General features: G+C 56.6%; 53 protein-coding genes (2 of these 53 only partly in view). 34 read left to right on the top strand and 19 right to left on the bottom strand.

The features are described from left to right. Both znuB and QZ869_RS10980 read left to right on the top strand, forming a co-directional pair. On the top strand, positions 1–181 hold the 3' portion of the coding sequence (gene znuB, locus QZ869_RS10985; RefSeq protein ID WP_296104539.1) for a zinc ABC transporter permease subunit ZnuB. 635 nt of this gene lie to the left of the window's left edge; the window shows 181 of its 816 coding nt (coding positions 636–816); its start codon lies beyond the left edge, outside the window; its stop codon occupies positions 179–181. After that, a complete protein-coding gene (locus QZ869_RS10980; protein ID WP_153311488.1) occupies positions 181–597 on the top strand; it encodes a Fur family transcriptional regulator in 417 nt (138 codons plus the stop codon). Before znuB ends, QZ869_RS10980 begins: the two co-directional genes overlap by 1 nt. Before the next feature lie 34 nt (positions 598–631). Here the strand turns inward: QZ869_RS10980 and QZ869_RS10975 are convergent, their stop codons facing one another. The 3 genes from QZ869_RS10975 to QZ869_RS10965 all read right to left on the bottom strand — a co-directional run bounded on the left by QZ869_RS10975 (position 632) and on the right by QZ869_RS10965 (position 2,101). Continuing rightward, positions 632–1,159 (bottom strand): gamma carbonic anhydrase family protein, encoded by a 528-nt coding sequence (locus tag QZ869_RS10975; protein ID WP_296104536.1) that lies wholly within the window; start codon positions 1,157–1,159, stop codon positions 632–634. Between the two features lie 30 nt (positions 1,160–1,189). Beyond that, positions 1,190–1,879, bottom strand: coding sequence for a fumarylacetoacetate hydrolase family protein (locus tag QZ869_RS10970; RefSeq protein WP_296018635.1), 690 nt, complete (start codon positions 1,877–1,879; stop codon positions 1,190–1,192). 78 nt (positions 1,880–1,957) lie between these two features. Then, the gene (locus QZ869_RS10965) at positions 1,958–2,101 is read right to left on the bottom strand and encodes a hypothetical protein (RefSeq protein ID WP_296080619.1); all 144 of its coding nucleotides are present in this window, start codon (positions 2,099–2,101) and stop codon (positions 1,958–1,960) included. A gap of 209 nt (positions 2,102–2,310) precedes the next feature. Here QZ869_RS10965 and dusA point away from each other — a divergent pair, with 209 nt between their 5' ends. After that, positions 2,311–3,342, top strand: coding sequence for a tRNA dihydrouridine(20/20a) synthase DusA (gene dusA / locus QZ869_RS10960; protein ID WP_296104533.1), 1,032 nt, complete (start codon positions 2,311–2,313; stop codon positions 3,340–3,342). 12 nt (positions 3,343–3,354) lie between these two features. Here dusA and QZ869_RS10955 read toward each other — a convergent pair whose 3' ends face one another. Both QZ869_RS10955 and uvrA read right to left on the bottom strand, forming a co-directional pair. Continuing rightward, positions 3,355–4,155: a DUF72 domain-containing protein gene (locus QZ869_RS10955; RefSeq protein ID WP_296104531.1), complete on the bottom strand. Its 801-nt coding sequence runs from the start codon at positions 4,153–4,155 to the stop codon at positions 3,355–3,357. Positions 4,156–4,199: 44 nt separating this feature from the next. Beyond that, entirely contained in the window at positions 4,200–7,121 is a 2,922-nt protein-coding gene (gene uvrA, locus QZ869_RS10950) for an excinuclease ABC subunit UvrA (RefSeq protein ID WP_296104528.1), read from the bottom strand. Positions 7,122–7,442: 321 nt separating this feature from the next. On the opposite strand from uvrA, the gene QZ869_RS10945 reads away from it, so the two are divergent. Together QZ869_RS10945 and QZ869_RS10940 are read left to right on the top strand one after the other, a co-directional pair. Beyond that, positions 7,443–7,988: a single-stranded DNA-binding protein gene (locus QZ869_RS10945; RefSeq protein ID WP_296018646.1), complete on the top strand. Its 546-nt coding sequence runs from the start codon at positions 7,443–7,445 to the stop codon at positions 7,986–7,988. A gap of 113 nt (positions 7,989–8,101) precedes the next feature. Next, positions 8,102–8,359: a hypothetical protein gene (locus QZ869_RS10940; protein ID WP_296104525.1), complete on the top strand. Its 258-nt coding sequence runs from the start codon at positions 8,102–8,104 to the stop codon at positions 8,357–8,359. A gap of 73 nt (positions 8,360–8,432) precedes the next feature. Here QZ869_RS10940 and QZ869_RS10935 read toward each other — a convergent pair whose 3' ends face one another. Then, on the bottom strand, positions 8,433–8,840 hold the full coding sequence (locus QZ869_RS10935; protein ID WP_296100161.1) for a DUF2000 family protein: 408 nt from the start codon (positions 8,838–8,840) through the stop codon (positions 8,433–8,435). On the opposite strand from QZ869_RS10935, the gene QZ869_RS10930 reads away from it, so the two are divergent. From QZ869_RS10930 to lipA, 11 genes are all read left to right on the top strand, one after another. After that, positions 8,812–9,726, top strand: coding sequence for an AraC family transcriptional regulator (locus QZ869_RS10930; RefSeq protein ID WP_296104523.1), 915 nt, complete (start codon positions 8,812–8,814; stop codon positions 9,724–9,726). The genes QZ869_RS10935 and QZ869_RS10930 overlap by 29 nt on opposite strands. A gap of 113 nt (positions 9,727–9,839) precedes the next feature. Continuing rightward, positions 9,840–10,157 carry a septum formation initiator family protein gene (locus QZ869_RS10925; RefSeq protein ID WP_296014237.1) on the top strand — a complete coding sequence of 106 codons (318 nt, stop codon included), beginning with the start codon at positions 9,840–9,842 and terminating at the stop codon, positions 10,155–10,157. 152 nt (positions 10,158–10,309) lie between these two features. Then, on the top strand, positions 10,310–11,356 hold the full coding sequence (gene pdhA / locus QZ869_RS10920; protein WP_296080631.1) for a pyruvate dehydrogenase (acetyl-transferring) E1 component subunit alpha: 1,047 nt from the start codon (positions 10,310–10,312) through the stop codon (positions 11,354–11,356). A gap of 17 nt (positions 11,357–11,373) precedes the next feature. Further along, complete coding sequence (locus QZ869_RS10915; protein WP_296100165.1) at positions 11,374–12,801, top strand: pyruvate dehydrogenase complex E1 component subunit beta; 1,428 nt, start codon at positions 11,374–11,376, stop codon at positions 12,799–12,801. Between the two features lie 15 nt (positions 12,802–12,816). Next, positions 12,817–14,211: a pyruvate dehydrogenase complex dihydrolipoamide acetyltransferase gene (locus QZ869_RS10910; protein WP_296104520.1), complete on the top strand. Its 1,395-nt coding sequence runs from the start codon at positions 12,817–12,819 to the stop codon at positions 14,209–14,211. A gap of 1 nt (position 14,212) precedes the next feature. Then, positions 14,213–14,887, top strand: coding sequence for a hypothetical protein (locus tag QZ869_RS10905; RefSeq protein ID WP_296104518.1), 675 nt, complete (start codon positions 14,213–14,215; stop codon positions 14,885–14,887). Next, on the top strand, positions 14,884–15,528 hold the full coding sequence (locus tag QZ869_RS10900) for an SGNH/GDSL hydrolase family protein (RefSeq protein ID WP_296104516.1): 645 nt from the start codon (positions 14,884–14,886) through the stop codon (positions 15,526–15,528). The genes QZ869_RS10905 and QZ869_RS10900 overlap by 4 nt, the downstream gene beginning before the upstream one ends. A gap of 63 nt (positions 15,529–15,591) precedes the next feature. Next, the gene (gene lpdA / locus QZ869_RS10895) at positions 15,592–17,037 is read left to right on the top strand and encodes a dihydrolipoyl dehydrogenase (protein ID WP_296104514.1); all 1,446 of its coding nucleotides are present in this window, start codon (positions 15,592–15,594) and stop codon (positions 17,035–17,037) included. A gap of 55 nt (positions 17,038–17,092) precedes the next feature. Continuing rightward, positions 17,093–17,347, top strand: a complete 255-nt coding sequence (locus QZ869_RS10890) for a GlsB/YeaQ/YmgE family stress response membrane protein (protein ID WP_296014248.1) — start codon at positions 17,093–17,095, stop codon at positions 17,345–17,347. A 42-nt stretch (positions 17,348–17,389) separates the two neighbouring features. Beyond that, entirely contained in the window at positions 17,390–17,638 is a 249-nt protein-coding gene (locus QZ869_RS10885) for a GlsB/YeaQ/YmgE family stress response membrane protein (protein ID WP_062427373.1), read from the top strand. Positions 17,639–17,673: 35 nt separating this feature from the next. Continuing rightward, complete coding sequence (lipA, locus tag QZ869_RS10880) at positions 17,674–18,648, top strand: lipoyl synthase (protein WP_296038811.1); 975 nt, start codon at positions 17,674–17,676, stop codon at positions 18,646–18,648. A gap of 326 nt (positions 18,649–18,974) precedes the next feature. Here lipA and parE read toward each other — a convergent pair whose 3' ends face one another. Next, complete coding sequence (gene parE, locus QZ869_RS10875) at positions 18,975–21,050, bottom strand: DNA topoisomerase IV subunit B (protein WP_296014250.1); 2,076 nt, start codon at positions 21,048–21,050, stop codon at positions 18,975–18,977. Between the two features lie 182 nt (positions 21,051–21,232). On the opposite strand from parE, the gene QZ869_RS10870 reads away from it, so the two are divergent. The 7 genes from QZ869_RS10870 to QZ869_RS10840 all read left to right on the top strand — a co-directional run bounded on the left by QZ869_RS10870 (position 21,233) and on the right by QZ869_RS10840 (position 30,546). Further along, positions 21,233–22,114, top strand: a complete 882-nt coding sequence (locus QZ869_RS10870) for a dienelactone hydrolase family protein (protein ID WP_296104512.1) — start codon at positions 21,233–21,235, stop codon at positions 22,112–22,114. A 136-nt stretch (positions 22,115–22,250) separates the two neighbouring features. Then, positions 22,251–23,021 (top strand): triose-phosphate isomerase, encoded by a 771-nt coding sequence (tpiA, locus tag QZ869_RS10865; protein WP_296038813.1) that lies wholly within the window; start codon positions 22,251–22,253, stop codon positions 23,019–23,021. Positions 23,022–23,139: 118 nt separating this feature from the next. Next, positions 23,140–23,640, top strand: a complete 501-nt coding sequence (gene secG, locus QZ869_RS10860) for a preprotein translocase subunit SecG (protein ID WP_296014258.1) — start codon at positions 23,140–23,142, stop codon at positions 23,638–23,640. Positions 23,641–23,799: 159 nt separating this feature from the next. Beyond that, entirely contained in the window at positions 23,800–25,428 is a 1,629-nt protein-coding gene (locus QZ869_RS10855) for a CTP synthase (RefSeq protein ID WP_296038816.1), read from the top strand. Positions 25,429–25,507: 79 nt separating this feature from the next. Continuing rightward, entirely contained in the window at positions 25,508–26,146 is a 639-nt protein-coding gene (locus tag QZ869_RS10850; RefSeq protein ID WP_296104509.1) for a VOC family protein, read from the top strand. Between the two features lie 132 nt (positions 26,147–26,278). Continuing rightward, a complete protein-coding gene (locus QZ869_RS10845; protein WP_296014269.1) occupies positions 26,279–27,418 on the top strand; it encodes an efflux RND transporter periplasmic adaptor subunit in 1,140 nt (379 codons plus the stop codon). After that, positions 27,418–30,546 (top strand): efflux RND transporter permease subunit, encoded by a 3,129-nt coding sequence (locus QZ869_RS10840; protein ID WP_296104506.1) that lies wholly within the window; start codon positions 27,418–27,420, stop codon positions 30,544–30,546. The genes QZ869_RS10845 and QZ869_RS10840 overlap by 1 nt, the downstream gene beginning before the upstream one ends. 357 nt (positions 30,547–30,903) lie before the next feature. Here QZ869_RS10840 and QZ869_RS10835 read toward each other — a convergent pair whose 3' ends face one another. Then, a complete protein-coding gene (locus QZ869_RS10835; protein WP_296104504.1) occupies positions 30,904–32,277 on the bottom strand; it encodes a flagellar biosynthetic protein FliO in 1,374 nt (457 codons plus the stop codon). A gap of 324 nt (positions 32,278–32,601) precedes the next feature. Here QZ869_RS10835 and cckA point away from each other — a divergent pair, with 324 nt between their 5' ends. The 5 genes from cckA (at position 32,602) to QZ869_RS10810 (ending at position 39,685) form a co-directional block, all read left to right on the top strand. Beyond that, complete coding sequence (gene cckA / locus QZ869_RS10830; protein ID WP_296104501.1) at positions 32,602–35,208, top strand: cell cycle histidine kinase CckA; 2,607 nt, start codon at positions 32,602–32,604, stop codon at positions 35,206–35,208. Positions 35,209–35,509: 301 nt separating this feature from the next. Continuing rightward, a complete protein-coding gene (gene clpS / locus QZ869_RS10825) occupies positions 35,510–35,863 on the top strand; it encodes an ATP-dependent Clp protease adapter ClpS (RefSeq protein ID WP_296014276.1) in 354 nt (117 codons plus the stop codon). 10 nt (positions 35,864–35,873) lie between these two features. Continuing rightward, positions 35,874–38,369: an ATP-dependent Clp protease ATP-binding subunit ClpA gene (gene clpA, locus QZ869_RS10820; protein ID WP_296104497.1), complete on the top strand. Its 2,496-nt coding sequence runs from the start codon at positions 35,874–35,876 to the stop codon at positions 38,367–38,369. Between the two features lie 222 nt (positions 38,370–38,591). Continuing rightward, positions 38,592–39,347 carry an AzlC family ABC transporter permease gene (locus QZ869_RS10815; protein WP_296104494.1) on the top strand — a complete coding sequence of 252 codons (756 nt, stop codon included), beginning with the start codon at positions 38,592–38,594 and terminating at the stop codon, positions 39,345–39,347. Next, a complete protein-coding gene (locus QZ869_RS10810; RefSeq protein ID WP_296036493.1) occupies positions 39,344–39,685 on the top strand; it encodes an AzlD domain-containing protein in 342 nt (113 codons plus the stop codon). Before QZ869_RS10815 ends, QZ869_RS10810 begins: the two co-directional genes overlap by 4 nt. A 206-nt stretch (positions 39,686–39,891) precedes the next feature. Here QZ869_RS10810 and QZ869_RS10805 read toward each other — a convergent pair whose 3' ends face one another. Beyond that, positions 39,892–40,161 (bottom strand): DUF982 domain-containing protein, encoded by a 270-nt coding sequence (locus tag QZ869_RS10805; protein ID WP_296014281.1) that lies wholly within the window; start codon positions 40,159–40,161, stop codon positions 39,892–39,894. 190 nt (positions 40,162–40,351) lie between these two features. Here QZ869_RS10805 and QZ869_RS10800 point away from each other — a divergent pair, with 190 nt between their 5' ends. Next, positions 40,352–40,600, top strand: coding sequence for a BON domain-containing protein (locus QZ869_RS10800; protein WP_296014282.1), 249 nt, complete (start codon positions 40,352–40,354; stop codon positions 40,598–40,600). A gap of 241 nt (positions 40,601–40,841) precedes the next feature. Here QZ869_RS10800 and QZ869_RS10795 read toward each other — a convergent pair whose 3' ends face one another. Continuing rightward, positions 40,842–41,321: a DUF192 domain-containing protein gene (locus QZ869_RS10795; RefSeq protein WP_296014283.1), complete on the bottom strand. Its 480-nt coding sequence runs from the start codon at positions 41,319–41,321 to the stop codon at positions 40,842–40,844. Beyond that, positions 41,321–41,899: a cold-shock protein gene (locus tag QZ869_RS10790; RefSeq protein ID WP_296014284.1), complete on the bottom strand. Its 579-nt coding sequence runs from the start codon at positions 41,897–41,899 to the stop codon at positions 41,321–41,323. The genes QZ869_RS10795 and QZ869_RS10790 overlap by 1 nt, the downstream gene beginning before the upstream one ends. Before the next feature lie 229 nt (positions 41,900–42,128). Between QZ869_RS10790 and gloA the strand changes: the two genes are divergently transcribed. Continuing rightward, positions 42,129–42,569, top strand: a complete 441-nt coding sequence (gene gloA, locus QZ869_RS10785; RefSeq protein ID WP_296073966.1) for a lactoylglutathione lyase — start codon at positions 42,129–42,131, stop codon at positions 42,567–42,569. 138 nt (positions 42,570–42,707) lie between these two features. Further along, positions 42,708–43,868 (top strand): D-Ala-D-Ala carboxypeptidase family metallohydrolase, encoded by a 1,161-nt coding sequence (locus QZ869_RS10780; protein WP_296104491.1) that lies wholly within the window; start codon positions 42,708–42,710, stop codon positions 43,866–43,868. Positions 43,869–43,892: 24 nt separating this feature from the next. On the opposite strand, the gene QZ869_RS10775 is transcribed toward QZ869_RS10780, so the two are convergent. Beyond that, positions 43,893–45,047, bottom strand: coding sequence for an HPP family protein (locus tag QZ869_RS10775; protein ID WP_296104488.1), 1,155 nt, complete (start codon positions 45,045–45,047; stop codon positions 43,893–43,895). Between the two features lie 79 nt (positions 45,048–45,126). After that, a complete protein-coding gene (locus QZ869_RS10770) occupies positions 45,127–45,756 on the bottom strand; it encodes a MarC family protein (RefSeq protein ID WP_296036501.1) in 630 nt (209 codons plus the stop codon). 262 nt (positions 45,757–46,018) lie between these two features. Here QZ869_RS10770 and gyrA point away from each other — a divergent pair, with 262 nt between their 5' ends. Beyond that, positions 46,019–48,820 (top strand): DNA gyrase subunit A, encoded by a 2,802-nt coding sequence (gene gyrA, locus QZ869_RS10765; RefSeq protein ID WP_296018658.1) that lies wholly within the window; start codon positions 46,019–46,021, stop codon positions 48,818–48,820. 181 nt (positions 48,821–49,001) lie between these two features. Here the strand turns inward: gyrA and QZ869_RS10760 are convergent, their stop codons facing one another. Beyond that, positions 49,002–49,265, bottom strand: coding sequence for a hypothetical protein (locus QZ869_RS10760; RefSeq protein ID WP_296018665.1), 264 nt, complete (start codon positions 49,263–49,265; stop codon positions 49,002–49,004). A gap of 91 nt (positions 49,266–49,356) precedes the next feature. Next, a complete protein-coding gene (locus tag QZ869_RS10755; RefSeq protein WP_296104485.1) occupies positions 49,357–50,817 on the bottom strand; it encodes an SPOR domain-containing protein in 1,461 nt (486 codons plus the stop codon). 254 nt (positions 50,818–51,071) lie between these two features. Here QZ869_RS10755 and QZ869_RS21785 point away from each other — a divergent pair, with 254 nt between their 5' ends. Continuing rightward, positions 51,072–51,335, top strand: a complete 264-nt coding sequence (locus QZ869_RS21785) for a hypothetical protein (RefSeq protein ID WP_363315927.1) — start codon at positions 51,072–51,074, stop codon at positions 51,333–51,335. Positions 51,336–52,325: 990 nt separating this feature from the next. Continuing rightward, positions 52,326–52,697 (top strand): hypothetical protein, encoded by a 372-nt coding sequence (locus QZ869_RS10750; protein WP_296018661.1) that lies wholly within the window; start codon positions 52,326–52,328, stop codon positions 52,695–52,697. 174 nt (positions 52,698–52,871) lie between these two features. Here QZ869_RS10750 and QZ869_RS10745 read toward each other — a convergent pair whose 3' ends face one another. The 4 genes from QZ869_RS10745 to fghA form a co-directional block, all read right to left on the bottom strand. Then, positions 52,872–53,213 carry a response regulator gene (locus tag QZ869_RS10745; protein WP_296018663.1) on the bottom strand — a complete coding sequence of 114 codons (342 nt, stop codon included), beginning with the start codon at positions 53,211–53,213 and terminating at the stop codon, positions 52,872–52,874. A gap of 31 nt (positions 53,214–53,244) precedes the next feature. Further along, a complete protein-coding gene (locus QZ869_RS10740) occupies positions 53,245–56,673 on the bottom strand; it encodes a CheR family methyltransferase (protein ID WP_296104482.1) in 3,429 nt (1,142 codons plus the stop codon). Between the two features lie 2 nt (positions 56,674–56,675). Continuing rightward, positions 56,676–57,272, bottom strand: a complete 597-nt coding sequence (locus QZ869_RS10735; protein ID WP_296036515.1) for a PAS domain-containing protein — start codon at positions 57,270–57,272, stop codon at positions 56,676–56,678. A 147-nt stretch (positions 57,273–57,419) separates the two neighbouring features. Next, a protein-coding gene (gene fghA, locus QZ869_RS10730) for an S-formylglutathione hydrolase (protein ID WP_296104480.1) crosses the window boundary here: on the bottom strand, positions 57,420–57,671 show its 3' portion. The gene runs 582 nt beyond the window's last position; only the last 252 of its 834 coding nucleotides appear in the window; the start codon falls outside the window, past its right edge; the stop codon is at positions 57,420–57,422.

Below are 57,671 nucleotides of genomic sequence, written 5' to 3'. Positions count from 1 at the left end.
AATCATGGCGGTGCTGGCGTCGCTCATCGGTGCCGTCGCCGTCATCGGCGGACTGATGGGATCGCTGCAATATGACACACCGTCCGGCCCGTCGATTGTCGTCGCCGCCGTTTTGCTTTTCGTCTTGAGTCTTCTGCCTGTGCCGGGACGGTCGCGCAGTGCCGAGCAAGGAGTGAACTGATGAACACAAATACGAATGCGAAGAGCCTGACCCGCAACCAGTCGCTGGTCTACGACGCGCTCTCCCGCTCGCAGGCGCCCCTCAGTGCCTATGTCATTCTCGACAAGCTGAGGGACAGCGGCTTTCGCGCACCCCTGCAGGTTTATCGTGCATTGGAAAAGCTGATTGAATTCGGTTTGGTGCATCGGCTGGAAAGTCTGAATGCTTTCGTGGCCTGCTCTCATACGAGCGCGGACTGCTGCACCCATCATCATGGCACGGTAGCGTTTGCCATCTGCAATGCCTGCGGCCAGGTAACCGAGTTCCATGATCACGAGATCGATCATCGGCTGGGAGATTGGGTCAAGGGACAAAAGTTCAAGGCGGAGAAAACGACGATCGAGATCCGCGGGCTCTGCGAGGCCTGCGCGGCGTAGTCGCAAAAGCGCAATGTTTGACGCTCCAGACAGCCTAAACCGGCTTCAGTTCTTCGGCAAAGCGCTTCCAGTTCGTCACGTATTTTTCCGCTGACCTTCTAATGCCCTCTGCTGCCTTTTCATCCAAGGTCCGGACGGCGCGGGCAGGGGAGCCGACAATAAGTGAATTGTCGGGGAACTCCTTACCTTCTGTGACGAGCGCATTGGCGCCTACGAGGCAGTTCTTCCCGATTCTTGCGCCATTCAGGATTGTGGCACCCATGCCGATCAACGAGTTGTCACCGATCGTGCAGCCATGAATGATGGCGTGATGACCGATAGTGCAGTTCTCGCCGATCGAGGCTGGGAAGCCGGGATCGCTGTGGACCATGACGCCTTCCTGGATATTCGTGCCCCGACCGACGGTCATAGGCTCATTATCACCACGCAGAGTTGCGCCAAACCAAATGCCGACATCCTCACCCAGCGTAACAGAGCCGATGACGTTGGCATCCGGGGCGATCCAGTATCGCTCCGATGCTGGCAGGTTCGGCACTCTCGTTCCCAGGCGATAGATTGGCATAGGCGTTTCTCCGCTGTCTTTCCTGGTCGCTTAAACCACTTTGACGGTCAAAGTGCCAACGCCATCGACGCCACACTCCATCGTGTCGCCTTTGACAATCGGACCCACACCTGCCGGCGTTCCGGTCATGATGATATCGCCTGCGGCCAGCGTGAAGACTTTTGACAGTTCGGCGATAATTTCCGCCGTCTTCCAGATCATCTGATCGAGATCGCCGGATTGCTTGCGTGTGCCATTCACGTCCAGCCAGACAGCGCCTTTATCTGGGTGTCCAATTTTCGAGGCCGGAACGAGCGGAGAGACCGGTGCGGAAAATTCGAAGGCTTTGGCGCCTTCCCAAGAGCGGCCCATTTTCTTCAGCGTATCCTGCATATCGCGCCGCGTCATATCGATGCCGACACCATAGCCCCAGACATGCTCGAGTGCGTCTTCGACAGGAATATTCGAGCCGCCGCTTTTCAGCGCGACGACACATTCGACTTCGTAATGAACGTTGGACGACAGATCCGGATAAGGAAAGTCATTGCCGGCGGGCAGCAAATTGTCCGGGTTTTTCTGGAAGAAGAAGGGCGGCTCGCGCGATGGATCGTGCCCCATCTCGATCGCATGATCCGCATAGTTGCGCCCAACGCAATAGACACGCCGCACGGGGAAGGTTTCACTGGTGCCTTCGACGGGAAGCAAGAATGGTTGGTGGGCGGGGATAACTGTTGCGGACATGATGCACTCCTTCTTGGGAGTGGTGTTGTCCCGCAATTCTGCGTCGATTTCCAGCCCATTCTTTCGGGTCTCTTACGGTTAAGACAGAAGCCAGACCAGACAACCACCCACGATGTTGAAGGCTAAGATCACGCTCAGAAGCCGACCAAGCCCCGCGTTGGTGTTGCTGTCTGCGCCGACAATGGTCCAGTAGAGAGATTTCTCGTCGGTCTTTTCACTCATCAACATCTCCCGCTATCTTTGGACAACGGCCCTCGAACCATGCTTGTGGTTGAAGGTTGCGCTGCGCACATAGTATTTTTGAAAAGCCGGCGGGTGGAACGCGCAGCCATTCCGGCCTATATGGACGCAAAACGCCATCCTTCCGAAGCGGCGACATCTTTGTGTCCAGCAGCGGAGAGACGGCAAGCAGGGATTGGCGGACGATTATGATGACGACTTCTCAACACATGGACGGCGCTTCGCACTACGCGCGTGGGAAAGTCTTCGCTGTCGCACCGATGATCGACTGGACGGATACGCGTTGCCGCTTCCTCCATCGTCAGCTCTCGCAGCACGCGCTGCTCTATACCGAGATGATCGTGGCCGATGCCATCATCCATGGCAAGCGCGACAAGCTGCTGGACTATCATCCCCAGGAGCATCCGGTGGCGCTGCAACTTGGTGGTTCCGATCCCGGCAAGCTTGCCGAGGCCGTCAGGATCGCCTCGGATTATGGCTACGACGAGATCAATCTCAATGTCGGCTGCCCTTCGGACCGCGTCCAATCCGGGACCTTTGGTGCGTGCCTGATGCGTGAGCCTGAAACTGTTGCGGCTTGTGTCGAGGCGATGAAGGCTGTGGCGACGGTGCCCGTTACGGTCAAATGCCGGATAGGCGTGGATGATCAGGAGCCGGAAGCGGTGCTTCCAGATTTCATTGCACGGATGGTTAATGCAGGTGCCGACGCCGTCTGGATCCACGCCCGAAAGGCATGGCTCCAGGGACTTTCGCCCAAAGAGAACCGCGAAGTACCGCCGCTGGATTACCAGTTGGCCTATCGTATGAAGAAGCAGTTTCCCGATCTTTTCATTGGAATCAATGGCGGCATAACCGATCTCGATCAGGCGGAAGAGCATCTGAAACATATGGATGGCGTGATGCTAGGGCGGGCTGCCTACCACAACACCTCGATTCTTGCGGATGTGGATCACCGGATCTATGGCGAGCCGTCTCGCGATCTCGACACCGGCGGCTTGCGCGATGCGATGATGGTCTATGCGGACGACTATATCGCCAAGGGCGGACGGCTGAACCACGTCACCCGCCATATGGTCGGTCTGTTTCAGGGATTGCCAGGCGCACGGCGCTTCCGGCAAATCCTCTCCAGCGACGCGACGAAGCCCGGCGCTGGGTCCGAAGTCATTGCCGTTGCTTTTGATGCAATCGACTTCGATCGAGCGCCGGTGGCCATTGAAGCGTGATCTAGAGTAGGGTCAGACGAGGGTCTGCAGCAACTGAGCACCGTTCGGCGCGTTGACCTTGCCGCCGGTAATGAAGAACGCAAAAACATCGCGCGGCGTCTTCTTGGCTTTCCTGTCCGGCGCTATCATCGGAAGATCATCGGGCGCGCCGCCAGATGCATAAGTCTTAAGGCGCTCGCTCCACGCCTTCACGTCTTTTTCCGGATAGCAGGTCTTGATATCGTCCTCGCCCTTTTGCAGACGGCAATAGACGAAATCCGCCGTCACATCCGGCAGCATAGGATAATCGTGATGATCGGCGCAAACCACCGCGACGTTATGCTTTGCCAGAAGCTCGATGAATTCGGGTACCTGGAAGCTGTCATTGCGCACCTCAACGACATGCTGCAATCGTAACCCATCCTGCTTTTCCGGCAACAAGGCGAGGAAAGCGGCAAAGTCGTCAGGCTCGAATTTTTTGGTCGGCGCGAACTGCCAGAGGATCGGGCCGAGATGATCGCCAAGTTCGGTCAGCCCCTGTGTCAGGAACTTCGTCATCGATTCCTCTGCTTCGGCCAGAACCTTGCGATTGGTAACAAAACGACTGGCCTTCAGCGAGAAAATGAAACCATCCGGCACTTCGGACGCCCATTTGGCGAAGGTCGCGGGTTTCTGGCTGCCATAATAGGTGCCGTTCACCTCGATCGCCTTCAACTTGGAGCCTGCATATTCCAACTGGCGCTTCTTGGTGAGCTTCTCAGGATAGAACGTGCCTTCCCAAGGATCGAAGGTCCAGCCGCCGATACCGGCGCGGATCGTTGCCGACTTGCTCATCCGTCTCTCCAATCAACGCGAAATTGCCATGTGAAGGGGGCGGATCACTCCGCCGCCTGAATATTCTTTTCCGGATGGCGCTCCAGCAGCTCTTTCAGGAACTGGCCGGTGTAGGAGCGCTTCTCCTTGACGATCTGCTCGGGCGTGCCGGCTGCCACGACCTCACCACCGCCGGTGCCGCCCTCCGGGCCGATATCGATGATGTAGTCGGCCGTCTTGATGACCTCGAGATTGTGCTCTATGACCACGACAGAGTTGCCCTGATTGACCAGCTCATGCAGCATTTCCAGAAGCTTCTTCACATCGTGGAAATGCAGGCCGGTCGTCGGTTCATCGAGGATGTAGAGCGTCCGGCCAGTCGAGCGCTTGGACAATTCCTTGGCAAGCTTGACGCGCTGGGCTTCACCGCCTGATAGCGTGTTGGCCTGCTGGCCAACCTTGATGTAGCCGAGCCCAACGTCGAAAAGCGACTGCAGCTTGTCCCTCACGGCAGGCACGGCGGCAAAGAACTCCACGCCTTCCTCCACCGTCATATCAAGCACATCGGCGATAGATTTGCCCTTAAAGGTTACGTCGAGTGTTTCGCGATTATAGCGCTTACCGTGGCAGACATCGCAGGTGACATAGACATCCGGCAGGAAGTGCATCTCGATCTTGATCACGCCATCGCCCTGGCAGGCTTCGCAACGCCCACCCTTGACGTTGAAGGAGAAGCGACCCGGCGCATAGCCACGGGCCTTCGCCTCCGGCAGACCGGCGAACCAGTCACGAATAGGCGTAAAGGCGCCGGTATAGGTGGCCGGGTTGGAGCGTGGTGTACGACCGATCGGCGACTGGTCGATGTCGATGACCTTGTCGATAAACTCGAAGCCATCGATGCGATCGTGTTCTGCCGGAATCTCGCGCGCGCCCATGACGCGGCGTGCGGCAGACTTGTAGAGCGTTTCGATCAGGAAGGTGGACTTGCCGCCGCCCGATACGCCGGTGACAGCTGTGAAGACGCCGAGCGGTACGGAGGCTGTGACGTTCTTCAGATTGTTGCCACGCGCGCCAACGACCTTGATCTCCTTGCCCTTCTTCGGCTTGCGCCGTTCGGCTGGAACAGGAACGCCCATTTCGCCGGAAAGGTACTTGCCCGTCAGCGAGTTCGGGTTGGCCATCACCTCCTGCGGCGTGCCCTCGGCAATAACCTGGCCGCCATGAATGCCGGCAGCGGGGCCAATATCGACCACGTAGTCTGCCGTCAGAATGGCGTCCTCGTCATGTTCGACAACGATCACGGTATTGCCGATATCGCGCAGATGCTTCAGCGTTTCCAGCAAACGAGCATTATCGCGCTGGTGCAAGCCGATAGAGGGCTCGTCCAGAACGTAAAGAACGCCGGTCAGACCGGAGCCGATCTGCGACGCAAGTCGGATACGCTGGCTTTCACCGCCGGAAAGCGTGCCCGAATTGCGCGACAGGCTGAGATAATCAAGACCAACATCGTTCAGGAAGCGCAGACGCTCGCGGATTTCCTTCAGAATGCGAACGGCGATTTCATTCTGCTTGGCGTTCAGCTTTTCCGGCAGGCCTTCGAACCAGTCGCGGGCGACCTTGATCGACATTTCAGTCACTTCGCCGATATGCAGCTTGTTGATCTTGACTGCCAATGCCTCGGGCTTGAGCCGATAACCGGCGCAGGCCGGGCAGGGGGCGGCAGACATGTAACGCTCGATTTCCTCGCGCGCCCAGGCGCTGTCGGTTTCCTTCCAGCGACGCTCGAGATTAGGGACGATGCCCTCGAAATTCTTAACCGTTTTGTAGGAGCGGGCACCGTCCTGATACTGGAACTCGATCTTCTCGTCGGTTCCTTTCAGGATCGCTTTTTTAGCAGCATCCGTCAGGTCGTTCCAGCGGCTGGAAAGCTTGAAACCGAAGGCTTTACCCAGCGCTTCCAGTGTCTGGTTATAGTAAGGCGATGAGGACTTGGCCCACGGCGCAATAGCGCCATCTTTCAGCGTGCGCGCAGGCTCCGGCACGATAAGCGCCTCATCCACCTTTTGCTGCGAACCAAGCCCATCGCAGGTCGGGCAAGCACCAAAAGGGTTGTTGAAGGAGAAAAGGCGCGGTTCGATCTCGGGAATGGTAAAGCCGGAGACCGGGCAGGCGAACTTTTCCGAAAACAATACGCGCTCATGCGTCTCATTCAGAGACTTATTGGCAGAACCGCCGGCAGATGTTTCTCCTGGCGGCAACGGCTTGTCGGCAAATTCCGCCACAGCCAGACCGTCTGCCAACTTCAAGCATGTCTCAAGGCTGTCGGCCAGCCGCGCAGCCATGTCCGGGCGCACCACGGCGCGGTCCACCACCACGTCGATATCGTGCTTGTACTTCTTGTCTAGCGCCGGAACGTCGGCGATCTCGTAGAACTGGCCATCCACCTTAACGCGCTGAAAGCCTTTCTTCATCAGCTCAGCGAGTTCCTTCTTGTACTCGCCCTTTCGTCCTCGCACCATCGGCGCGAGGATGTAGAGCCGTGTTCCCTCCTCAAATGCGAGGATGCGATCCACCATCTGGCTGACTGTCTGGCTCTCGATCGGCAGGCCCGTAACAGGCGAATAGGGAACGCCGACACGCGCAAAGAGAAGGCGCATGTAATCGTATATTTCCGTTACAGTTCCGACAGTCGAACGCGGATTGCGGGAGGTCGTTTTCTGCTCGATGGAAATTGCCGGCGACAATCCCTCGATCTGATCGACATCCGGCTTTTGCATCATCTCCAGGAACTGGCGCGCATAGGCCGAAAGGCTCTCAACGTAACGGCGTTGGCCCTCGGCGTAGATGGTGTCGAAAGCCAGTGACGACTTGCCGGAACCAGATAGGCCCGTCATGACGATCAGCTTGTTGCGCGGCAGATCAAGGTCGATTCCCTTGAGATTATGCTCGCGCGCGCCGCGGATGGAAATCGTCTTCAATTCACTCATGACAAGGCTCTGGGCTTAGGATGTTGGGACGGATAAATCTTATGTCATTATCGCGAACGGCGTGTCGAGGTGATCGGCGCTCTGCGATAATACTGCCGGGCACGTCTTTGCCCGCTAACGCTTCTTGATCTGCTTGACTCACTCTTCACGCCTTAATAGAACAAAAAAGGAACGCATTGCAACCGTGCCCGTTGGCAAGAACATTCCTTGTGGATTGTCGTTCCATTCGCTGCCCATCGCGGTAGGCGATGGTCTATGGTGCGCGGGACTTTTGAACAGGAAAAATGCCGTTCATGACGTTCGGCAGACAGGAAGATAAATATGGCTGGCAGCGTAAACAAGGTTATTCTGGTCGGAAATGTCGGCGCTGATCCGGAAATTCGCCGCACGCAGGATGGCCGACCAATCGCCAACCTGCGCATTGCGACATCGGAAAGCTGGCGTGACCGCAACTCGGGCGAGCGCAAGGAAAAGACGGAATGGCACACGGTCGTCGTCTTCAATGAAGGCCTCTGCAAAGTCGTCGAGCAATACGTCAAGAAGGGTGCCAAGCTCTACATCGAAGGCGCGCTGCAGACCCGCAAATGGCAGGACCAGACCGGCAACGACCGTTACTCGACGGAAATCGTTCTTCAGGGCTTCAACTCGACACTGACCATGCTTGACGGTCGCGGCGAAGGCGGCGGCGGTGGCCGTGGCGGAGACTTCGGCGGCGGTGGCGAGTACGGCAGCGGCGGCGGCTCCTATGGCGGCGGCAGCAGTGGTGGTTACGACCAACAGCCTTCCCGTGGCGGCGGTTCATCACGCGGCGGCCAGTCGTCCGGCGGCAACTTTTCCAACGATCTGGACGATGATATCCCGTTTTGATGACGGCGGTTGAGGCGCGCGTTGTTTTGCGTGCTCATGACAATTGATAAGACAATATGAAGGGGTGGCGGTTACGCTGCCCCTTATTTCTTCAGTCATTGAAGGACACAAATATGCCAGACCAGACGTCACCTTCCCCGCAACCCGCCGCCTGGCGGATCGTCCTGGCCTTTATCCTAGATTTCTTCACGGCATTCTGGCTGCTGGGCTTCCTCGTCGCCTCGATCCTTGGCGGCCGCACGGAAAACGGCTTCGAGTTGAACGGCCTATCGGCCGTCGTCTTCTTCGCCTCCATTGTCGCCTATTTTGTTGTGTTCAACAAATATCTCGGTGGCACGATCTGGAAGCGTTTGCTGAAGGCGAAGCGGTGAGCTCATTCGTTCCTTAACTCCCGTGCGCGCTTAATTAGGTCCAGTCACCGAGCGGCGACTTTCATGGGAGGCATCAGGGATGCATCTTCGCACCCTTGCAAGTCTTGTCGACGATCTTCTTATCGGACCGCAACGCGAGACCAACGAGCTTGGCATTGTCCGGAGTGAACCTGGCAAAGACCTCTCGATTGGCCGCATCGTGACCCGTTGTGAACATCTCTTCGATGTAGGCTGATGCCGTGACATTTCGCTCCAGCGTTCGCCGGTGGATGGTTCTTAGTGTCTCTTGGTCAGCGGTCAGAACCACGATAGGCTGGATGGACATCGGATTGTAGACATTATCAGCGGCATCCCGATATGCTTCGCCGATGATCGCGGGCGATTGAGCGATGATACCGCTTGTCAGAAAAGCGGTGACGTTTAGCTTTTGCCACGTGGCAAGGTCATCGCGAATGATGATCGCGATTTTGGTGTCAAACATGTCTTACTCCTTTGAAGGTATCGAGGACATCGAGCAACTAGCGGTGCAGCGGGCGCTGGGTCTTGAACGTTCGTGCGTGGAATTTCAGCCCGGCGTGCGCGTTGTTGCGGAAAGTAGAGGGATCGAGCGGGTCGAGGTGCGGTTTCATGGCAACGGCTTCACGCCGCATCGACACGACACCTACGCCTTGGGGCTGACGCTGCATGGCGTTCAGACCTTCCGATATCGCGGGGTCGAACGTTTTAGCATGCCGGGAAACGTGATCGTGCTGCATCCTGATGAAGTTCACGATGGCGCAGCTGGAACCGCTGACGGGCTGATCTATCGCATGGTCTACATGCCGCCTGAGTTGATCGGTGCTATTGATGGGTATTCTCGCTCATTGCCATTCGTGCCAGATCCTGTTGTTGCCAATGCGGAGCTGTCCCGTGCGCTCGCCTACATTCTGTCGGACCTCGAGCACGAGCCGGATGATCTGGCCAAGGACGACGCCATTCAACGGATCGGGATGATTCTGGCTTATGAAGCGGGAGAACCTCGCAAGCGGGTTAGCAAGGTCGCGCAATCGGCAGTCTTACAGGCGCGTGACTTTCTTCTCAGCCATAGTGATGAGCCGGTGCGATCTGCTACGCTGGAGGAGATCACCGGGCTGAATCGATACGCTTTGGCGCGGCATTTCAGGCAGGTTCTGGGCACCAGCCCGCACCGCTATCTCGTGATGCGCCGCCTGGGGCAGGCAAAGCAGCTGCTGTTAGCGGGCAACAGTCTGGCGGGCGCTGCAGTGGAAGCAGGTTTTGCGGATCAGGCCCATTTCACGCGGCATTTTCGCGACGCGTTCGGAATGACGCCCGGCCGGTGGTTGGCGCTGCAGGGTTGCGATGACTGAGAATTGCGGTCTTTCCTATGCTGTTGGACATGCCGAAAACACGGTCAACGGATGGTTAAGCAAATGCGGCTATTGTGATTCCAGTAGCGCGTTTGAAGGCAGTTTTTCAGAGTATGTGGACGAAGCATCACAAAAAAAGACGGTTTGGCCGTCTGGTTGTTCCAGCGATCACGGTCGCCTTTCTTTCCTATTTCGGCTATCATTCCATCCATGGTGATTTCGGACTGGAAGCGATGGAGCGGCTTGAGCGTCAGCGCATTGCGCGGACAGCCGAGCGCGACAAGATCGTCAAGACTCGTGTGGCGCTTGAGCGGCAGGTGGAATTGATGAGCGATGGTTCGCTTGAGCGAGATATGATCGACGAGATTTCGCGTTACCAGTTGAATATGTCAAAGCCGAACGAAATCGTCATCATGAACGGATATATGTGATTAACCCGATTTTGGTTAATCATGAAATTTATTTTTAAATACAGTCGTTTACTTAGAATATGTGCCATGCGTTTATGGCATTGCTGTGGCGGCCTTTCTTGAATATGTTACGCGCCGATCCAACCATTCTAATTCAACTCAGGGAGGGATGAATGGCGCCGCGCAAAAACGCGTCTGTATCCGGCCGCAAGACAACGGCAAAGACGCCTGCCAAGGAATTTACCGGCAAGAATTCTCCGGATTTCGGCAAGGACGAAGAACTCCACGCGTATCGCGAGATGCTGCTCATCCGTCGCTTCGAAGAAAAGGCCGGCCAGCTTTATGGCATGGGCTTCATCGGCGGTTTCTGTCACCTCTACATCGGCCAGGAGGCCGTTGTCGTTGGTATGCAGATGTCGCAGAAGGAAGGCGATCAGGTGATTACCGCATATCGTGACCACGGCCACATGTTGGCTGCTGGCATGAGCCCGCGCGGCGTCATGGCCGAATTGACCGGACGTCGCGGCGGCCTTTCCAAGGGCAAGGGCGGCTCGATGCACATGTTCTCCAAGGAGAAGCATTTCTACGGCGGCCACGGCATTGTCGGTGCGCAGGTTTCGCTCGGAACCGGTCTTGCCTTCGCCAACAAGTATCGCGGCAACGACAATGTGTCGGTCACTTATTTCGGTGACGGCGCTGCGAACCAGGGCCAGGTCTATGAGAGCTTCAACATGGCTGCTCTCTGGAAGCTTCCGATCATCTACATCGTTGAGAACAACCGTTACGCCATGGGTACCTCGACCAGTCGTGCCACGGCACAGTCGAACTACTCGCTGCGCGGCTCCGGTTTCGGCATCCCCGGCGTTCAGGTGGACGGCATGGATGTGCGCGCTGTCAAGGCTGCTGCGGACGAAGCGCTTGAACATTGCCGTTCCGGCAAGGGGCCGATCATCCTGGAAATGCTGACCTACCGTTATCGGGGTCACTCCATGTCCGACCCGGCCAAGTATCGTTCCAAGGAAGAAGTGCAGAAGATGCGCTCCGAGCAGGACCCGATCGAGCAGGTCAAGGCGCGGCTTATGGAACAGGGCTGGGCGAGCGAAGACGAGTTGAAGGCGATCGACAAGGATGTCCGTGACATCGTGGCCGACAGCGCCGACTTTGCCCAGAACGATCCAGAGCCGGATGTATCCGAGCTTTACACCGACATTCTGCTCTGATCGGGAAAGGGAAAACAATGCCAGTAGAAATTCTTATGCCCGCCCTTTCCCCGACCATGGAGGAGGGCACGCTTTCCAAATGGTTGAAAAAGGAAGGTGACAAGGTCACCTCCGGCGACGTGATCGCGGAAATCGAGACTGACAAGGCGACGATGGAAGTCGAAGCCGTGGACGAAGGCGTTATCGGTAAGATCCTGATCGACGCCGGCACCGAAAACGTAAAGGTGAATACGGCGATCGCCGTTCTCCTTCAGGAAGGTGAGAGCGCTGACGATCTGTCGTCTTCCGCAGCACCCAAGAAGGAAGCGCCGAAGGCCGAAGCTGCAAGCTCCGGTTCTGACGCCGCCGGCGGCAAGACCCGCGAAGCCAGCGAAGAGCCTTCCGCCGCGAAGGAAACGGCAAAGGCACCTGCTGCACCCAAGATCGAAGTTGCTGCCGATCCGGATATTCCGGAAGGCACCGAGTTCGCCACCCAGACCGTGCGCGAAGCTCTTCGCGACGCCATGGCCGAAGAAATGCGCTCTGACGAAAACGTCTTCGTCATGGGCGAAGAAGTTGCCGAATACCAGGGCGCGTACAAGATCACTCAAGGGTTGCTGCAGGAATTCGGCGCCAAGCGCGTTATCGATACGCCGATTACCGAGCACGGCTTTGCCGGTATCGGCGTCGGCGCTGCCATGACCGGCCTGAAGCCGATCGTCGAGTTCATGACGTTCAACTTCGCCATGCAGGCAATCGACCAGATCGTCAACTCTGCTGCCAAGACGCTCTATATGTCTGGCGGTCAGATGGGCGCACCGATGGTGTTCCGCGGTCCGTCGGGCGCTGCTGCCCGCGTGGCAGCTCAGCACTCGCAGTGCTATGCCGCTTGGTACAGCCACATTCCGGGTCTCAAGGTCGTCATGCCCTACACGGCAGCCGACGCCAAGGGTCTTTTGAAGGCTGCGATCCGCGATCCAAATCCGGTCATCTTCCTCGAAAACGAAATCCTGTACGGTCAGAGCTTCGAAGTGCCGAAGCTGGATGATTTCGTCCTGCCGATCGGCAAGGCGCGCATTCACCGCAAGGGCAAGGACGCAACCATCGTTTCCTTCGGTATCGGCATGACCTATGCGGTCAAGGCGGTCGCCGAGCTGGAAAAGGAAGGCATCGATGTCGAGTTGATCGACCTTCGCACCATCCGCCCGATGGATCTTCCGACGGTTATCGAATCCGTCAAGAAGACCGGCCGTCTGGTCACGGTTGAGGAAGGCTTCCCACAGTCATCGGTCGGTGATTTCATCTCCAACCAGGTTCAGCGCGCTGCCTTCGATTATCTCGATGCGCCGATTCTGACGATTGCCGGTAAGGACGTTCCGATGCCTTACGCTGCAAACCTGGAGAAGCTGGCTCTGCCGAACGTTGACGAAGTCATCCAGGCTGTCAAAGCCGTCTGCTACAAGTAAGGGGAGGGCGTTTCGATGCCTATCAACATCACCATGCCTGCCCTTTCGCCGACGATGGAAGAGGGCAATCTGGCCAAGTGGCTGGTCAAGGAAGGCGACAAGGTTGCTCCCGGCGACGTGATTGCCGAAATTGAAACCGACAAGGCGACCATGGAAGTGGAAGCCGTGGACGAGGGTACGGTCGCCAAGATCGTGGTCCCGGCCGGTACGGAAGCGGTCAAGGTCAATGCCTTGATCGCCATCCTCGCCGGCGAAGGCGAAGACGTGGCTGACGCGGCAAAGGGTGGCGATGCTGCTCCTGCAAAGTCTGAAGCGAAGGCTGATGCTCCCAAGCAGGAAGTCAAGGCCGAGGCCCCGAAGGAAGAGAAGTCTGAAGCGGCTCCCAAGGCTGACAAGCCGGTTGCAGATCAGGCGGCTGCACCTTCAACGCCTGCACCTGTGTCCAAGTCGGGCGAGCGCCTTTTTGCCTCGCCCTTGGCACGCCGCATGGCAAAGGATGCCGGTCTTGATCTGTCTGCTGTATCCGGCTCCGGCCCGCATGGCCGCATCGTCAAGTCTGACGTTGAAAAGGCAGTCGCTTCCGGTGGCGCAAAGGCTGCACCGGCTGCTGCACAGGCATCTGCATCGTCGGCTGGTCCGGCTCCCGCCGCTGCCAAGGGTCCGTCGGACGACAGCGTTCTCAAGCTGTTTGCCGAAGGCTCCTACGAGCTTCTGCCGCATGACGGCATGCGCAAGACCATTGCCTCGCGCTTGACCGAGTCGACCCAGACGGTTCCGTCCTACACGGTGTCGATGGAATGCGAACTCGATGCGATGCTGAAGCTTCGTGCGGAGATCAATGCATCCGCACCGGTGAAGAAGACCGAGAAGGGCGAGGTTCCGGCCTTCAAGCTCTCCGTCAACGACTTCATCATCAAGGCGATGGCGCTTGCGCTGCGTGACGTCCCGATGGCGAATGCTTCCTGGACGTCTACTGCCCGCGTTCTGCACAAGCATGCCGATGTCGGCGTTGCCGTGTCGATCCCGGATGGCTTGATCACGCCGATCGTCCGCAAGGCCGAGGAGAAGTCGCTTTCGGCTATCTCCAACGAGGTCAAGGATCTTGCCAAGCGTGCGCGTGACAAGAAGCTGAAGCCGGAAGAATACCAGGGCGGCACCACATCGGTGTCTAACCTTGGCATGTTCGGCGTTTCGTCCTTCACCTCAATCGTCAACCTGCCGCAGGCTTCGATCGTCTCCATCGGCGCTGGCGTCGAGAAGCCTGTCGTTCGCGGCGGCAAGATCGAAGTCGGCACGGTGATGACAGCGACCTTCGCCTTCGACCACCGCGTCATCGATGGCGCGCTCGGCGCGGAACTCGCTTCCGCCTTCAAGCGCTACATCGAAAGCCCGATGTCGATGCTGGTGTAAAATGTACCTGAAGACCGTGGCAAAGAAGTCCGATATTCACGTATCGCCGTCTCGCGCGGCAAAGATATCGGCTCGTGCTGCGGTTTTTTCTCTGATGGCTGGGATGATCGGCTTGGTGGCGGCTCTCTCCACGATGCCGATCGATCCGTCGGTACGACATGAGACTGCCGATATCGTCCTGGTTTTTGGAAATGCTTTGGCCTTGGCTACGGTGTTGATATTTGTGACAACGGTCGCGCAGCTCAGAGAGAATGCATCTCACACCGTTAATTTGGGTATGGGGATTGTTTCGGCTGTTTTGGTGGTGCTTCTGGCGTTCTGTTGGGTGGTGATCCAAGTTGGTTCTGCAAGTGGTATCGTTCAACTCGTTGATCGGACCTATATGTTGGCGACGGGTGCAGTCCTTGTCCCCGTTTTAGCTGTGTATTGGTGGGCAATGCGCATCGCTGGCGTCGCGGGAACTCCTGGCCGGTTGGAGAGGTATCTTTTTACCGCTTTGTTCTTTTTGCCCGTGGCCAGTCTCCTGGGATTGATCGGTGCGAGAGTGTTGACTGAGAATGTCGGCTTTTTCGAAAGTTTCGGTGGAGTTGTTGGCTTGGCGATCTGCTTTCTCATTCTATCGTTCCACAGGATGGGAGCCCAGGTGGCGGGTTGCAGGAATGGAGTCGTTACGTGAAAACCGTTCTTTGCTACGGCGACAGCCTGACATGGGGATACGACGCTGAAAATCTTGGTCGTCATGCCTTTGAAGACCGCTGGCCAAGCGTGCTGCAAAAGGCGCTGGGCGGTGAGGTCAATGTCATTGCCGAAGGCTTGAATGGGCGCACCACCGCCTATGACGATCATCTGGCCGATTGCGACCGCAATGGTGCAACGCTGCTGCCGACGATCCTGCACAGCCATGCGCCGCTCGATCTCGTCATCATCATGCTCGGCACCAATGATCTGAAGCGCGGCATCAGTGCTGGCTCTGCAGTTGGTGCTGTCAAGGGTGTGGAACGGCTGGTAAGCCTCATCCGGCATCACGCCTGGTCCTTCGAGGATCAGGACGAGCCGGAGATCCTGATCGTTTCGCCGCCGCATATTTGTGAAACCGGCAACGAGATGTTTGCGGCGATGTATGCGGGTGCCATCGAACAGTCGAAGATGATGGGATCGCTCTATCGCGATCTCGCAGACGACAAGGGTTGTGCCTTTTTCGATGCTGCCTCTGTTGCGGTGACGACACCCCTCGATGGCGTTCATCTGGACGCTGAAAATACACGTGCGCTGGGACGCGGGCTTGAGCCCGTGGTGCGCATGTTGCTTGGAATCTGATTTGAATTCGATTGACGCAGCGGCGGACTAGTCGCCGTCAAAGAGATAAAGGCAGGACATAGAATGGCTCAATCTTACGACGTCATCATCATCGGCTCCGGTCCCGGCGGTTACGTTACGGCAATCCGTGCGGCACAACTCGGCCTGAAGACGGCGATCGTCGAGCGCGAACATCTTGGCGGTATCTGCCTCAACTGGGGCTGCATTCCCACCAAGGCGCTTCTGCGTTCTGCCGAAGTGCTCGACAACGCCCATCACGCGAAGAATTACGGCCTGAAGCTGGAGGGAACGATCAGCGCGGATGTGAAGGAAGTTGTCGCCCGTTCGCGAGGCGTGTCCGCTCGCCTGAATGGCGGCGTCGCCTTTCTGATGAAGAAGAACAAGATCGACGTCATCTGGGGTGAAGCCAAGCTCACCAAGCCGAATGAGATTGTCGTTGGCAAAATTTCCAAGCCGATCGTTCAGCCGCAGAACCCGGTTCCGAAGGGTGTTCTGGGTGAGGGCACTTATACGGCCAAGCACATCATCGTCGCGACTGGCGCGCGTCCGCGTGCGCTGCCCGGCATCGAACCGGATGGCAAGCTGATCTGGACCTACTTCGAGGCGATGAAGCCGGACTTCATGCCGAAGTCCATCGTTGTCATGGGGTCGGGCGCAATCGGTATCGAATTCGCCTCCTTCTATCGCTCGATGGGCGTGGACGTGACAGTGGTCGAGCTGATGGCCAACATCATGCCGGTGGAAGACGCGGAAATCTCGACTTTCGCTCGCAAACAGCTTGAGAAGCGCGGCCTGAAGATCATCACCGAAGCCAAGGTTTCTAAGGTCGAAAAGGGCTCGAATTCGATCACCGCCCATGTCGAGACCAAGGACGGCAAGGTCCAGCAGATCACCGCGGATCGTCTGATTTCGGCTGTCGGCGTTCAGGGCAATATCGAGAATCTCGGTCTTGAAGCACTTGGCGTAAAGACGGATCGTGGCTGTGTTGTCATCGACGGTTACGGCAAGACAAACGTTCCAGGCCTCTACGCCATTGGCGATGTCGCCGGTCCTCCAATGCTTGCCCACAAGGCAGAGCATGAAGGCGTTATCTGCATCGAAAAGATAGCGGGCGTCCCGGGCGTACACCCGATGGATAAAGCCAAGATCCCGGGCTGCACGTACTGCAATCCTCAGGTCGCATCGGTCGGTCTGACGGAAGCCAAAGCGAAAGAGCAGGGACGTGAAATCCGCGTCGGCCGCTACTCCTTTGCTGCCAATGGCAAGGCCATCGCGCTTGGTGAAGACCAAGGCATGGTCAAGACCATCTTCGACAAGAAGACCGGCGAGTTGATCGGCGCACATATGGTGGGCGCGGAAGTGACTGAACTCATTCAGGGCTTCGTCGTGGCGATGAACCTTGAGACGACGGAAGAGGAGTTGATGCATACTATCTTCCCGCATCCGACCCTGTCGGAAATGATGAAGGAAAGCGTGCTGGACGCTTACGGACGTGTGTTGAACGCTTGATAATTGCTCTCGTCGCTCCCACTCTCTGAGGGAGCGACATCAAGGGAGAATGATCATGTCGATTGTTACGGAAGCTTGGGTTGTTTTCCTGCTAATCGGCCTGGTGGCCGGTTTCCTCGCCAGCCTCATCGTTGGCGGCGGCGGATTGATCGGTTGCCTCTTGAGTGGCGTGATCGGCGCATTTGTCGGCGGCTATCTGTTCAATGCTTTCGGCATTTCGCTTGGTATTGAAAACGCTCTGGTGGTGCAGATCATTCATGCGACGGTGGGTGCTATCATCGTCACGCTGATTGCAAGGCTCATTGCCTAGGCAGGCTTTTGCAAAGCGGCGGGTTGAAGAAAGGGATTGCGGATGGAAAGTGTGGGCTGGATTGCTGCCATCATTATCGGCGGCCTTGCGGGCTGGCTTGCGGGCAAGCTCATGGATATGCGTTTTGGCATCTTCATGAACATTGTGCTGGGCATTGTCGGCTCCGTCGTCGCCGTTGCGGTATTGCGCACATTCGACGTGTTTGTGGAAGACAGCCGCCTCGGCTACTTCGTCACGTCTTTTCTGGGCGCAAGCCTTCTGTTATTCCTCGCCAAGCTCGTCAGGCGTTAGAGCCGCTTTAGAAGCGGCAGAAGCAGGTTTCTCTCATGGTCACTATTCTCGACAGGATGTCCCAGCCGGACGAAAAGCGTATCCGCCATCCGGAAAAGGCCCATAAGCCCGACACGGAAGTGGCGCGCAAGCCGGAATGGATTCGCGTCAAGGCGCCTACCTCCAAGGGCTACCATGAGACGCGCGAACTGGTTCGCAGCCACAAGCTGGTGACGGTGTGCGAAGAAGCAGGCTGTCCAAATATCGGCGAGTGCTGGGAAAAGAAGCACGCGACCTTCATGATCATGGGCGAGATCTGCACGCGCGCCTGCGCCTTCTGCAACGTCTCGACCGGCAAGCCCAATCCGCTTGATCTCAATGAGCCGGAAAACGTTGCCAAGGCCGTCAAGCAGATGGGCCTCAGCCACGTCGTCATCACTTCGGTCGACCGCGATGACCTCTCAGACGGTGGCGCCGAGCATTTCGAAAAGGTGATATGGGCAATCCGTGCCGCTTCGCCGAACACGACCATTGAAATCCTGACGCCTGATTTCCTGAAAAAGCCCGGTGCGCTGGAGCGCGTTGTTGCCGCCAAGCCCGACGTTTTCAACCACAATATGGAAACGGTTCCCGGCAACTACCTGACCGTTCGTCCAGGCGCACGTTACTTCCACTCCGTTCGTCTGCTGCAACGGGTGAAGGAACTGGACCCCACGATGTTCACCAAGTCCGGCATCATGGTAGGTCTTGGCGAAGAGCGGAACGAAGTCCTGCAGCTGATGGACGACCTTCGCAGCGCCGATGTCGACTTCCTGACGATTGGCCAGTATTTGCAGCCGACGCGCAAGCATCACAAGGTGGAACGCTTCGTGACCCCTGAAGAGTTCAAGTCCTACGAAACGGTTGCCTACACAAAGGGCTTCCTGATGGTCTCCTCCAGCCCTCTTACGCGCTCGTCGCATCACGCTGGCGATGACTTTGAACGCCTGCGCGCCAATCGTGAGAAGAAGCTCCTGGCTGCCGCCGAGTGATTGTCCAGCGCTTTCGAGCGTTGGGCCATGAGCTTTGTGAGGTGGATCCGAAGTTTCAAGTTGATTTTGACAGTTAGAGCGCCGTGCGTCTTATTGGACGCATGGCGCTTTACCTTTTTGAGTCTATGCATCGGCCACGTCCTCAGCCGTTCTGCGGCATCCTTGAGCTTGACCCAGGGTCCATGTTTTCAATGGCATTATGAATGACCTGGTCTCCTCGGACTTGATCCGAGGGGCGACCATGACGATGCAGGGGTGATCCTTTGCCGTGAGCCTTTGATCGCAAAGGCACTTCATGCTTTCCGGAAGTCTAGTCCCGGTAGCGATCAGATATCCAGGTTCTCCGCAAAGGCTGCGCGGTCCTGAATGAAGCGGAAGCGAGCGTCCGCCTTTGTTCCCATCAGGTTATCCACCGCTTCCCGCGTGCCTTCGAAATCCACGTCGTCGATTTCCACGCGCAGTAGGGTGCGCTTGGACGGATCCATGGTGGTTTCCTTTAGCTGTGCTGGCAGCATTTCGCCAAGGCCTTTGAAGCGGCTGATTTCGATTTTGCCGCGGCCCTTGAACTCCGTCTCCATCAATTCCGCGCGGTGAACGTCGTCGCGTGCATAGGCGGACTTCGAGCCTTGCGTGATCTTGTAGAGGGGCGGAACGGCCAGATAGAGGTGGCTGCCGCGGATCAGTTCTGGCATTTCCTGATAGAAGAAGGTGATCAGCAGCGAGGCGATATGCGCGCCGTCCACGTCGGCATCGGTCATGATGATGATACGTTCGTAACGCAAATCTTCGTCGCGGTATTTGGTGCGCGTGCCGCAGCCCAGCGCCTGGATGAGATCGGCGATCTGCTGGTTGGCGGAAAGCTTTTCACGGCTGGCACTTCCGACGTTCAGGATCTTGCCGCGCAGCGGCAGGATTGCCTGGTTGGCGCGGTTGCGCGCCTGCTTGGCGGAGCCACCAGCCGAGTCACCCTCGACTATGAAGAGTTCAGCGCCTTCGGCGGTGTTCTGCGAGCAGTCAGCCAGCTTGCCTGGTAGGCGCAGCTTGCGCACTGCAGTCTTGCGGTTGACCTCTTTTTCCTTGCGACGGCGCAGACGCTCCTCGCAACGCTCGATCACCCAGTCCAGAAGCTTGGCCGCTTCGTTTGGATTGCCGGCGAGGTAATGATCGAAGGGATCGCGCAGCGCGTTCTCCACGATGCGCTGGGCTTCGACGGTGGCGAGTTTATCTTTGGTCTGGCCGACGAATTCCGGCTCACGAATGAAGACGGACAGCATGCCGACCGCCGAAATCATCACGTCATCGGTGGTGATTTCACGGGCACGCTTGTTCTGCGTCAGTTCGGCATAGTTCTTCAGGCCTTTAGTCAGTGCAATGCGAAGGCCAGCTTCGTGTGTGCCGCCCTCAGGTGTCGGGATGGTGTTGCAATAGGAATGAATCTGGCTGTCGCCGCCATACCAAGTGACTGCCCATTCCAGCGCGCCGTGACCGCCGGTCTTTTCCGTTCTCCCTGAAAAGATTTCGCGGGTAACGGTAAAGTCCTTGCCCAATGTGGCGGAGAGATAATCCTTCAAGCCACCTGGGAAATGGAAGACGGCTTTTTCCGGAATTTCGCCGCCAGCGGGCACGAGGCCCGGATCGCAGCTCCAGCGGATTTCGACGCCGCCAAAGAGATAAGCCTTGGAGCGCGCCATACGGAAGATGCGGGCCGCTTCGAACTTGGCGTGCTCGCCGAAGATCTGCGCATCCGGATGGAAGCGCACACGCGTTCCCCGGCGATTGTGAACATCGCCCAGTTCTTCAAGAGGACCTTGCGGAATGCCGCGCGAAAAACGCTGGCGATAAAGCTTGCGATTACGCGCCACTTCCACCTCCAACACGTCGGACAGCGCGTTGACGACGGATACGCCGACACCGTGCAGACCGCCGGAGGTTTCATAGGCTTTGCCATCAAATTTGCCGCCTGCATGCAGCTTGGTCATGATGACCTCGAGCGTGGACTTGCCCGGCACTTGTGGATGGTTTTCGACGGGGATACCGCGACCGTTATCGCTGACCGTCAGGAAGCCTTCGGCATCAAGATGCACTTCGATGAAGTTGGCGTGTCCCGCGACCGCCTCGTCCATCGAGTTATCGATGACTTCGGCAAAAAGGTGGTGCAGCGCTTTTTCGTCCGTGCCGCCAATATACATGCCGGGACGCATGCGTACTGGTTCGAGACCTTCCAGAACGCGGATAGACGATGCACCGTAATCATCGCTTGATGAAGTGACTGGGGCAGGTGCCGCTTTCGGCTGCGCGACCGCCTTCGCAGCCGGTGCTGCTGCGTGTGCAGCTTCCCGCGGTTCTGCTTCAGCGCGGCTTGCTGACGGGAGGCCTGAGAAAAGATCGTTGCTATCGTCCATAGGTCCAGTTCAATCAGATTTTGCCCGGATTTTGTCCATGCGAGCAGACAGGATACAGACACCGGTTTACGTGTCATGCTACTCAAGCAGGGTACAAAGGGCTGGTGCTTTACCGTAAAGGATTGCGTTGCGGCAGCCCGGATGGCAAGACTTGTGGCGCAAATGAAACGGTTCCTCAAGGCATGTCCACAGCTCTTTTCACCTTTTGTACTCTTTTCTGCCTCTCTGTTGCAGCGATGCCCGCCAGCGCTCAAACCAGCGGCGGCCCGCTGAAACCTTTCAAGGACGATCTGTTTTCCGCTCAGACCGTGTTGTCCACCTCGGATAACGGTTCGTCGCAGGTTATCGAGTATCAGGAACTGCGCGATATCAACGGGCGGGACGAAATCCCAGAGCAGCGAGTAAAACGGCAATATGTCGATCTCGCGCCGAAAAGCCTCCAAGAGCTGGAAACGATTTCCGTCGGAGGACGCTCTATCGATGTGGGACGCGTCGGACGGGCGAGCGGCCAGGCGTTTACAGTGATTTTCATACACGGCCGGGGTGGGGATCGTCGGCTTGGCATGAAAGACTATACGTTCGGTGGCAACTTCAACCGGCTGAAGAACTTGGCTGTTGAAAATGGCGGTACGTATTATGCGCCCAGTGTCAAAAGTTTCGATGAGAACGGTGTTGCCAACGTCGCGGCGCTGATTGCCGATGCCAAAGCGAAATCCGGTGGCAAGCCTGTCATTCTGGCCTGTGCTTCCATGGGGAGCTTCATTTGCTACGGCATCAGCCGCGATGCGATCGCAGCTGGCGACCTTAAGGGGATGGTTATTCTCGGCGGCGCGGTAGACCCCGATTTTTCCAAGAGCGCATTGATAAAGGCGAAGAAGCCCGTTTATTTTACGCATGGAAGCTTGGACAAGGTGTATTCCGCCGATCAGCAGGCCTCTATTTTCCAGGCGCTGTTGAAGGCCGGTGTGCCGACACGCTTCACGCTTTTCCAGACAGGCACCCATGGAACGCCAGTCCGCATGACCGACTGGCGCGCGGTTCTTAACTGGATCCTCGTGCATTAGGCTGAATTACCATCGCTCAAGACAGGGTTTGTACGAAATTCACCAAATTTCGAACCGAAACCTTGCTTTTTCATCCAATTTCCTATCGCTGTTATTTGAGAAGAACCCGCAAACAATCAAGAGGAACGACTGCTCTATGACCCCAGATATTCGCCCGCTCGTCGCTGGAAACTGGAAGATGAACGGAACGCGCGCCTCGCTCGATCAGATCAAGGCGATGGCCGAAGGGGTAAAGGGACCGATTGCGGAAAAGGTCGAGGCGCTGATCTGCCCGCCTTCGACGCTGCTCTATGTCGCGACTGCGCTTTGCGAAGACAGCCCTTTGAAAATCGGCGCGCAGGATTGCCACCAGAATGCGTCCGGCGCTCATACGGGCGACATTTCTGCGGAAATGATTGCGGATTGCTTCGGCACACATGTGATCGTGGGACACTCCGAGCGCCGCACCGACCATGCTGAGACGGACCACCTGGTGCGCGCTAAGGCCAGTTCTGCCTATGCGGCCGATCTCATCGCCATCATCTGCATTGGCGAGACGGCAGAGCAGCGCGAATCCGGCCAGACGCTTGACGTGCTGAAGCGTCAGCTTGATGGCTCCTTGCCTGATGACGCGACCGCCGCCAACACGGTGATTGCCTATGAGCCCGTTTGGGCGATCGGAACAGGGCTGACTCCAACCGTTGATGACGTGCGAGAAGCCCACGCCTTCATGCGTGATGAACTCGTCAAGCGCTTCGGCGGCGAGGGCAAGGGCATGCGCATTTTGTATGGTGGCTCAGTCAAGCCGTCCAACGCCCTGGAGCTAATGGGCATCGAGAATGTTGATGGCGCGCTGATCGGCGGTGCGAGCTTGAAAGCGTCCGACTTCCTGTCCATCTATGCAGCTTACGAGCAGTTGACGGCCTGATTTTTTCAGAAAAGCTGCCAGGCTTTCGGTCCCCGGGGGCTTGGAATACGCTTTCGCCTCATGTAAAGAGCCGCAAACTTCTTCATTGTGCTCCTGATGGGGCATGGAATGGATTGTCATGCAGAACGTACTGATTGTTATTCACCTCATGATCGTGCTGGCGCTTGTCGGCGTGGTGCTGATCCAGCGCTCCGAAGGCGGTGGCCTCGGTATTGGCGGCGGTTCGGGCTTCATGTCCGCGCGCGGTACCGCTAACGCGCTGACCCGCACAACGGCGATCCTCGCTGCCCTGTTCTTCGCGACATCCCTCGGCCTTGGTCTCCTGACACGTTACGAATCGCGTCCGACCGACATCCTGAACCGTATTCCGGCACAGCAAGGTCAGGGTAACGGCATTCTCGATACGCTCGGACCGTCGTCGACGACGCCTTCGCAGGCGCCAGCCAATAATGGCGTTCCGTCCGCGACCAATGGTGCGTCCAACCAGGCACCTGCACAACAGCAGGCACCGGCAACGACGACGCCAGCAGCACCGGCTGAGGGCGGCGCTGCCGCTCCGGCTGCACCGGCGCAGCAACCGGCTCCCGCCAACAACAATGGCGTTCCGACCGGCCAATAAGGCTCAGTCGACGATCAACAATCCGGCAGGCTGAAAAGCCTGCCGGTTTTCTTTTGTTTAGATTCCGGATCAGCGTCCACGCGTCATCAACAGATGATTTCGCGATCAATGAAATTGGGACTGGCGGAATCATCTATTAAAAGGTAAGCGGTGACTCCCATGGCGCGATATGTATTCATCACAGGCGGCGTGGTATCCTCCCTTGGGAAGGGCATTGCGGCCGCGGCACTCGGAGCGTTGTTGCAATCCCGTGGATATCGGGTGCGGCTTCGCAAACTCGACCCCTACCTCAATGTCGATCCCGGCACCATGAGCCCCACCCAGCACGGCGAGGTTTTCGTGACCGATGACGGCGCGGAGACGGATCTCGATCTTGGCCACTACGAACGCTTTACCGGGCGCTCCGCAACCAAGACCGACAACATCACCACGGGTCGTATCTACAAAAACATCATCGATAAGGAACGCCGCGGCGATTATCTCGGCGCGACGGTCCAGGTCATTCCGCATGTGACCAACGAGATCAAGGATTTCGTCACCGAAGGCAATGACGACTATGATTTTGTCATCTGCGAAATCGGTGGTACGGTCGGCGACATTGAGGCGATGCCTTTCATGGAAGCCATCCGCCAGCTCGGCAACGATCTGCCACGCGGTACGGCGATCTATCTTCACCTGACGCTGATGCCTTACATTCCGGCAGCAGGAGAGCTGAAGACGAAGCCAACGCAGCATTCCGTCAAGGAACTGCAGGCGCTTGGTATTCACCCCGACATTCTGCTCGTCCGTGCAGATCGCGAAATTCCTGAGGCAGAACGTCGCAAGCTTTCGCTGTTTTGCAACGTGCGTCAGTCCGCCGTCATCCAGGCGCTCGATGTTGCGAACATCTACGACGTACCGACGGCCTATCATAAGGAAGGCCTCGACAACGAGGTTCTGGCCGCCTTTGGTATCGAACCCGCACCGAAGCCACGTCTTGAGCATTGGGAAGAAGTCTGCAACCGTATCCACACGCCTGAGGGCGAGGTGACGATTGCAATTGTTGGCAAATATACCGGCCTCAAGGATGCCTATAAGTCGCTTATCGAAGCGCTGCACCATGGTGGCATCGCCAACCGGGTGAAGGTCAAGCTTGAATGGATCGAGTCGGAAGTCTTCGAAAAGGAAGATCCGGCGCCCTATCTTGAAAAGGTCAATGCCATTCTGGTTCCGGGCGGCTTCGGCGAACGTGGTTCGGAAGGCAAGATCCGTGCGGCCCAGTTTGCCCGCGAACGCCAGGTTCCGTATTTCGGCATCTGCTTCGGCATGCAGATGGCGGTTGTCGAAGCGGCGCGTCACCTCGCTGGCATCGAGAAGGCCTCCTCGACCGAATTCGGTCCGACACAGGAGCCGGTCGTTGGTCTCATGACCGAGTGGGTCAAGGGCAATGAGCTTGAGAAGCGCAATGCAAGGGGCGATCTCGGTGGTACCATGCGTCTCGGCGCGTACAAGGCGTCGCTGAAGAAGGATACCAAGATTGCGGATATCTACGGCTCAACCGACATCTCCGAGCGCCACCGCCACCGTTATGAGGTGAATGTGGAGTACAAGGATCGCCTCGAAAGCTGCGGTCTGGTGTTCTCCGGCATGTCACCGGATGGTCTCCTGCCGGAAACCGTCGAATATCCGGACCATCCGTGGTTCATTGGCGTGCAGTATCACCCGGAACTCAAGAGCCGGCCGCTAGACCCGCATCCGCTCTTTGCAAGCTTCATCGAAGCGGCACTGGTTCGGAGCCGTCTGGTTTGATTGGCCGGAAGAAACAAGATTAAAGATTGAAAGGCCGCAGCGATGCGGTCTTTTGCTTTTATGAAGAGGACTCGCGCGAATGTTGAAGCTGGATCATTTGGCGATTATTGCTCCGTCTCTGGAAGTCGGCGCTGATTACATGCGTGAGAGGCTCGGTGTTGAAATGCCTAAAGGTGGCAAGCACCCGCAAATGGGCACACATAATCTCCTACTACGCCTCGGCGAGGATGTTTTTCTGGAAGTGATTGCCGTCGATCCGGAGGCAGAGCCACCGACGCGACGACGCTGGTTCGGGCTCGATGATGCGGCAGCGGTCCAAGCCGCATGGGACGAGGGGCGGCGGCTACGCGCATGGGTGGCGCGGACCAGCGACTTTACGGGCGTACTCGCAATGCATGGCGATCTGCTGGGGCGCCAGGAGAAGGTGTCACGTGGAGATCGTGAGTGGCTGTTTGCGGTGGCCGACGATGGATCTTTGCCTCTCGGTGGTGTCGCGCCGTCGGTGATGGATTGGGGCGTGAAAGGCAATCCCGCATCATCGATGCCGGATATCGGCTTTCGGCTGAGGAGCTTCCAGGTCGCGCACCCCGAGGTGAGCCGAATTCAGAAACTTTACGCGGACCTCGATGTCGTCGATCCTCCGGCTGTGATGGAGGGAGAACAATTTTGCTACATCGCCGAAATAGATACGCCCTATGGCGTCAAACTCTTGAATTAGGACGCACGGGTTACTCTTATTGGCGGTGATGCTCCCTAAAAAGCAGTTCCTAATGTTAATATCACGTCAGAACAAAAATTCGTGATCCGAGTTTACTGCTGAATTTGAACGCCAGCGCGCGAGATCATCGGCATGCTCACTCAAGTCCTTCGCATTTATTCGCTTCCCGCACTCTGTCTTGGAGGTGCAGCGCTGGTGTTTTCCAACGTTGCATTCGCGCAGGATGCACCGGCCGTCCCTGTCACGGTCTACAAGGCCAAGGTCGAAGAGATCGATAAGGTCATCAACGGTATCGGTACAGTAGACCCATTGCAGAGCGTGACCGTCAGACCGCGGATCGACGGGCAGGTGACTGGCATTCGTTTCTCCGAAGGGCAGATGGTGGAGAAAGGCAGCGTCTTGCTAACGCTCGACGATCGTGAGCTTTCATCCGCTCTCACTTCTGCCCAGGCAAAGAAGGCGCAGGACGAAGCGCAGTATAATAGCGCGAAAACCGAAGCACAGCGTTATGCATCGCTGGCCGAAAAAGGGGTTGCGTCCGCCTCGACGCTTGAACAGAAGAATGCGCTGAGCCAGCAATATGCAGCGGCTGTTCAGTATGACGATGCGATGATCAAGAGTGCCGAGACCCAGCTTGGTTTTGCCACCGTGATCGCTCCCATTTCGGGCCGCACTGGTTTCAAGCAAGTAGACGTCGGAAGCGTGGTCAGCGCAAGCTCAACAGACGGCATCGTGACGATCACACAAATGGACCCGATTGCTGTGTCCTTCGTCGCGCCCGGCGACAGGTTCGGTGAGATCCGTCAGGCTTTGAGCGAAAAGATCGCGGCAGTCACCTTGATCACCACTGATGGAAGCCGCGTCCTGTCGAAGGGCCAATTAACGACAATGGACAACTCCGTCGATGCCTCGAATGGCTCCATCCATCTCAAGGCGATCTTCGACAATGGCAACGGCGCTCTTTGGCCAGGGCTTCCGGTCGCCACGGTACTGACGGTCGAGCACAGAAACGGCGTGGTCGTTCCCGACAAGGCTTTGGCGAGAGGGCGCGACGGGCTTTACGCCTATGTCGTCTCCAAAGACAACAAGGTGGAAAAGCGGAACGTGAAGACGGCCTTCGTCACCGGCGCGAGAGCGCTGGTCACAGACGGCATCAAAGAGGACGAAGAGGTCGTCATGGACGGCCAGTCTCGGATAGGGAATGGTGCGGCTGTCAGCGCCACCCCCTGGACCGGATCGCCGACCGGCGAACTCGCCGAGAAGGCGAACTGATGATGAAGAACGATCAGGAACAGAACCGCACATCCAGTTTCTTCGATTTTTTCATCCTGCATCCGGTGGCGACCGGGCTGCTCATGACCGGGATCTTTCTCGTCGGCGCGATCTGCTATCCGTTCATGCCGGTTTCAGCTCTTCCCCAAATCGATTTTCCGACCATCCAGATCGGTGCCAGTCTTCCCGGTGCGTCGCCGGAGACTATGGCATCCAGTGTTGCGCAACCGATCGAACAGGCGCTCTCACGCGTCAGCGGCATCACCGAGATGACGTCAAACAGTTCGCTCGGAACGACGTCGATTACGGTGCAGTTTGATCTGGACAAGAATATCGAGACCGCAGCAAGCGACGTACAGACAGCGATCAGTGAAGCGGCGGGTGAACTTCCGAAGGATATGACCTCGCTTCCCACGGTGCATAAGGCAAACCCTGCCGATGCGCCGATTATGCAGCTTTCGGCCACCTCCGACACGCTGACCCTGCCGCAACTCGACGAATACATTGAACGCAATGTCGCTTCGAAAATCGGGCAAGTCTCAGGAGTCGCCTTCGTCAATATCGGCGGGAAGCAGAAGCCAGCCATTCGCATCGCTGTCGATCCTGGTCGTCTCGCCCAGGCCGACGTGACGATGGAAGATGTGCGCACCGCTATCGGCAATCTCAGTCTCAGCGCGCCGAAGGGCAACATCGACGATCCGACCCGCAGCTTTCCGATCTACACAAACGACCAGATTTCCAGCAGTGCTGAGTGGAACGACGCCGTCATTGCTTATCGTAATGGCGGGCCCGTACGAATCCGCGATATCGGGCAGGCGACAGACGGTGCGGAAGACAGCAAGATGGCACACTGGACCAACGGAGAGCGAGGGATTGCGCTCGACGTTTTTCGTCAGCCAGGCGCCAATGTGATCGCGGTCGTCAATGCAGTAAAGGAGCAGCTACCCGCACTTCAGGCTTCGTTGCCGCGCTCGGTAAAGCTGGAGCTCGTCACCGACCGCACAACTACGATCAGAGCATCCGTCACAGATATTCAGTTCACGCTGATGCTGACCATCGGTCTCGTTGTTGTCGTCATCTTCCTTTTCTTGCGAAATCTGCGTGCGACACTAATCCCGGTCTTGACGCTCCCGATTGCACTTGCCGGGTCGCTCGCACCCATGTGGCTCTTGGGCTTCAGTCTGGACAATCTGTCGCTCATGGCACTGGTGGTCGCCGTCGGCTTCGTTGTCGACGATGCTATCGTCATGTTGGAGAACATCACCCGCCACATTGAGGATGGTGTCGAGCCGAAACTGGCAGCGCTTCAAGGTACGCGGGAGATCGGTTTTACAATCGTTTCCATTAGTCTCTCCCTGATCGCTGTCCTGATCCCGATCCTGTTGATGGGTGGCATCATCGGGCGCCTGTTTCGGGAATTTGCCGTAACGCTGACGGTCGCAATTGTCATTTCCGCCATTGTCTCCTTGACGTTGACGCCGATGCTGGCATCGAAGTTCATCCGGCCCATAGAGAAGGATCAGCGTGGCCGTTTTTATCTGGCGGGAGAGGCATTCTTCGATGGATTGACGGCGCTCTATATCCGCAGCCTGAAACCCGTCATTCGACATCGATTTTTGACGCTCATCGTTTTCCTGGCCACCATTGCCGCGACCGGTTACCTGTTCGTCGTGGCACCCAAAGGCTTTTTCCCGGAGCAGGATACGGGCTTCATTGCCGGTCTCTCGCAGGCGTCCCCAGATATATCCTTCACTGAGATGGCGAAGCTTCAGGAACGCGTCAGCGAGATCATTATGAAAGATCCCGCGGTCTATAGCGTCTTCATGGATATTGGTGGCGGCAACGGAGGCAACGCGCTGAATCAGGGCCATGTCAACATCACGCTGAAGCCTTTGGAGGAACGCGATGTTAGCGCCAAACAGGTGATCGACCGATTGGGTACGGCACTGAATGCGCAGCAGGGTATCAAGCTCTTCATGCAGTCGGCGCAGGACATCAATATCGGCGCGCGTCCCGCTAAAACCCAATATCAGTTTACGCTTCAGGACGCAGATATCGCCGAACTGAGCGACTGGTCGGAAAAGATTACCAACAAGCTCTCAAGCCTGCCGGAGCTGCGCGATGTCGGGAGCGATCAGCAAGCTGAAGCGCCCAATCTGACGATCAAGATCGATCGCGCGGCAGCGACGCTTTATGGCGTCCTTCCTTCCACCATCGATGAGACGCTTTACGACGCCTTTGGTCAGCGCCAGGTCGCCTCCTTCTCCAGTCAGACTGACACCTTCCGTGTCATTCTTGAGGTGTTGCCGGATCTGCAGCGAGACATCGCTACGCTGGATCGCCTGTCGGTCAGAGCAAGCAATGGAACGCTTGTCCCGCTGTCCGTGGTGGCGAAGTGGACGACGGATGGTACCTCGCCGGTATCGATCGCGCATCAAGGTCAATCGCCAGCCGTGACCATTTCGTTCAACCTCGCGCCCAACGTCGCTCTGGGGAACGCGACTGCCGTCATCGAAAATGCCGTGTCCAACATGCATCCTCCGGGGTCGCTGCAAACGTCATTCTCCGGTAGCGCAAAGGCCTTCAAGGATTCGCTTGGGACCATTCCACTGCTCATCCTGGCATCGCTCGTCGTGGTCTACATCATTCTGGGCGTGCTTTACGAAAGCCTCATCCACCCGCTGACGATCCTGTCGACCTTGCCATCGGCCGGACTCGGCGCACTTCTGGCGTTGGAAGTGGCCGGCTTCGACTTTGGGCTCGTCGCGATGATTGGGGTCATTCTGTTGATAGGTATCGTCAAGAAGAATGGTATCATGCTCGTCGATTTCGCCATCCAGGCAGAGCGGGAGGAGGGATTGTCGAGCGAGGAGGCAATCGTCAAAGCCGCCCAGATGCGTTTCCGACCGATCCTGATGACCACGATGGCCGCGTTGCTGGGTGGAATACCGCTTGCTCTTGGCCACGGTTCTGGCGCCGAACTACGCCAGCCGCTCGGCTATGCCATCGTTGGCGGCTTGCTGGTTAGCCAGGTGCTGACGCTTTACACCACTCCCGTCATCTACCTTCTGCTCGACAAGCTGCGGCGCAGGAAGGACGAGCGTGAGGGCAAGCTCGTACCCGCTTGATGGCGGGGTGGGCGCGGTCGTCGTGAGCATCCTACGGACGGGACGTTGCCCCCGGCGCTATAAGGTAAGCAATCGGGCGCTGGTCGTACTGATGTTGAAATATAGGTTACGTTTTGCCCAATGGCTCGTTAGGCGGTACTTCGTGGCTGCCACCAACTAGAATTTTCCTAGCATCCACAGATGACAAGTGAGGCTAGGCGCTGGCTGTGCGCCGGGCTTCGGTAAGGTGCTGCCCTTGACTGGTCCGCGAAATTGTAGCGACGAAGCTGCTGCGACCGTCTTAAAAGTCTAAACACCAGAGAGACAATTGAAGCTTTCAACCTGTCGCTGTCACTCTGGCGTCAGCGTTACCTCTGGTTATCGATCACGCGTGACCGACATCTCACCGAAGATACGGGACATTTCCTTTTGAACATCCCGCTCAGCAGCGGCAGAGTCTTCCGAGAATTTCGGTTCAGGCTGCGGATCGGGTGTAGTGGTATCCGGGTTTATTGTCGGTTCGACCGTGGGAGACCGCGAAAAATTAGCTGACGTGATGTTGTTCTTGGCGATTTCCGCCTCAAGAAAGTTTTCGAAATCGCTGGTCAACTGATCGCCGAAAACTGGACCATTATCGCTTGGCGCCAGAGGTTCTTGCTTTACGACGACCGGTGTCACAGGAGCTGCGGATGCGGCGGTAACAGGTGGTGCAGCCTGATAAGCTGGAAGAACGCGATTACGTGATGCGTCGAAGAAATCGACCGCATTTTCTTCTGTGACAGCTGCCTCATTGTGTTCAACTGGCTCGGGCATTTCGTCCGACAGGCGCTCCACTGCCCATCTAGGCTCTGCGGAGCTCGTTCCATGGCTGGTGGATGCGACTGGGGAGCCGAAGGTGGAGACGCTGGGTGCTGGTGAAACGACAGGTGCTTCCGGGCCGCCGGACAGTGCCGAGGTCGCTGTCGCAGCTGGCTTGGGGTCTTCACTTTGCTGCATCACCGCAGCAGCGAGAATGGGTGGTGCTGCGGAAGTGGTGGGGGCTACCGGCTCTCGTGCCAGCGCCTTGGGTGCTGGTGGCGCGACCGGCTGGGGCCGGTGAGGCGACGGTGCTGAGGCTCCCGCGTTCGAAACCGGGTGGATCACTGGCACTGGTTCAGGCTTTCGGGGGATGGGCTGTGCTGTCACCGGCGGAGGAGGATTGGTTGGTCTTGTCGCTGCGACAGCGGTCGCAGGCGATGGGGAAGGCGCTGGCTTCGCTGGTGCGGCGCCCGCCGCTGGCTTCTTTCGTTCTTCTGCAGCCGGGGTCTTCACTTCAGATGCCATATTCGCTGCTGCGGGCCGGATATCGTCTTGCGGCGCCTGCGCAATGCTCCGTTGGCGGTCGGCGTCGCGTGTAATGAGAGCGTCCTCCTGCGGGTCGCGCACCTCCTTCATGAACGGTATGGCACCAATGCCGCTTTCGATCACGATATCGGTCGGACCACCGATCATGACGAGATGCTCGACATTGTCACGTCGCACAAGAACAAGACGTCTCCGCGCATCTACGGCGGTCGCATCCAGCACCTGTAGACGCGGCTGACGATTTCTGCCGCCTCGGATAAAGGGTGCAGAGCCGCTTCTGCGGCGGATGAACCATAGAACGATTGCTAGAAGCAGCAATGCCGTGCCAACGCCAACCACCGCAATGATCAATCGATTGCCATACGCGCCAATGAAGTCTTCCATAATGGTGCTGGTCCCTTCAGCCATTTTCTGCAGCGGAAATGTACCCGCATTACATTTGTTCACATATCGTGACGGGAAAAGACGATTTTTTTTCGCCGCCTACAAGAATTTATCCTGTTCTTCCACGAATTTGCTGCATCTTTGACGAAATCAGTCCAGTGAAGACGCTCGGCTGTGCGCGCCCATCGGTACGCGATGCCTATTGTTGTGCATGGGCTATGCTTATCGATTGACGGAGCTTTTTGATATTTATGCAAATTGCTACAAGCAATGTAGAAGCGATTCCGTTCGATGTGACTTTTTCCGGCATGTCGGGAAGGCCAGCAGAACTGCAAGGGTAAAACCTCAATGACCAAGGTGCGTCAAACCACTGATAATGACTTTCCCTTGGTGGACAGGCGCGGGCGATCGGCCACTGTGCTTCGCATTCTGCTTCTGGCACTTGTTCTCGTGGCTGCGGCTATTGCCTTCGTTTACTTCAAGGACTCTCTTGAGAACGAGATCGTGCTTGGCATTCTTGGCGTTCTCGCCATGCTCGGCATCTTTTTTCTGGTGTCCTCCGCCATCGGCTTCATCGAGGTTATGCCGCAGTCGCAATCCGATGGAATGGCGCGGCGCTTTCTTTCATCTCATCCCGAGGGCACGCTGATCACCGATACCAAGGGGCGGCTGGTCTACGCCAACGCAACTTATTGCCAGATGACCGGCGCGTCGCGAGCAACCGAGATACAGAGCCTTGAGCAGTTGCTTTCGCGGGATATGGAATCGACGGAAGCTCTCTATCGCCTGATCAATGGTTTGCGCGAAGGACGCGACGGATATGAAGAGTTCCGTCTGCTTAAGTCTCTCAGCCAGTCATTTGTTACCCCGCCAGGTCCCCGCTGGTTCCGGCTTAAGGCGCGTCTGCTCAAAGACGCGAGCGGTCAGGACCTGCATGTTTTCCAGATTGCCGACATCACCGCCGAGCGCGAAGACCAGGAGCGCTTCTTCCGCGAGTTGCAGAACGCCATCGATTATCTCGACCATGCGCCAGCCGGCTTCTTTTCTGCGGGCCGAAAAGGGGAAATTGTCTATCTCAACGCCACGCTCTCCGAATGGCTCGGGATCGATCTGGCGCAGTTCTCCCCAGGCTCGTTGAATGTATCCGATATCGTGGCAGGCGAGGGGATGGCTCTCATTGAATCGGTGCAGCCGCAAGTGGGTAGCAAGCGCACCGAAATGCTCGATCTCGATATGCGCCGTGTCAATGGGCAAAGCATGCCGGCACGGCTCGTTCATCAGGTGACCGCCGCGCGTGACGGTGCGCCGGGTGAAAGCCGGACCCTGGTTCTGATGCGACCCAAGGGGCAAGATAGCGCAGAATCGTCGTCGGCAATGCGCTTCACCCGATTTTTCAATAACACGCCGATGGCGATTGCGTCCATCGATGGCGAGGGACGTATCCTGCGGACCAATGCGCCGTTCCTGAAGCTGTTCTCCGGCGTCGTTGGTCGCGATGACATAGACAATGCCGTTCCACTGGAAACGGTTCTGCACGACAATGAGAAGGCCAAGCTTGCGCAGGCGATGACGGCTGCGAAGGATCGGCAGGGGGATATTCCGCCATTCGATTCCCGCCATCCAAAGGACGAAACCCGTCATTTCCGCTTTTACGTCAACGCGGTGATCGATCAGGACGACGAGGCTCCTGAAGAGGTCGCGATCGTCTATGCTATTGAGGTGACCGAGCAGAAGGCTCTTGAAACCCAGATGGCGCAGACGCAAAAGATGAATGCGGTCGGCACGCTTGCTGGCGGCATCGCCCATGATTTCAACAACGTCCTGACTGCCATTCTGCTGTCGTCCGACCATCTGCTTCTTCAGGCTCGGCCAGCGGATGCAAGTTTTGCGGATCTGATGGAAATCAAGCGCAATGCCAATCGTGCGGCGGTGCTTGTGCGACAGTTGCTGGCCTTTTCACGCAAGCAGACGATGCGCCCTGCTGTCCTCAACCTGACCGACGTCATCGGTGACCTGCGCATGCTGGTCGACCGGTTGATTTCCGGCACGAACGTCAAGCTCGAAGTGGATTACGGGCGGGATCTCTGGCCGGTCAAGACCGACTTGTCGCAGTTCGAGCAGGTCATGATCAATCTTTGCGTCAATGCGCGTGATGCCATGCCTGATGGCGGCAAAATCAAGGTGACGACACGCAATCTGCTGGCTTCAGACGTTGCAGCTTTCGGCAAGACCGAACTTCCGGCTGAGGACATGGTCATGGTCGAAGTTGCCGATACCGGAACTGGTATCCCACCCGAGATCATGGACAAGATTTTCGAGCCCTTCTTTACCACGAAGGAAGTGGGCAAGGGCACCGGCCTTGGCCTCTCGATGGTTTACGGTATCGTCAAGCAATCCGGCGGTTACATCTATCCGGAGTCCGAGGTCGGTAAGGGCACCGCTTTCCGTATTCTGCTACCGCGCCATATCGTCGAGCCGGTGCATGCCTTACCGGCATCCGACGGTGCGGAAACTCAGCGAACCGCCGAGGCTGTCGTCGCAAAGCCGGAAGCCAAGGACGAACCGCTCGACCTTACTGGCAAGTCGGCGGTGGTGCTGCTTGTGGAGGACGAGGAGGCTGTGCGCCGCGGCGGCAAACGAATGCTGGAGACCCGCGGTTATACGGTCTATGAGGCCGGTTCCGGTACAGAAGCGCTGGACGTGATGGAGGAGTTGGAGGGCAAGGTCGATATCGTCGTTTCCGACGTCGTCATGCCTGAAATGGACGGTCCTTCATTGCTGCGAGAGCTGCGCAAATCCTACCCAGACCTCAAATTCATCTTCGTGTCCGGTTACGCCGAAGATGCCTTTGCCAAGAACCTTCCAGCCGATGCAAAGTTCGGCTTCCTGCCAAAGCCTTTCTCGCTCAAGCAGCTTGCTGTCTCCGTCCGTGAAATGCTGGATAGCGACAGTTAAGGCACTGTTCGATCTCGCTGCTGGACGACGCCTCCACAGAAGAGCTTTTCATCTTGGGGTTTGAAGGTTCACGCAACTTTCGCACAATTTCGATCCGGTAGCGTGAAAGATGGGCGTTTGGCTCAGCTTTGAGGCTTGCTCCTTCGCCGTCTTCCCATTTTTCCAGGATGCAAACGGATTAGTGATTGCAGTGCAGCGCGAGGGGCTTAAAATCGACTAACTGAAACCTAAATAAGAAGAGGCGAAATTCTTGCTCGCACCCTTCATCGCTTGCGGGTTTGATTTTGGAGAATAATGAAAAATGATCGTTAACTCGATCTACATGCAAGGCGACAGCGAAGGGGAGGACGGCGGAACGAACCGCGGCACGTCTGTTATCACCCGCACCAAGCCTAAGACGAAACGACCGAATTTGTACCGTGTTCTTCTTTTGAACGACGACTACACTCCGATGGAGTTCGTCATTCATATTCTGGAGCGCTTCTTCCAGAAGGACAGGGATGCTGCCACCCGTATCATGTTGCATGTCCATCAGCATGGTGTCGGCGAATGCGGTGTCTTTACTTATGAGGTCGCAGAGACAAAAGTAAGCCAGGTCATGGATTTCGCCCGACAGCACCAGCATCCGCTACAGTGCGTCATGGAAAAGAAATGAGGATCGCAACGTGCCAACTTTTTCCCCAAGTCTCGAGAAGGCGCTGCACCAGGCACTGACCTTTGCCAATGAGCGTCACCACGAATATGCGACGCTTGAGCATCTATTGCTTGCGCTGCTCGATGACGTCGACGCAGCCGCTGTCATGGGTGCCTGCAATGTCGATCTAGACACGCTTCGCAAGACCGTGATCGACTATGTCGATAACGAACTCTCCAATCTCGTGACGGGATATGACGAAGATTCCAAGCCGACATCCGGCTTCCAGCGCGTTATCCAGCGTGCAGTCATTCACGTGCAGTCTTCTGGACGCGAAGAGGTGACTGGCGCAAATGTGCTTGTCGCGATCTTCGCCGAGCGCGAGAGCCACGCCGCTTATTTCCTTCAGGAACAGGAAATGACGCGTTACGACGCAGTGAACTATATTTCCCACGGCATCGGCAAGCGTCCAGGCTCTTCGCAGACCCGTACCCCGCGCGGTGCCGATGAAGGCGATAATGAACCTAAGGCTGCGCGCAGCGGTCCGGAAGACGATGCATCAGGCGCAAAAAAGCAGCAGGATGCTCTGAAGGCCTATTGCGTCAACCTCAACGACAAGGCCAGAAACGGACGCATCGATCCGCTGATCGGTCGCCACGACGAGGTCAACCGTACCATCCAGGTACTTTGCCGCCGCTCCAAGAACAACCCGCTCTATGTCGGCGATCCAGGCGTCGGCAAAACCGCGATTGCCGAAGGACTGGCCAAGCGCATCGTCGAAGGCAAGGTGCCGGAAGCGTTGATCAATGATACGATCTTCTCGCTCGACATGGGAACGCTGCTGGCCGGTACACGCTACCGCGGTGACTTCGAAGAGCGTTTGAAGCAAGTCGTTAAGGAGCTAGAGGAATTTCCTGGCGCTGTACTGTTTATCGATGAAATCCACACCGTGATCGGTGCAGGTGCTACATCCGGTGGCGCCATGGATGCGTCCAACCTCCTGAAGCCTGCCTTGTCCTCCGGCGCGATCCGCTGCATCGGTTCGACGACTTACAAGGAATACAGACAGTTCTTCGAAAAGGATCGCGCACTTGTGCGTCGTTTCCAGAAAATAGACGTCAATGAGCCGTCGATCGATGATGCAATCGAAATCATGAAGGGTCTGAAACCCTACTTCGAGGAATATCACCATCTTCGCTATACCAACGAAGCGATCAAGGCAGCGGTGGAGCTCTCGGCCCGCTATATCTCTGACCGCAAGCTTCCGGACAAGGCGATCGACGTCATTGATGAAACCGGCGCGGCACAGATGCTGCTTCCGGCATCGAAGCGCCGCAAGCTGATCACCGAGAAGGAAATCGAGGTCACCATCGCGACTATGGCTCGCATTCCGCCGAAGACGGTTTCGAAGGATGACGAGATGGTTCTTGCCAATCTTGAGCAGGAACTGCGCTCGGTGGTTTACGGCCAGGATACGGCAATCGAAGCGCTTTCCACCGCCATCAAACTGGCGCGTGCAGGTCTTCGCGAACCGAACAAGCCAATCGGCTCCTACGTCTTTTCCGGCCCTACCGGCGTCGGCAAGACAGAGGTTGCCAAGCAGCTTGCGTCGTCACTCGGTGTTGAAATGCTGCGCTTCGACATGTCGGAATATATGGAGCGTCATACGGTTTCGCGCCTTCTTGGGGCTCCTCCCGGCTATGTCGGCTTCGACCAGGGCGGCCTTTTGACCGATGGCGTCGATCAGCATCCGCACTCCGTCGTGCTGCTGGACGAAATCGAGAAAGCCCATCCGGATATCTACAACATTTTGTTGCAGGTCATGGATCACGGTTCACTCACGGATCACAACGGCAAGAAGATCGACTTCCGCAATGTCATTCTTATCATGACGACCAATGCGGGCGCCTCTGAAATGGCCAAGTCTGCGATCGGCTTTGGTTCGTCCAAGCGGTCTGGTGAAGACGAAGAGGCATTGAACCGCTTGTTCACGCCGGAATTCCGCAACCGTCTGGATGCGATCATTCCCTTCTCGCCACTGCCCACCGCGGTCATCCACAAGGTGGTTCAGAAGTTCGTTATGCAGCTTGAAACGCAGTTGTCGGAACGCAACGTCACCTTTGACCTCCATGATGACGCTGTCGCATGGCTGGCCGAGAAAGGCTATGACGAAAAGATGGGGGCGCGTCCACTTGGCCGCGTCATCCAAGAGCATATCAAGAAGCCTCTGGCGAATGAGATCCTCTTCGGAAAACTGAAGAAGGGCGGCGTGGTCAGTGTCAGCTTGGACAAGAAGGACGATGGCAAGGACGGCCTAAAGCTCAACGTGTTGCCGGAGACTGCACCAGTGAAGCCGAAACCCGAGGCTGAGCTGAAAGCTGCAAAGTCTCCCGGCAAGTCCAAGACCAAGGCAGCCAAGGTCGAAGAGACCGCGGATGCGTTGGTTGTGCATGCGGGCAAAAAGGAGGGCGAATCCGAGCCAAGACGCAAGGGCAACGCCGTGCCGAAGGTGCCAAAGAAAAAATAACTGCTCTATCTCATCCGTAGATAGACTGGTTGACGAGCGGCGGAGCCAGTTTCCGCCGCTTTCTTTTTTGCGAGTTTTAGGACGATGTTCGCAACGTATCGTCTTCGCGATTTAAGACACGCAACAAAAGAAAAGCGTGGTAGACATTCCTCAGCTGATACAAAAGACGCAGGCCAGCCTGAATGAACCAGGCGCCAGTGTTGATCGATTCCGGAATGACTGATGTCTGCATATAGTGACACGGATTCTCTTTTCCTCTGGTTCGCCAGGGGTATGAAGGGAATATTCTCGCTTCCCGCTCTTATTCTTATGACGTCCTTCGTAGGCTTCAGCGCATTTGCGCTTGAATCTGGTGTGCCGCGGGGGGAGGCGGTTTTTATGACGCTCACTATATGGGCGTTACCTGCCAAGATGATCCTCATAGGCTCCATGGTCAGTGGTGCTGGATTGGCCGCCTGTTTCCTTGCGGTGACATTGTCGTCGATCCGAATGATGCCAATGGTCGCTTCGATCGTGCCGGAGATGCGCACAGCTAGAACTCCGACGTGGCTGCTGCTTTTTCTTTCCCACTTTGTCGCCATAACGGCCTGGGTCTATGCAACCCAAAATCTGACAAGGGTTCCTCGTGAAGCGCGTGTAGCTTGGTTTGCGGGTTTCGGAATCACGCTCACAGCCATCAATGCGGCCATTGTCGGCATCTGTTATGGGGTTGTCGCAGCCTTTCCGCCGCTTGTGGCCGGCGTGCTTTTCTTCCTGACGCCAGTCTATTTTATTTCATCGATATGGGCATCCGCACGGCATTCCGTCGTCAAGGTTGCCTTCGTCGTCGGCGTTATAGGCGGTCCACTCTTTGCTGTCATCGAGCCGGAGTTCGACATTCTCTACGCCGGTCTCGGTGGTGGAACGCTCGCTTATCTCATTGACCGATTCTGGTTACGCCGTCGAATCGAGCCCGCGTCCACGGAGGGCGAGCCGTGACAGATGCCTGGTGGGTACCATACGCATTCATTGCTATCGCTGGCTGGATCGCCACGGATATCTGGCGGTGGCTGGGCGTCATCGCAGGCAACAAGCTTAGGGAGGACTCCGAAGCTCTGCACTGGGTGAGGGCTGTGGCCACCGCGCTCGTCATGGCTGTAACAGCTAAGCTCATTGTCTTTCCTACCGGCACGTTGGCGCACTCTCCGGTTGAACTGCGTATCGCAGCTGCTGTTATCGGCTTTCTTGCTTTCTTGGTCAGTGGCCAGAAAGTTGTTGTCGGCGTGATAGTCCCGGTGGCCCTACTAGCCGTTGGCCTGCTATACATTGGGATATAGTCTATTTTGATGTAAATATTTGTAAATCAGCAAGGATGGGGCTGTAAATAGAACGTATTTACAGCTCTCATACTATTCCAGTCAGCCTTGGGCGCGCTTAATTTATCTATCGAATGACTCGATTACTCTAGCGCACGAGCCTCAGTGCTAAACTTAGGGGTTGGCGTATCTTTTCTCGACCAGATCATGCTTCTGCATGACCGATTCTAATGAACGGTCAAGACATGTGCGCGACTGCTTGCAACCATGAAAGCCTCTCGCGCGGCCTCGAGATCGCAGCGACCGGCTACCGCATCAAGACATCGTTTTTTTGCTGTCTCGTATTCGGGCCCGTGTTCGCTGGGCCAGCGATAGGTCAATATCTCGAGCGCTGTGAGCGGGCTGTAGATTTCAACAGCAGGACACATGGGCAAATGAACTGCGACAGGCTTGCACCACTGCGCGTGATGGCAAGGTTCTGATTTATGAATAAGCATCTCATCCTCCTTTTTTCCTCGCGGAAGCGAACCTCTCAGATCACGCTGAAGTTCCCGTTCACGAAAAAAGTGAACGGGTCGGGGGTTTCTTTTTTGCAAGATGAATGGAAAATGAACAAACACATGAACCGGAGATGAACAAAAGAACGCGTGGTGCGTTATCACTGCTCTAAATGAAGGAGGCCCGATTATGTTCAATCTGTCTGGAATTCAGGAAAGCTTTTTCGGCGATCGTATGGCCGGTGTTTGCCAAGCTATCACTTCTGCGCTTGCCTTCGAGTCGGGGCTTGAAAAGTCCAACATTTCGGCCACTGCCGAGAACGACGTCATCTATCTGCAGGGGACTGCTGATTCCGTCGAGGCCATCGAAGCTGCCATTAGTCTGGCATCGTCCATTTCAAATTGCCGTATCCTGAGCCACGTAGAGCCAGTTTACTGACTTTCAAAGGCCGGGCCTCCTGCGCCCGGCTCGACCCGACACTACGCTACCCGAGAGCATTTTGTTCGTGTGTCGACCCCGCTACCCAACAGGAATTGTAAACGTCCTATTCCAAGCGAAGGTCAGAGAGCGAAACTTGATACCGTGCGTAATGATCGTTCGGATATGATCATTCTCAACCCCCTGATACTCATTTGCACGTCGATATCGCGAAATCGCCTGACAGCTCCCGCGGCAAGTATCAGCGCTTGTTGACGTGCTCACTCTTCACTGTATCACCGACAGATATTGCGAGCTTCTTCGCGGCTCCTCCGTTCAACTCCAAGACATAACGTACAGGCCCGTTAGAGCTGATGATGTCTTCGGAATGTGGCACAGCGTTAGGGTGAATGTGAGTGATCTTCCCGGCCTTGGAAATGAACAGCATATCGAGCGGGATGAAGGTGTTCTTCATCCACATCATCACGTCACGGTCCATGGTAAAGTCGAAGAGCATACCGCGATCTTGGGCCATCGACTTGCGATACATGAGCCCTTGTTGACGCTGCGCATCCGTGTTTGCCAGCTCTACGGTAAAGACGTGTGTTACGCCTGACGCGCTGACAATCTCAAGCTTCTCGCTCGGGAAGGTTTCCTGCGCCATAGTGACAGAGCCTGACGCTACAAAAAAGAGAAGCGCCGTGCAGGCGCTTGCAATGGTGCGGATCGCAAACCTGTTCATCAGTGCGCCATTCCGATTCTGGCTGGATTGTCCGGATGAACTTCCGCAGCCATGAGCCCCTTGTCGCCATCACCGTATCGTACGAGAACGACTTGACCGGGCCGCAACTCGGCGAGGCCGAAACGACGCAACGTTTCCATGTGAATGAAAATGTCTTCCGTCCCTTCACCACGCGTCAGGAAACCGAAGCCCTTCGTCCGGTTGAACCATTTGACAATAGCGCGCTCCAGGCCACTCGAAGGGGTTACCTGCACGTGCGTGCGCACCGGCGGCATCTGAGACGGGTGAACGGCTGTAGACTGATCCATGGAGAGGATGCGGAACGCCTGATAGCCACGGTCGCGACGCTGAATCAGTGCGACAATGCGTGTACCCTCAAGAATGGTCTGGTAACCATCGCGACGCAGGCACGAAACGTGGAGGAGAACGTCCTGCATGCCGTTGTCCGGCACGATGAACCCGAAACCCTTTGCCACGTCGAACCATTTGATCACGCCAGTGATCTCGATCAGGTCAACGGCATCGCCAGAAAACTCTTCGAAATCGGCGACGGTCTTCGACGATATTCTATCAGCCATTATTGCCCAGCCCCTCAATACGCACCACTACCGGTCAACTGATTCCCTACCAAGAGATTAACATTGCAGTAACGGTTGTACGCAAGTGTAGTTTTCAGTTTCCTGGCTGGTTTTTAGGTCCCAGGCCTTACCCAAGGCTGACCGTGTTCGTCTAAAACGTTTCCGTCTGGAGCGAAAACATTTATGGTCTCGGTCGGAAGCCAAGTGCTACATATGAAAGGAATAATCCATGCGTTATCTGCACACTATGGTCCGCGTCAAAGACCTGAAGGAATCGCTTGCGTTCTATGTCGACATTTTCGGCTTGCAGGAAATCCGTCGGATTGAGAATGAAAAGGGACGTTTCACCCTGGTCTTTCTTGCGGCGCGTGACGATGTGAAGGCTGCGACAGAGAATAAGGCGCCATGCCTTGAGTTGACCTATAACTGGGACACCGAAGACTATACGGGCGGACGCAATTTCGGTCATCTGGCTTATGAAGTCGACGATATCTATGAGATCTGCGCCAAGCTTCAGGCCGCCGGTGTCATCATCAACCGTCCACCGCGTGACGGGCACATGGCCTTCGTCCGGTCTCCTGATGGCATCTCCATCGAGATCTTGCAGAAAGGCGCAAGCCTGGCACCAGCCGAACCGTGGATATCTATGGAGAACACAGGCTCCTGGTAACGTCTAAAGGCTGACAGCATATCCTCCGCTCTTTGCCTTGACTGATCCGTGAGCACAACACGCTTGAGAGTTGGCGCCCGCCAACCTGGCGATGCAGCTCTAGGCGCAGTGACGCGCAAGACGCGGAGGTTTTTCCTTTTGAAGACGCAGACGGGGCAGGGGCCACGAGGACTATCGCGCGGCGGGGCGGCTATCGCCCTGTCTGTTTTGATGCTGTCCGGTTGCGTTTCGGCCAAATCCGACGGCCAGGATGCCGCGGCTGTTCTGGATCCTGCTGCCTTGGCGTCCGAGAAGCACGCATCTGGAACGATGCCGCAGAGTGCCACGGCGGCAGTCGGGCAGGCGGCGCAGCCCGGTTATGTCGATCCAAGAATGGTATCGGCAGCTTCTGCCCGATCGTCGGCGCAGAACACACAAGGCATTCCGGCCCAGCAAGGCCAGGCGGGCGATACTGCTGCTGGCGCGCCCAAAAGCGGCTATGCCATGCAGCCCACTGGAATAGCTGCCAGCTCCCAAAGCATTTTCTCCAATGGCGCTGCCGGTGCTGCGCCATCGGAAATGGACAGCGTTCCTGCCTACGCGCCGACGGGCAGAATCATTCCCGCCCTTAAAAGCGTGTACTCTCCCACTTCGCCCCACGCCCCCGTCGAGCAGCCACAGCCCAAACCGGCTCAGGAACATTCCTCAAACACACCTGACACGTCTTCCGGCGTCTCAAACGACAATGCACTTGCAAACAGCACGTCGTCGCCGACACAACCGAGCCCTTATGTTCCGCAAAACAACATACCAATGGCGGAAGCCTTGTTTGCCGGTGTACCAAAGAAGCGCAACGGCATTGACCCGACAGGCAAAGTCACGTCACCCTCCTATGACGAAAGCCATGCTGATGAGGACGACAAACCAACGGGCCTGATGAAGCTTGCATCCATGTCTGGAATGACGCGTGTTGCGCCCAACGGTCTCGTTTTGCAGACGAACCAGGTGGATGTCGGATGCCTCAAGCCGGAACTGGTCCATCGCATCAAACAACTCGAGACGCATTACGGCAAGCGTGCCATCATCACCTCGGGTTATCGCCCACCAAAAGGTGCAACGCATGGTTCGAAGCATTACACCTGCGAAGCCGTCGACATTCAGATCAAAGGTGTCTCCAAATGGGATCTCGCGGAATATCTGCGTTCCGTGCCCGGACGAGGTGGTGTCGGCACCTATTGTCACACAGAATCGGTCCACATGGATATTGGCGAGACGCGCGACTGGAACTGGCCGTGCCGCCGGTCCGGCACCAACAGTTGATGCCATTTCAGAAAAGCTTGCGGTTTAGGATGTCGAAGCAGCCTTGTCGGCCAGCATGCCAACAAGCACATCCGACTGCGAGATGATGCCTGCAAGCTTTCCGTTGCTGTCCACCACTGGAAGGTAGTGCAATCCCTGTTCAGCGAACATGATGATCGCGTCTTCGATTGCAGTGCTTGGCGATACCGTTTTCACCGGCGAGGTCATGATGTCCTTCACCGTATCGTTGGGTGCGGGCTTGCCGGTCGCAATCAGTCGCAGCCGCTGGAAAAAACCGATGTGTGGACGACCATTTGTCCAATGAGCCTTATCAAGGAAGTCCGTCTGTGTGACGATCCCTACCACTTCTGCCGCGTCGTTGGTGACAGGCAAGGCCTTCACGTGATGGTCTCGCATCACTGCATGGGCATTCTTAAGGGAATCGTCTGGCGCGACAGCAACGACATCGCGGGACATGATGCTGGCGCAATCGAGGTGGGTTGCACGCCGACGGTATGATCGGAGTTCCATGCAACGCAAGATCGTTTCCAGATCGTCGCGATCAATGTCCAGCACCTCGTCATATTCCTTCAGGACATCATCCAGATCGGTTGATGAAAAGCCGATCCGGTCTATGGGCGCCGGATCACTGGTGCCATGGCTTGCCGGTTGCGGCCGGATCGAATGCGGGTAGGGACGTCCCGTCAAATTGTTGTAGATGATAGCGAGTGTGAGAAGCGCTACGGAGTTGCCGAGCACTGGCCAGAGCACGAATCCGTAGCCGAGATCATGAATGGCCGATCCCCCCAGAACGGCTGTCAGCGCCACCGCTCCACTTGGCGGATGAAGGCAACGGAGGCTTATCATGGCGCCGATCGCGATGGAGACGGCGAGAGCTGCCGCCAGAAACGGTTGCGGCACGAGGATGGCTGTCGTAACGCCGATCAGCGCAGCTAGCGTATTGCCACCGAGTATCGACCAGGGCTGCGCCAGGGGGCTTGAAGGGACCGCAAATAGCAAAACAGCAGACGCCCCCATAGGTGCGACCAAGGCCGGTAGGGAAAATCCATCACCGATGGCGAGATAGCCGAGCAAGCCGGTCAGCAGAATGCCGATCCATGCACCAAACGCCGCACGAAACCGCTCTCTGTAGCTAACGGGCGTTGCTTCAGGAATAACAAGTCGCAGCAGTTTCTTCATGCTCATTTCACGTGAAGGTTTCCAGAGGCGGCTTCTACCCAGAAATACGTGGTGTGTCTTGGATATATGATGCTCAAGATCAGCCATTCATGACAGATTTTACGCCGTCTACCACGAACTGAACGGAGAGCGCGGCGAGTAGAACGCCCAGCAAGCGGGTCAAAATGGCACGGCCGGTATTGCCCAAAAATCTGTCGAGCCTGTCGGCCGCCAAAAGCGCTGCAAAAACGATCACCATGCTGAACGCCAACAGCAGGATAAAAAGAGCTTTCTCCAAACTGGTCGCCATGGTGCCCGATATAAGCACGGTGGCAGAAATCGCGCCGGGGCCTGCGATCAATGGCAATGCCAATGGGAAAACTGCAATATTCTGAATGTGGTCCTGGGTGACTGCGACCTCGGAGGTCTTTTCCTTTCGCTCCTGCCGCTTCTCGAAAATCATCTCGAAGGAAATCCAAAACAGCAAAAGACCGCCCGAAATCCGGAATGCTCCAAGCGAAATGCCAAGCAGTTCCAGGATAGAAGCGCCGAAAAGAGCGAACATGGCGAGAATGCCGAAGCCGATCAGCGATCCGCGCAAAGCCACCTGGGCGCGCTGCGCCCGTGTCATCCCCATGGTCAGCGCCAGGAACACGGGGGCAAGGCCGGGCGGATCGAGCGTGACGAGCATGGTCGTCAGGGAGTTGATGAAGATTTCTGCGCTCGCCATGGGTTCCCCGCTTGTCACCTCTTCGGTGAGGTTCGCTTTTCAATATTTACGCCTGCCTTCGGCCTGGTTTTCGAGGATGGTAGGCAGGAGCAAGCGGTATTGAAACCCCACACACCCGCTTTTGCTTCGAAGGTGGCAGAAAACTGTGTATCGTCTTGTAAATGACGTAAAAGACTGTTCAAAACCGGCTGAGAAATTGGCGTGCGGACGCCGTTTCCGTTATAAAAATCCATCCGATTCTTAACAGAGAATGTGATCCGTTTTGACTGACCAGAGCCCCCCAGGCGGCGGAAAGCTTCCGCCAGGCATTGAACCAATTTCCATCATGGAGGAAATGCAGCGGTCGTATCTCGATTACGCCATGAGCGTTATCGTTTCGCGCGCACTGCCGGACGTCCGTGACGGCCTGAAGCCCGTTCATCGCCGTATTCTTTATGGCATGTCCGAACTCGGCATCGACTGGAACAAGAAATACGTCAAATGCGCCCGCGTCACCGGTGACGTGATGGGTAAATACCATCCGCACGGCAATGCCGCGATCTATGATGCGTTGGCGCGTATGGCGCAGGATTGGTCCTTGCGCCTTCCTCTCATCGACGGCCAGGGCAATTTCGGCTCGATCGATGGCGACCCGCCGGCGGCAGAGCGCTACACTGAATGCCGCCTGCAAAAAGCCGCGCATTCCCTGCTCGACGATCTGGACAAGGAAACCGTCGATTTCCGCGATAACTATGACGGCACCCTGCAGGAGCCTGTCGTGGTGCCTGCGAAGTTCCCGAACCTGCTGGTCAACGGGGCAGGTGGCATCGCCGTCGGTATGGCGACGAACATTCCACCGCACAACCTGTCCGAGGTAATCGAAGGCTGTATCGCGCTGATCGACAAGCCGGAGATCGAACTGCCGGAACTGATGCAGATCATTCCGGGTCCCGATTTCCCGACGGGTGCCTTCATCATGGGCCGCTCCGGCATACGCTCGGCCTATGAGACGGGCCGCGGCTCTGTCATCATGCGCGGGCGCGCCACTATCGAACCTATGCGCGGCGATCGCGAGCAGATCATCATCACCGAGGTTCCCTTCCAGGTGAACAAGGCTTCGATGATCGAAAAGATGGCCGAACTGGTCAAGGAAAAGCGCATCGAGGGTATTTCCGACCTGCGCGATGAATCCGACCGCCAGGGTTACCGCGTCGTCGTCGAGCTGAAGCGCGATGCCAATGCCGAGGTTATTCTCAACCAGCTATACCGCTACACGCCGCTGCAGACCTCATTTGGCTGCAACATGGTGGCGTTGAATGGCGGCAAGCCGGAGCAGATGACGCTTCTCGACATGCTGCGTGCTTTCGTGTCGTTCCGCGAGGATGTCGTCAGCCGCCGTACCAAGTATCTGCTGCGCAAGGCGCGTGACCGCGCGCATGTGTTGGTGGGTCTTGCGATTGCCGTCGCCAACATCGACGAAGTCATTCGCGTGATCCGTCAGGCTCCCGATCCGGCATCTGCCCGTGAACAGCTGATGACGCGTCGTTGGCCGGCCTCCGAAGTGGAAAGCCTGATTCTTCTGATCGACGATCCGCGTCATCGTATCAACGAGGACGGCACCTATAATCTTTCGGAAGAGCAGGCACGCGCAATCCTCGAATTGCGTCTTGCTCGCCTCACGGCACTCGGTCGCGATGAAATTGGCGACGAGTTGAACAAGATCGGCGCCGAGATCAGTGAATATCTCGAAATCCTATCGTCGCGCATCCGCATTCAGCAGATCGTCAAGGACGAGCTTGCCGCCATTCGCGAAGAGTTCGGCACGCCGCGTCGCTCCGAGATCATCGAAGGCGGCCCGGATATGGACGATGAAGATCTCATCGCCCGTGAAGACATGGTCGTGACCGTATCGCATCTGGGTTACATCAAGCGCGTGCCGCTGACGACCTACAAGGCGCAGCGTCGCGGCGGCAAGGGCCGTTCCGGCATGGCAACGCGCGACGCCGACTTCGTCAACCGTCTCTTCGTTGCCAACACGCACACGCCGGTTCTGTTCTTCTCCTCGCGTGGCATTGTCTACAAGGAGAAGGTCTGGCGTCTGCCAATCGGTACGCCGCAGTCCAAGGGCAAGGCGCTGATCAATATGCTGCCGCTGGAAGCCGGTGAGCGTATCACGACCATCATGCCGCTGCCTGAAGACGAGACGACGTGGGAAACGCTGGACGTGATGTTCTCCACGACACGTGGAACGGTTCGCCGCAACAAGCTGTCCGATTTCGTTCAGGTCAACCGTAACGGTAAGATCGCCATGAAGCTGGATGAAGAGGGCGACGAAATCCTCTCTGTCGAGACCTGTACGGACCGCGACGACGTGTTGCTGACAACGGCGCTTGGCCAATGCATTCGCTTCCCGGTCGATGATGTGCGCGTCTTTGCCGGCCGTAACTCGGTTGGCGTTCGTGGCATCAATATGGGCGAGGGCGACCGCATTATCTCAATGACCATCGTCAGCAGCAGCGATGCCGAGCCTTGGGAGCGTGCAGCCTATCTCAAGCGGTCCGCAGCAGAGCGTCGTGCGGCCGGTGTCGATGAGGAAGACATCGCACTCGTCGGCGAAGAGGTGACGGAAGAGGGTGAACTGAGCGAAGCTCGCTATCAGGAACTCAAGAACCGTGAGCAATTCGTTCTCACCGTTTCGGAGAAGGGTTACGGCAAGCGCTCGTCGTCTTACGATTTCCGCACATCCGGTCGAGGGGGCAAGGGTATCCGCGCCACCGACACGTCGAAGACGACCGAAATCGGGGCACTCGTCGCGGCCTTCCCGGTCGAAGACGCAGACCAGATCATGCTGGTTTCCGATGGCGGCCAGCTTATCCGTGTTCCCGTTAATGGCATCCGTATCGCCAGCCGTGCAACGAAGGGTGTTACCATCTTCTCCACCGCCAAGGATGAGAAGGTCGTTTCAGTCGAGCGTATCAACGAGCCGGAAGGTGAGGAAGAAGTAGAGGCACTGATCGAAGGTGCTGAAGATGTGGCAACTGGCGAAGCTAGTGCGGCATCCGAGACTGACGGCTCGGCAGAATAAGGAACAACAGCGCGGGTGGCGTCTACCGCCACTCCGCTTTTCGGGCAGGAGCGCAGTGATTTCAACTACGCTCACAGCACCCGAAACAAGGGCTCTGTCCGACTCATGTTGGACGAAGATGTCGACAAAAAACCCTGCGAAACGTTTGTTTCGCAGGGTTTCTTTTTGAAGGTAGCGTTATTCAGCGCAGACGTAGATGCACCGGAGAGTGACCAAAGCGTCCGTCGATATGAAGATGTATCTTCACTTCCGGCTGGTTGCTGCGCCAGGCGCGAGCGCCATGGCAAAGCAGGAGATTGACGAGATCGCGTGTCTTGTGTCGAGATTTGTTCAGTCCCAAATCGGCAATTTTCATCGCCGCTTCGTGGATCGGATGAAGCACCGACGCAGATTGACTTCTGCCCTTGCTCGACGCGATGTCCAAATAGTTTTCATTAATCGCCATCTGTAAAGCCTCGTTACTCATTACAATTCGAGGAGTGGGGCAGGCCATGGCGCTGACGGCGCCAAGGCCTTTCCCGGAACAGGGTGTAAACCTACTGGAGCGAAGCCCAGCAGCTGACGCCTTTCTTCTTCAGCGCGTTGCATGCATTGACCGCTTGATTCTGACCGTCAAAACCGCCGAACCGAGCGCGGTACATCTGTGCGCCATCCTTGGTGAAGGCAACCGTGAATGGCTTGGCGGTGCGCAATGCAGGTCCGCCTTTATCCTGCGCTGCCTGAAGCAGGTTGCGCGCGGAATTCTCATCAGGGGAAGCGCCGATCTGGATCACCCAACCCGCAGCGGCAGACGATGCAGCCGGGGCCGATGGTGCTGTGGATGCGGTCACGATGTTGTCTACCTTCGTCGAATTGGTAACGACAGAACGGTCCGGCTTCATGCTGACCGGCGGAACCGGCTTGACAGGCGCCCTAGGACGGGTCGCAACGTCCATGGCAGCAACTGCGGCATTCGCTGTAGAGGGGGCGAAAGCGGACACTGGAGCCTCTTCGCCGTAACGCTGTTGCGGCACAGGACCGGCGTTGGGAAGGCCCGAGGCAGGCGCAGTTGTCGTAACGACTGCGACCGGTTCTTCGACAGGGGCAGAAGGGGTGGCTGCAATAAGGTTGCTGTTACCGCCACGCGACGCCTTCGGCAGATACTCCGCGACGAGCTTGCGCATGGTCGCATCACGAGCCGCACTTGAGCGCCCTCCAAGCACGACAGCCACGATGGAACGACCATCCAGCTGTGCCGAGGTGGCGAGGTTGCTGCCAGCAGCACGGGTGTAGCCGGTTTTGATACCGTCGACACCCTTGACCGTGCCAACGAGGCGGTTGTGGTTACCGATGACCTGCTTGCCGAAGGTGAAGGTTCGTGTGCTGAAATAACCGTAGTATTGAGGGAAATGTTGGCGCAGAGCGATGCCGAGACGGGCCTGATCGCGCGCGGTCGTCATCTGCGCGGTGTTAGGAAGGCCGTTCGCGTTGCGATATGTGGTGCGTGTCATCCCGAGCGCACGGGCCTTCGCCGTCATCATTCGAGCGAAGCGCTCTTCGGATCCGCCAAGATGCTCGCCGAGAGCCGTTGCCATATCGTTCGCTGAACGGGTGACGAGAGCGAGGATGGCCTGCTCTACGGTGACAGAACCACCTGCGCGCACGCCGAGCTTGGAAGGAGGCTCCTTCGCCGCGTTTGCAGAAACCGGAACTTTGGAGTCAAGTGTTATGCGCCCGGCACTCAGTGCTTCGAAAGTGAGATAGAGCGTCATCATCTTCGTCAAGGAAGCAGGATAACGCAAGCCGTCAGGATCTTCCCCGTAAAGGACCTTACCCGTCTTGGCATCGATCACGATACCAGCATATTTCGGGTCCGCCTTCGCCACCTGCGTGGCGGAAACGGTCGTTGTCGCCACAGCCGCCGCGAACAGCAAAGCCTTCACAAAAGAGGTCGCGCCCACAGCGCGACCAAGCGCCTCAGATAGTTTTTTCAACACAGTTGAACTCTTCAATCGCATGCCACAGTTCCGTCCGACACGCCCCGCCAGACATTTTCACGTTTCGAACTTTAGTGAGATGACGTTACCAAGTGGTTTATGAATGGTATCCACAGCACATAAAATGCGGCATTTCTCGCTCATTCGGAGGAAGCAGATAGAGTCTTTTCAAAATCTTAGGTCGGCTGAGACGCTTCCTTCGAGGATGTGCGACACGATACTATTGAAACGGTCGTGTTGCGCTGTTACCTGATGCTGGAATAAGAGGATGAAGAATGGCGTCTCGCGATCGATACTCCCGTAAGCTCGAATGTTCACGTTGCGGACACAGTGGATTCGCCGAGGCTTCCGAGAAAGACGAGAAGGGGTCCAGGGATGTGGACTTCCGGATCGACGAAATGCCGCGTGGGTTCCGGGCCGAGCGTCCATCGACAAACCCAGCAGAATACATGGTCCGCTGCGCTCAATGCGGCAATATCTTCCGCTTTCAACAAAAGACGGCTTATGCACCGGGCGGCGAGCCGCGCGCATCCCGGTGATCCCGATCGCAAGACCACAAGAGAGATTGAGATGAGCCTAGACATGCGGACGGACAAAAACGAGCCGCCTCGGAAACCGCTGTGGCCGTGGCTCCTATTACTCGTTCTCACCCTTCTTGCAATCTACTCGTATCATTGGTTCAATCGAATGGTCGACGACCTGATCGTGAACATGCCGAGTGCTGTTGTGGAGCTACTCGATCAACTGCTGGGTTATGAGGCTCGGCGAGAGCAGCCTCACCCAGATCAGAACTGGCGCATCGTTTCGCCCACGCAGTAAAAGCATCACACAAAAAAGCCCCGCGAAACTGGCGGGGCAGGTTGGTCGCTCGGGGAAAGTTGGGCAATGCCCTTGAGCGATGATCGAGACATATCGCGAACCGGTATTTGGTGCGAGGCTAGATGGCGTCCAAACGGTACTCCGCTATATAAAAATGTCAGCCTTCCCGACCTATTTTCAAAAAAATAACCCGCACAAGGCGGGTTTTTAGTCGAGAGGGGAACGAGAGACTGGGAGGTCTCACGGTTATAAAACGTGCTAATCACCAAGAGGTTGCGTGGCTCAAGATCTCTTTTTTAGGCCGTACCGACAGGCGCTTCAAGAGACGTCGCTATCGCTCCGCAAGGACAGAACTTTTGATTTCCGCTCTTCCTAACCGCAAAACTGTCTCGCGCATGCACCGCATGCCTGAAAGAAAAAAGCCCCACCTTCAAGGCGGGGCGAGGTGTTACCTGATTGGCTCTCAGGACTTGGGAGCTCCTCATGGTGAGGAACGCTGACAAATTAGCGTGCGTGTCACCAGCGTAAAAGGCCACTGTGACTATGATCGGTACGCCCAATCAAAAGAAATAATGATATGCCCGCTTGATCCCCGCGGATGTGGTCTTCGATTTTTTGCGGCATTCATCACCCGTTCAGTGCTGACATGGCACATTCGGATTGCGTTGAGTGGCCAGCTAAGTGCGCCATCTCACCTGGAGAATATCGCCATGAAGAAAGTTCTTCTTACTGTTATAGCAGCGACGCTTGCGACTGGTACCTTGTTTGCCAGCGTTCAGACGGCTTCCGCGCAGTATTATGATGGTCCATACAGGTACGAGCGCCGCGGTCCTCCTCCTCCGCCGCCCTATCGCGACCCACCACGCAAACACCGTCATAACGACACGGGCGCCGTGATTGCGGGCGGCATTGCTGCCGGTCTACTGGGCGGGATCATCAGCGGCGCGATCGCCAATGACAGTGGCCCGCGCTACGTCGAGCCGCCTCCACCTCCACCGCCACGTTGCTGGTTGGAGGACCGCCGGGTGCCGAATTCATATGACGGAGGCTGGCACATGGAGAGCTTCCGTGTATGCCAATGAAGCTTCGTGCGTCCTTTTGGACGCACGGTGGCTTTCAACCTACGCATCGTGCTTTGCGACAATCATGTCTGATTTGCAGGTCGCTGCTGTAGGTTACCCATAACGAATGTCGCAAAAAAGCCGGCTCATCCGCCGGCTTTTTTCTCGCCTCATAGGTTTTGAGTAGGCGTTTCGTCACGCCCGGGCGCCAGCCCACTTGTCCAGCTTTTCCCGAGTATCGGCGGGATCGGAGATTCTCTCCAGCTCGCCTAGAAGTTTTCCTGGAAGGCATGGCTTCTGACAAAAGGCGGACGTTGTGTAACGCTGCGCAAGTTGGCGACCATCGGCATGACCGGAATGGAAGACGAAGGGCACGTCCCGCTCTGCAAGAATATCCGCCACCGGGAACACTTCCCCGTCAATCAGGCGTACGTCAAGTACGGCGCAGGTCGGCGTGTTTTCCTTTAGATAAAGCGTCGATTGCTCGATACTGGCAAATGGCCCTGCAACGTCCCAACCAGCCTCTTCGAAGGTCATTTGGAGATCCAGGGCGACGAAAATTTCGTCTTCAACGATGAGTACCGATTTGCGTGTCATTTAAAACCGAACTTGGCAGAGTAAGAATATGAACTAGGTTGGAGCCTTCGAGTTTGGTGTCTATCACTCCTCCCAGTTGCCGTGCGGCACTCGACAGTAGAAGTGTCCCAAAACCTTTTTCCCCGAACGCTCCAACGGGTTTTCCAACGCTTTCGTTCCATAACAGATAAATATTTTCGTTATCTTGCTTCCAGCTGACTTTCAGCTTGCCGTCACTTTGTCCGAGAGCGCCGTATTTCAACGCGTTTGTCGACCATTCGTGCAGTATCAGCGTTAGCGGAGTGATGCATTTTGCCGGAATGGGCAGCGGCTCCTGCGAAATTTCGATACCACCCTTCCGATCGTATGGAGCGAGGATTGTTTTGACCAGTTCCGCTATCTCCACCGGTACAGTGCGCTTCTGGTTCGATGCCAGTGAATGAGCGTTACCGAGCGCAAGGATGCGGCCTTCGACATCTGACACCAGATCCTGGACCGTCTCATGTTTGCGGCCAGCCATTCTGAGGATGCCGCCAATCATGGCGAAGAGGTTCTTCACTCGATGATTCATTTCATTGAGCATCAGCTCCCGCGTCTCCGCAAGCCTGTACTCGGCCGTCACATCGACGGTGACACCGATGATACGGGGGGCGTCAACATCACCAACGTAACGGCCAAACACTTTTATCCAGCGCGGCCCATGCTCTGAGCAAAGCTCCGTAGTCATGTCGAAACCGCCCTGATCCTGCTCGGTCTGCCGAATTGCCTCAAGAACCTGCGTGCGATCCTCTTGTCTGATCTTTGCAAGAAACTCGTGTGTACTGAGGTGATCGGTCGTCGCCTGGAGCAGCTCTTTTGTCGAGCCTCCAAGGATGAACTGCTGTTTTTCCGGCAGGTATTCCCACACACCGATACCAGCAGCCTCGATAGCAAGCTCGTGGCGGTTCTGCTCACGCTGCAGCTGGCTCTCGACGCTCACGGCGTGTGAAATGTCCGCCAGCACGATCGTGGCGCCCGTGATGCTCCCATCCGAGGTTCTGTAGGGGAGAATTCTCAGCGTGAATGTCTTGCGCGTTTCCTCTTGCCAGACGGTGTCCTGGTACTCCACACCATCGTCCATGACACTGCGAACGCGGTTGATGTAATCCACTGTCAGCAAACGCATCGTCACGTCGGAAATGGGACGACCGCGATCGCTTGGCTGCAAGGGGAAGATTTCCGTTGCAGCCCGCGTGAAGGAGCGTACACGCAGATCACGGTCGAGAACGATGACCGCGAGACTCGTGGAGTCAAAGAAGTTGCGCAGATCGGTATTGGCAATCGTCAACTGCTCGATCTTGTTCTTGAGCTCATCATTGACGGTGGTGAGCTCTTCGTTTGTCGATTGAAGCTCCTCGTTCATCGACATCATTTCTTCGTTGGAACTCTTCAGTTCCTCATTCGCCGTTTCGAGCTCCTCCGTCGCAGAGCGCAGGCGATGTTTGGCCGATCTCAGTTCGCGCTCAAGCGCCTCCACATGTCCGTTGCTCGGCTCAAGCTCGATGAGATCGCTTTCCTCAAGCGGCGTGAACTGTCGACCGTCCTGGAAGACCAGCAAGAACCTGTCATCATCCAAGGGATCGCAAATGATGTCGGTCGTCAACGACCCGAATTCGGTGACGACTTCAATCTTGCTGGAGATGACGCGCTTCTTGGCGGTCCGCGCCTGCCGCAGCAGAGGGCCGATCTGTTCCTTGACGCCGGGGCGCGCCAACGAAGCGGCGCTTGTCTCGTTGGAGCGAGACACTGGAAAATCGAAGAAGGGACTCAATTTCCCAAAGGCAGCCATGATCTGCCCTTCGTGATCCAGAAGCATACTGGCGGGCACATATCGTTCAAGCAAACGAGAGACGACGCGTTCATCGTCGTTTCTTGCCGTACCGTTGGGTGCATCCGAGCCGCTGGGTTTGCGGCCTGGGTCCTGGCGACCGCCGGGAAGAGGAATAGGGTAGGTCGGCAAACCGGGTTGCCGTTCGAAGAGTCTTGCCTTCTGGTCGATGCTCGAGAACACGTTTTCGAACCGACCGACACTCTCGGAGGGGCCCAGGAACAGATAGCCACCCGGTCGCAATGCATAATGAAACAGCGGCATGATTGTTTTCTGCAGCCTGTCGTCGAAATAGATCAGAAGATTTCGACAAGAAACCAGATCAATCTTGGAAAAAGGCGGGTCCTTGACCAGGCTGTGGCCCGAAAAGCGGATCATATCCCGGATTTGACCGACGAAGTTGAAGCGGTCTTTATGAGGAATGATATAGTGCTCTTGCAGGGAAAACGGAATATCCGCGAGCGCTGCATTGGGATAGGATCCCGACCGTGCGATCTGCAGCATGCTTTCGTCGATATCCGTTGCAAATATCTGAACATCGCACATCACCTGCTTCTCACGCGCCGCCTCGGCAAAGAGCATGGCAATTGAATAGGCTTCCTCACCACTGGAGCAGCCTGGCACCCAGACGCGAATACCGCCGTCACGGCCCTTCTGGCTATCCAGCAGCGGAAGAATCGCCTTCTCACGCAAGACATCGAAAAATTCGCGGTCGCGGAAGAATCGCGTGACGTTGATCAGCAGATCGCGAAAAAGTGCCTCGCACTCCTCTTGATCTTTTTGCAGCCTATGAAGGTAGTCTTTAGCGCGCTCTATCCCGAGAACGTGCATCCTGCGCTCGATGCGACGGATGAAAGTCGTTTTTTTGTAGCCAGAAAAATCGTGGCCGACGGAATTGCGAAGCGTCCTGCACAATTCATCAATGTGCTCTGCAACGAGCGATGGATGTTCATCCGCGAGAACTTTCGTTCGTCTGAAGAAAAAGCCGGAAATGCAGGCAAGAATCTTTTCGGGCGGCTGAATGAAGTCGACGAGCCCTGTGCCCGCAGCGGCAAGCGGCATCCCGTCATACTTGGCGGTCATCGGCTCCTGAGCTACGCACAATCCGCCGTTTTCCTTGACGGCGCGAAGCCCTGTCGATCCATCGGCGCCTGTACCGGACAGGATCACACAAGCCGCATTGCCATTTTGGTCATTTGCGAGCGATATGAAGAAGTCATCGATCGGACGGCGTAGGCCGCGCGGCTGGGCGAAATCGGTCAGTTCAAGCGTGCCGTTGGAGATCGACAGTCCGTGGCCCGGCGGAATGATGAAAACGGTATCCGGCTGGATACGTTCACCCCCCTGACATTGCTTGACAGAGAGCGCGGTGTGTCGGCCAATAAGTTCTGCCAGCATGCTTTCATGGTGGGGATCCAGGTGTTGAACCACGACGAAGGCGAGACCCGTTGGCACCTCGGCATTGCTGAACATCTCACGCAATGCCTCCAGCCCTCCGGCCGATGATCCGATTCCGACAACAGGGACATTCTGAGCTTCTACGCGCTGATCCAAGCTCAATTCCTCAATGTGTCGCCAGATTGATCCTGGTCGTTCTTTTCAAGCTGAGCCAAAGTCAACTTTGCCTGAGCGATGGTAGTGGCAGAGCTGGCAATAGTCGCAAGACTGCCTTCGATGATCACGTTATGGCCTTCCAGCATCGGCTGAATTCCGGCAAGCGTGTTGCCCAACTCGGCATTGTACTTATCCAGAAGGTCCGGTCTCGTCCGACTGATATCGAATTGAGACGCGAAGATGTATTGCACGTCACTGGACGACGTCAGCTTCGACATGAACAGCAGGTTGACGAAAGGCTTGCCATCCTTGCGAAAATTGATGATTGGCGTGCGAACGCTGGCGGCGCCTTGTCGAGACAGAAACAAATGAATCTTCGCCCGCGCATCTTCGTTCAAGGCGCTTTCGCCAGTCCCGCCATGCTGGAGCATCCGACAGTTCTTCCCGATCACGTCGGCGTCATCGTAACCGGTCAACGTCCGGAACTGCTGGTTCACGAGCACGAGTTCGTTGTCCCCACCAGCATCGGCAAGCGCCAAAGCAACTGTAGAATTTTCGAAAAAGTCCCGTAAGGACGGCAGAACAAAAGGCTTCGGCATCATTTTATCAACTCAATGTATTTGCTTACTTAACTAAGCGAGATTTTTTGTTTTGATAAGGGCAGGCGGAGATAAAGATCACTCGCCGGCAAAAAGGCCCTTACCATTGCGTTGAAAATCCATAATTGCCGATTTTGTTCTATCCCATCAGGCAAGACGTTCAGCGTGCCACTTCAAATGGTCGTCCATGAAGGTAGAGATAAAATAATAGGAGTGATCGTAACGCTCATGAAGGCGCAGTGTCAGTGAGATTTCGGTGCCCTTGATGGCATTTTCGAATAGCCAGGGGCGCAGGCCGTTTTCCAGGAAACTGTCAGCTTTGCCCTGATCGATCAAAAATTCCGGAAAACGATAGCCGTCTTCCACTAGTGCGCAGGCGTCATAAGGCCGCCAGGCTGC

Origin of the sequence: uncultured Agrobacterium sp., assembly GCF_913777885.1 — a bacterium.
Lineage (GTDB): Bacteria > Pseudomonadota > Alphaproteobacteria > Rhizobiales > Rhizobiaceae > Agrobacterium.
This window is presented reverse-complemented; position numbering and strand designations above follow the sequence as displayed.

Coding starts and splice junctions, on each gene's coding strand:
- QZ869_RS10850 (WP_296104509.1), top strand. CDS start 25,508: ATGTTGAAGCTGGATCATTTGGCGATTATTGCTCCGTCTCTGGAAGTC.
- secG (WP_296014258.1), top strand. CDS start 23,140: ATGCAGAACGTACTGATTGTTATTCACCTCATGATCGTGCTGGCGCTT.
- QZ869_RS10795 (WP_296014283.1), bottom strand. CDS start 41,321: ATGAACAGGTTTGCGATCCGCACCATTGCAAGCGCCTGCACGGCGCTT.
- clpS (WP_296014276.1), top strand. CDS start 35,510: ATGATCGTTAACTCGATCTACATGCAAGGCGACAGCGAAGGGGAGGAC.
- QZ869_RS10970 (WP_296018635.1), bottom strand. CDS start 1,879: ATGTCCGCAACAGTTATCCCCGCCCACCAACCATTCTTGCTTCCCGTC.
- QZ869_RS10870 (WP_296104512.1), top strand. CDS start 21,233: ATGTCCACAGCTCTTTTCACCTTTTGTACTCTTTTCTGCCTCTCTGTT.
- QZ869_RS10930 (WP_296104523.1), top strand. CDS start 8,812: ATGATGATCGCGATTTTGGTGTCAAACATGTCTTACTCCTTTGAAGGT.
- QZ869_RS10845 (WP_296014269.1), top strand. CDS start 26,279: ATGCTCACTCAAGTCCTTCGCATTTATTCGCTTCCCGCACTCTGTCTT.
- QZ869_RS10915 (WP_296100165.1), top strand. CDS start 11,374: ATGCCAGTAGAAATTCTTATGCCCGCCCTTTCCCCGACCATGGAGGAG.
- QZ869_RS10855 (WP_296038816.1), top strand. CDS start 23,800: ATGGCGCGATATGTATTCATCACAGGCGGCGTGGTATCCTCCCTTGGG.
- parE (WP_296014250.1), bottom strand. CDS start 21,050: ATGGACGATAGCAACGATCTTTTCTCAGGCCTCCCGTCAGCAAGCCGC.
- tpiA (WP_296038813.1), top strand. CDS start 22,251: ATGACCCCAGATATTCGCCCGCTCGTCGCTGGAAACTGGAAGATGAAC.
- QZ869_RS10760 (WP_296018665.1), bottom strand. CDS start 49,265: ATGGCGATTAATGAAAACTATTTGGACATCGCGTCGAGCAAGGGCAGA.
- QZ869_RS10735 (WP_296036515.1), bottom strand. CDS start 57,272: ATGCCGAAGCCTTTTGTTCTGCCGTCCTTACGGGACTTTTTCGAAAAT.
- QZ869_RS10980 (WP_153311488.1), top strand. CDS start 181: ATGAACACAAATACGAATGCGAAGAGCCTGACCCGCAACCAGTCGCTG.
- QZ869_RS10945 (WP_296018646.1), top strand. CDS start 7,443: ATGGCTGGCAGCGTAAACAAGGTTATTCTGGTCGGAAATGTCGGCGCT.
- QZ869_RS21785 (WP_363315927.1), top strand. CDS start 51,072: ATGGCGTCTCGCGATCGATACTCCCGTAAGCTCGAATGTTCACGTTGC.
- cckA (WP_296104501.1), top strand. CDS start 32,602: ATGACCAAGGTGCGTCAAACCACTGATAATGACTTTCCCTTGGTGGAC.
- QZ869_RS10905 (WP_296104518.1), top strand. CDS start 14,213: ATGTACCTGAAGACCGTGGCAAAGAAGTCCGATATTCACGTATCGCCG.
- lpdA (WP_296104514.1), top strand. CDS start 15,592: ATGGCTCAATCTTACGACGTCATCATCATCGGCTCCGGTCCCGGCGGT.
- QZ869_RS10755 (WP_296104485.1), bottom strand. CDS start 50,817: ATGCGATTGAAGAGTTCAACTGTGTTGAAAAAACTATCTGAGGCGCTT.
- QZ869_RS10800 (WP_296014282.1), top strand. CDS start 40,352: ATGTTCAATCTGTCTGGAATTCAGGAAAGCTTTTTCGGCGATCGTATG.
- lipA (WP_296038811.1), top strand. CDS start 17,674: ATGGTCACTATTCTCGACAGGATGTCCCAGCCGGACGAAAAGCGTATC.
- QZ869_RS10750 (WP_296018661.1), top strand. CDS start 52,326: ATGAAGAAAGTTCTTCTTACTGTTATAGCAGCGACGCTTGCGACTGGT.
- QZ869_RS10790 (WP_296014284.1), bottom strand. CDS start 41,899: ATGGCTGATAGAATATCGTCGAAGACCGTCGCCGATTTCGAAGAGTTT.
- pdhA (WP_296080631.1), top strand. CDS start 10,310: ATGGCGCCGCGCAAAAACGCGTCTGTATCCGGCCGCAAGACAACGGCA.
- QZ869_RS10935 (WP_296100161.1), bottom strand. CDS start 8,840: ATGTTTGACACCAAAATCGCGATCATCATTCGCGATGACCTTGCCACG.
- QZ869_RS10885 (WP_062427373.1), top strand. CDS start 17,390: ATGGAAAGTGTGGGCTGGATTGCTGCCATCATTATCGGCGGCCTTGCG.
- QZ869_RS10955 (WP_296104531.1), bottom strand. CDS start 4,155: ATGAGCAAGTCGGCAACGATCCGCGCCGGTATCGGCGGCTGGACCTTC.
- QZ869_RS10965 (WP_296080619.1), bottom strand. CDS start 2,101: ATGAGTGAAAAGACCGACGAGAAATCTCTCTACTGGACCATTGTCGGC.
- QZ869_RS10910 (WP_296104520.1), top strand. CDS start 12,817: ATGCCTATCAACATCACCATGCCTGCCCTTTCGCCGACGATGGAAGAG.
- QZ869_RS10745 (WP_296018663.1), bottom strand. CDS start 53,213: ATGACCTTCGAAGAGGCTGGTTGGGACGTTGCAGGGCCATTTGCCAGT.
- gloA (WP_296073966.1), top strand. CDS start 42,129: ATGCGTTATCTGCACACTATGGTCCGCGTCAAAGACCTGAAGGAATCG.
- QZ869_RS10805 (WP_296014281.1), bottom strand. CDS start 40,161: ATGCTTATTCATAAATCAGAACCTTGCCATCACGCGCAGTGGTGCAAG.
- QZ869_RS10770 (WP_296036501.1), bottom strand. CDS start 45,756: ATGGCGAGCGCAGAAATCTTCATCAACTCCCTGACGACCATGCTCGTC.
- QZ869_RS10925 (WP_296014237.1), top strand. CDS start 9,840: ATGTGGACGAAGCATCACAAAAAAAGACGGTTTGGCCGTCTGGTTGTT.
- QZ869_RS10840 (WP_296104506.1), top strand. CDS start 27,418: ATGATGAAGAACGATCAGGAACAGAACCGCACATCCAGTTTCTTCGAT.
- QZ869_RS10815 (WP_296104494.1), top strand. CDS start 38,592: ATGTCTGCATATAGTGACACGGATTCTCTTTTCCTCTGGTTCGCCAGG.
- QZ869_RS10940 (WP_296104525.1), top strand. CDS start 8,102: ATGCCAGACCAGACGTCACCTTCCCCGCAACCCGCCGCCTGGCGGATC.
- uvrA (WP_296104528.1), bottom strand. CDS start 7,121: ATGAGTGAATTGAAGACGATTTCCATCCGCGGCGCGCGCGAGCATAAT.
- dusA (WP_296104533.1), top strand. CDS start 2,311: ATGACGACTTCTCAACACATGGACGGCGCTTCGCACTACGCGCGTGGG.
- QZ869_RS10835 (WP_296104504.1), bottom strand. CDS start 32,277: ATGGCTGAAGGGACCAGCACCATTATGGAAGACTTCATTGGCGCGTAT.
- QZ869_RS10775 (WP_296104488.1), bottom strand. CDS start 45,047: ATGAAGAAACTGCTGCGACTTGTTATTCCTGAAGCAACGCCCGTTAGC.
- QZ869_RS10890 (WP_296014248.1), top strand. CDS start 17,093: ATGTCGATTGTTACGGAAGCTTGGGTTGTTTTCCTGCTAATCGGCCTG.
- QZ869_RS10975 (WP_296104536.1), bottom strand. CDS start 1,159: ATGCCAATCTATCGCCTGGGAACGAGAGTGCCGAACCTGCCAGCATCG.